The sequence below is a fragment of the Blautia sp. MSJ-19 genome, from assembly GCF_018918125.1.
In the GTDB taxonomy this organism is placed as follows: Bacteria; Bacillota; Clostridia; order Lachnospirales; family Lachnospiraceae; genus Blautia_A.
Window position 1 is genome coordinate 403,700 of record NZ_JAHLQA010000007.1, and the last position, 57,671, is coordinate 461,370.

Annotated in this window: 53 protein-coding genes (2 of these 53 running past the window's edge); 44 read left to right on the plus strand and 9 right to left on the minus strand. The window is 43.7% G+C overall.

From position 1 onward, the window contains the following. The 5 genes from KQI91_RS04860 to KQI91_RS04880 all read left to right on the plus strand — a co-directional run. On the plus strand, positions 1 to 1,030 hold the 3' portion of the coding sequence (locus tag KQI91_RS04860; protein ID WP_216391734.1) for a sugar ABC transporter ATP-binding protein. It extends 485 nt beyond the left edge of the window; the window shows 1,030 of its 1,515 coding nt (coding positions 486-1,515); its start codon lies off the left edge, out of view; the stop codon is at positions 1,028 to 1,030. 13 nt (positions 1,031 to 1,043) lie between these two features. After that, positions 1,044 to 2,024, plus strand: a complete 981-nt coding sequence (locus KQI91_RS04865) for an ABC transporter permease (protein ID WP_216391735.1) — start codon at positions 1,044 to 1,046, stop codon at positions 2,022 to 2,024. Positions 2,025 to 2,210: 186 nt separating this feature from the next. Next, entirely contained in the window at positions 2,211 to 3,326 is a 1,116-nt protein-coding gene (locus KQI91_RS04870; RefSeq protein ID WP_216391736.1) for a substrate-binding domain-containing protein, read from the plus strand. A gap of 417 nt (positions 3,327 to 3,743) precedes the next feature. Beyond that, positions 3,744 to 5,147 (plus strand): rhamnulokinase, encoded by a 1,404-nt coding sequence (gene rhaB / locus KQI91_RS04875; RefSeq protein WP_216391737.1) that lies wholly within the window; start codon positions 3,744 to 3,746, stop codon positions 5,145 to 5,147. Between the two features lie 75 nt (positions 5,148 to 5,222). Continuing rightward, entirely contained in the window at positions 5,223 to 6,641 is a 1,419-nt protein-coding gene (locus tag KQI91_RS04880) for an arabinose isomerase (protein WP_216391738.1), read from the plus strand. A gap of 108 nt (positions 6,642 to 6,749) precedes the next feature. Here the strand turns inward: KQI91_RS04880 and KQI91_RS04885 are convergent, their stop codons facing one another. Genes KQI91_RS04885 through KQI91_RS04900 form a run of 4 tightly spaced genes read right to left on the minus strand, consistent with a single transcriptional unit; the run spans position 6,750 to position 13,735 of the window. Further along, the gene (locus KQI91_RS04885; protein ID WP_216391739.1) at positions 6,750 to 8,564 is read right to left on the minus strand and encodes a sensor histidine kinase; all 1,815 of its coding nucleotides are present in this window, start codon (positions 8,562 to 8,564) and stop codon (positions 6,750 to 6,752) included. Continuing rightward, positions 8,561 to 10,117 (minus strand): response regulator transcription factor, encoded by a 1,557-nt coding sequence (locus KQI91_RS04890; protein ID WP_216391740.1) that lies wholly within the window; start codon positions 10,115 to 10,117, stop codon positions 8,561 to 8,563. Before KQI91_RS04890 ends, KQI91_RS04885 begins: the two co-directional genes overlap by 4 nt. Positions 10,118 to 10,153: 36 nt before the next feature. After that, entirely contained in the window at positions 10,154 to 11,308 is a 1,155-nt protein-coding gene (locus tag KQI91_RS04895; protein ID WP_216391741.1) for a CDP-glycerol glycerophosphotransferase family protein, read from the minus strand. A 6-nt stretch (positions 11,309 to 11,314) separates the two neighbouring features. Beyond that, positions 11,315 to 13,735, minus strand: a complete 2,421-nt coding sequence (locus KQI91_RS04900; RefSeq protein WP_216391742.1) for a CDP-glycerol glycerophosphotransferase family protein — start codon at positions 13,733 to 13,735, stop codon at positions 11,315 to 11,317. A gap of 260 nt (positions 13,736 to 13,995) precedes the next feature. Between KQI91_RS04900 and KQI91_RS04905 the strand changes: the two genes are divergently transcribed. From KQI91_RS04905 to KQI91_RS04925, 5 genes are all read left to right on the plus strand, one after another. Next, the gene (locus tag KQI91_RS04905; RefSeq protein WP_216391743.1) at positions 13,996 to 15,501 is read left to right on the plus strand and encodes a sugar ABC transporter ATP-binding protein; all 1,506 of its coding nucleotides are present in this window, start codon (positions 13,996 to 13,998) and stop codon (positions 15,499 to 15,501) included. Then, positions 15,501 to 16,496, plus strand: coding sequence for an ABC transporter permease (locus KQI91_RS04910; RefSeq protein ID WP_216391744.1), 996 nt, complete (start codon positions 15,501 to 15,503; stop codon positions 16,494 to 16,496). Before KQI91_RS04905 ends, KQI91_RS04910 begins: the two co-directional genes overlap by 1 nt. Positions 16,497 to 16,498: 2 nt before the next feature. After that, positions 16,499 to 17,506 carry an ABC transporter permease gene (locus KQI91_RS04915; RefSeq protein ID WP_216391745.1) on the plus strand — a complete coding sequence of 336 codons (1,008 nt, stop codon included), beginning with the start codon at positions 16,499 to 16,501 and terminating at the stop codon, positions 17,504 to 17,506. Positions 17,507 to 17,656: 150 nt separating this feature from the next. Beyond that, complete coding sequence (locus tag KQI91_RS04920) at positions 17,657 to 18,685, plus strand: substrate-binding domain-containing protein (protein WP_216391746.1); 1,029 nt, start codon at positions 17,657 to 17,659, stop codon at positions 18,683 to 18,685. 236 nt (positions 18,686 to 18,921) lie between these two features. Then, positions 18,922 to 19,905, plus strand: a complete 984-nt coding sequence (locus KQI91_RS04925; protein WP_216391747.1) for an AraC family transcriptional regulator — start codon at positions 18,922 to 18,924, stop codon at positions 19,903 to 19,905. A 240-nt stretch (positions 19,906 to 20,145) separates the two neighbouring features. On the opposite strand, the gene KQI91_RS04930 is transcribed toward KQI91_RS04925, so the two are convergent. From KQI91_RS04930 to KQI91_RS04940, 3 genes are read right to left on the minus strand one after another with little or no spacing between them, the layout of a single operon-like run. Further along, positions 20,146 to 20,361 (minus strand): hypothetical protein, encoded by a 216-nt coding sequence (locus KQI91_RS04930; RefSeq protein ID WP_216391748.1) that lies wholly within the window; start codon positions 20,359 to 20,361, stop codon positions 20,146 to 20,148. A 12-nt stretch (positions 20,362 to 20,373) separates the two neighbouring features. Next, on the minus strand, positions 20,374 to 21,348 hold the full coding sequence (bsh, locus tag KQI91_RS04935; protein ID WP_216391749.1) for a choloylglycine hydrolase: 975 nt from the start codon (positions 21,346 to 21,348) through the stop codon (positions 20,374 to 20,376). A gap of 12 nt (positions 21,349 to 21,360) precedes the next feature. Next, positions 21,361 to 21,894, minus strand: coding sequence for a DUF3877 family protein (locus KQI91_RS04940; protein ID WP_216391750.1), 534 nt, complete (start codon positions 21,892 to 21,894; stop codon positions 21,361 to 21,363). Positions 21,895 to 22,295: 401 nt separating this feature from the next. Between KQI91_RS04940 and KQI91_RS04945 the strand changes: the two genes are divergently transcribed. The 27 genes from KQI91_RS04945 to KQI91_RS05075 all read left to right on the plus strand — a co-directional run bounded on the left by KQI91_RS04945 (position 22,296) and on the right by KQI91_RS05075 (position 48,877). Next, positions 22,296 to 22,649: an arsenate reductase family protein gene (locus KQI91_RS04945; RefSeq protein ID WP_216391751.1), complete on the plus strand. Its 354-nt coding sequence runs from the start codon at positions 22,296 to 22,298 to the stop codon at positions 22,647 to 22,649. A 45-nt stretch (positions 22,650 to 22,694) separates the two neighbouring features. Next, on the plus strand, positions 22,695 to 23,885 hold the full coding sequence (locus KQI91_RS04950; RefSeq protein ID WP_253288360.1) for an ATP-binding protein: 1,191 nt from the start codon (positions 22,695 to 22,697) through the stop codon (positions 23,883 to 23,885). Between the two features lie 52 nt (positions 23,886 to 23,937). After that, positions 23,938 to 24,600 carry an HAD family hydrolase gene (locus KQI91_RS04955; protein WP_216391752.1) on the plus strand — a complete coding sequence of 221 codons (663 nt, stop codon included), beginning with the start codon at positions 23,938 to 23,940 and terminating at the stop codon, positions 24,598 to 24,600. Positions 24,601 to 24,836: 236 nt separating this feature from the next. Continuing rightward, positions 24,837 to 26,354 (plus strand): citrate/2-methylcitrate synthase, encoded by a 1,518-nt coding sequence (locus KQI91_RS04960; RefSeq protein WP_216391753.1) that lies wholly within the window; start codon positions 24,837 to 24,839, stop codon positions 26,352 to 26,354. Next, the gene (gene trpS, locus KQI91_RS04965; protein WP_216391754.1) at positions 26,351 to 27,421 is read left to right on the plus strand and encodes a tryptophan--tRNA ligase; all 1,071 of its coding nucleotides are present in this window, start codon (positions 26,351 to 26,353) and stop codon (positions 27,419 to 27,421) included. The genes KQI91_RS04960 and trpS overlap by 4 nt, the downstream gene beginning before the upstream one ends. A gap of 244 nt (positions 27,422 to 27,665) precedes the next feature. Continuing rightward, positions 27,666 to 27,968, plus strand: a complete 303-nt coding sequence (gene ureA / locus KQI91_RS04970) for an urease subunit gamma (protein ID WP_022214469.1) — start codon at positions 27,666 to 27,668, stop codon at positions 27,966 to 27,968. Between the two features lie 12 nt (positions 27,969 to 27,980). Next, entirely contained in the window at positions 27,981 to 28,349 is a 369-nt protein-coding gene (gene ureB, locus KQI91_RS04975; protein ID WP_022214468.1) for an urease subunit beta, read from the plus strand. A gap of 35 nt (positions 28,350 to 28,384) precedes the next feature. Further along, positions 28,385 to 30,106 (plus strand): urease subunit beta, encoded by a 1,722-nt coding sequence (ureB, locus tag KQI91_RS04980; RefSeq protein WP_216391755.1) that lies wholly within the window; start codon positions 28,385 to 28,387, stop codon positions 30,104 to 30,106. A gap of 22 nt (positions 30,107 to 30,128) precedes the next feature. Next, positions 30,129 to 30,635 carry an AmiS/UreI family transporter gene (locus KQI91_RS04985; protein ID WP_022214466.1) on the plus strand — a complete coding sequence of 169 codons (507 nt, stop codon included), beginning with the start codon at positions 30,129 to 30,131 and terminating at the stop codon, positions 30,633 to 30,635. A 29-nt stretch (positions 30,636 to 30,664) separates the two neighbouring features. Then, the gene (locus tag KQI91_RS04990) at positions 30,665 to 31,144 is read left to right on the plus strand and encodes an urease accessory protein UreE (RefSeq protein WP_118253175.1); all 480 of its coding nucleotides are present in this window, start codon (positions 30,665 to 30,667) and stop codon (positions 31,142 to 31,144) included. Between the two features lie 11 nt (positions 31,145 to 31,155). Next, the gene (locus tag KQI91_RS04995; RefSeq protein WP_216391756.1) at positions 31,156 to 31,851 is read left to right on the plus strand and encodes an urease accessory protein UreF; all 696 of its coding nucleotides are present in this window, start codon (positions 31,156 to 31,158) and stop codon (positions 31,849 to 31,851) included. 100 nt (positions 31,852 to 31,951) lie between these two features. Beyond that, complete coding sequence (ureG, locus tag KQI91_RS05000) at positions 31,952 to 32,560, plus strand: urease accessory protein UreG (RefSeq protein ID WP_022214463.1); 609 nt, start codon at positions 31,952 to 31,954, stop codon at positions 32,558 to 32,560. 3 nt (positions 32,561 to 32,563) lie between these two features. After that, positions 32,564 to 33,355, plus strand: coding sequence for an urease accessory protein UreD (locus tag KQI91_RS05005; RefSeq protein ID WP_216391757.1), 792 nt, complete (start codon positions 32,564 to 32,566; stop codon positions 33,353 to 33,355). 283 nt (positions 33,356 to 33,638) lie between these two features. Continuing rightward, the gene (locus tag KQI91_RS05010; protein WP_022214461.1) at positions 33,639 to 34,004 is read left to right on the plus strand and encodes a BMC domain-containing protein; all 366 of its coding nucleotides are present in this window, start codon (positions 33,639 to 33,641) and stop codon (positions 34,002 to 34,004) included. A 10-nt stretch (positions 34,005 to 34,014) separates the two neighbouring features. Then, complete coding sequence (locus KQI91_RS05015; RefSeq protein ID WP_022214460.1) at positions 34,015 to 34,446, plus strand: BMC domain-containing protein; 432 nt, start codon at positions 34,015 to 34,017, stop codon at positions 34,444 to 34,446. Positions 34,447 to 34,464: 18 nt separating this feature from the next. After that, the gene (locus KQI91_RS05020) at positions 34,465 to 34,995 is read left to right on the plus strand and encodes a EutP/PduV family microcompartment system protein (RefSeq protein ID WP_216391758.1); all 531 of its coding nucleotides are present in this window, start codon (positions 34,465 to 34,467) and stop codon (positions 34,993 to 34,995) included. Between the two features lie 206 nt (positions 34,996 to 35,201). Then, a complete protein-coding gene (locus KQI91_RS05025; RefSeq protein ID WP_216391759.1) occupies positions 35,202 to 36,110 on the plus strand; it encodes a LysR family transcriptional regulator in 909 nt (302 codons plus the stop codon). A 110-nt stretch (positions 36,111 to 36,220) separates the two neighbouring features. Beyond that, a complete protein-coding gene (locus KQI91_RS05030; RefSeq protein ID WP_253288361.1) occupies positions 36,221 to 37,495 on the plus strand; it encodes an SLC13 family permease in 1,275 nt (424 codons plus the stop codon). 137 nt (positions 37,496 to 37,632) lie between these two features. Beyond that, positions 37,633 to 39,909, plus strand: coding sequence for a formate C-acetyltransferase (gene pflB, locus KQI91_RS05035; RefSeq protein ID WP_216391761.1), 2,277 nt, complete (start codon positions 37,633 to 37,635; stop codon positions 39,907 to 39,909). 18 nt (positions 39,910 to 39,927) lie between these two features. After that, the gene (locus KQI91_RS05040) at positions 39,928 to 40,650 is read left to right on the plus strand and encodes an FUSC family protein (RefSeq protein WP_216391762.1); all 723 of its coding nucleotides are present in this window, start codon (positions 39,928 to 39,930) and stop codon (positions 40,648 to 40,650) included. A 163-nt stretch (positions 40,651 to 40,813) separates the two neighbouring features. Next, positions 40,814 to 41,803: a Gfo/Idh/MocA family protein gene (locus tag KQI91_RS05045; RefSeq protein WP_216391763.1), complete on the plus strand. Its 990-nt coding sequence runs from the start codon at positions 40,814 to 40,816 to the stop codon at positions 41,801 to 41,803. A gap of 267 nt (positions 41,804 to 42,070) precedes the next feature. Continuing rightward, positions 42,071 to 43,120 carry a Gfo/Idh/MocA family protein gene (locus KQI91_RS05050; RefSeq protein ID WP_216391764.1) on the plus strand — a complete coding sequence of 350 codons (1,050 nt, stop codon included), beginning with the start codon at positions 42,071 to 42,073 and terminating at the stop codon, positions 43,118 to 43,120. Then, positions 43,117 to 44,031, plus strand: a complete 915-nt coding sequence (locus KQI91_RS05055; RefSeq protein ID WP_216391765.1) for a sugar phosphate isomerase/epimerase family protein — start codon at positions 43,117 to 43,119, stop codon at positions 44,029 to 44,031. The genes KQI91_RS05050 and KQI91_RS05055 overlap by 4 nt, the downstream gene beginning before the upstream one ends. An 85-nt stretch (positions 44,032 to 44,116) precedes the next feature. Then, complete coding sequence (locus tag KQI91_RS05060) at positions 44,117 to 45,172, plus strand: substrate-binding domain-containing protein (RefSeq protein WP_216391766.1); 1,056 nt, start codon at positions 44,117 to 44,119, stop codon at positions 45,170 to 45,172. A 124-nt stretch (positions 45,173 to 45,296) separates the two neighbouring features. Next, positions 45,297 to 46,805, plus strand: coding sequence for a sugar ABC transporter ATP-binding protein (locus KQI91_RS05065; RefSeq protein WP_216391767.1), 1,509 nt, complete (start codon positions 45,297 to 45,299; stop codon positions 46,803 to 46,805). Next, the gene (locus KQI91_RS05070) at positions 46,798 to 47,823 is read left to right on the plus strand and encodes an ABC transporter permease (protein WP_216391768.1); all 1,026 of its coding nucleotides are present in this window, start codon (positions 46,798 to 46,800) and stop codon (positions 47,821 to 47,823) included. The genes KQI91_RS05065 and KQI91_RS05070 overlap by 8 nt, the downstream gene beginning before the upstream one ends. A 64-nt stretch (positions 47,824 to 47,887) precedes the next feature. Then, positions 47,888 to 48,877: a LacI family DNA-binding transcriptional regulator gene (locus KQI91_RS05075; RefSeq protein ID WP_216391769.1), complete on the plus strand. Its 990-nt coding sequence runs from the start codon at positions 47,888 to 47,890 to the stop codon at positions 48,875 to 48,877. Positions 48,878 to 49,054: 177 nt separating this feature from the next. Here KQI91_RS05075 and KQI91_RS05080 read toward each other — a convergent pair whose 3' ends face one another. Together KQI91_RS05080 and KQI91_RS05085 are read right to left on the minus strand one after the other, a co-directional pair. Next, positions 49,055 to 51,022 carry an oleate hydratase gene (locus KQI91_RS05080; protein ID WP_216391770.1) on the minus strand — a complete coding sequence of 656 codons (1,968 nt, stop codon included), beginning with the start codon at positions 51,020 to 51,022 and terminating at the stop codon, positions 49,055 to 49,057. Between the two features lie 120 nt (positions 51,023 to 51,142). After that, positions 51,143 to 51,706, minus strand: coding sequence for a TetR/AcrR family transcriptional regulator (locus tag KQI91_RS05085; RefSeq protein WP_216391771.1), 564 nt, complete (start codon positions 51,704 to 51,706; stop codon positions 51,143 to 51,145). A 167-nt stretch (positions 51,707 to 51,873) separates the two neighbouring features. Here KQI91_RS05085 and KQI91_RS05090 point away from each other — a divergent pair, with 167 nt between their 5' ends. From KQI91_RS05090 to KQI91_RS05120, 7 genes are all read left to right on the plus strand, one after another. Then, positions 51,874 to 52,902 carry a LacI family DNA-binding transcriptional regulator gene (locus KQI91_RS05090; RefSeq protein WP_216391772.1) on the plus strand — a complete coding sequence of 343 codons (1,029 nt, stop codon included), beginning with the start codon at positions 51,874 to 51,876 and terminating at the stop codon, positions 52,900 to 52,902. A gap of 283 nt (positions 52,903 to 53,185) precedes the next feature. Then, complete coding sequence (locus KQI91_RS05095) at positions 53,186 to 54,232, plus strand: ABC transporter substrate-binding protein (protein ID WP_216391773.1); 1,047 nt, start codon at positions 53,186 to 53,188, stop codon at positions 54,230 to 54,232. 94 nt (positions 54,233 to 54,326) lie between these two features. Continuing rightward, a complete protein-coding gene (locus KQI91_RS05100) occupies positions 54,327 to 55,115 on the plus strand; it encodes an ABC transporter permease (RefSeq protein ID WP_216391774.1) in 789 nt (262 codons plus the stop codon). Then, positions 55,112 to 55,903, plus strand: coding sequence for an ABC transporter permease (locus tag KQI91_RS05105; protein ID WP_216391775.1), 792 nt, complete (start codon positions 55,112 to 55,114; stop codon positions 55,901 to 55,903). The genes KQI91_RS05100 and KQI91_RS05105 overlap by 4 nt, the downstream gene beginning before the upstream one ends. Continuing rightward, a complete protein-coding gene (locus KQI91_RS05110) occupies positions 55,882 to 56,658 on the plus strand; it encodes an ABC transporter ATP-binding protein (RefSeq protein ID WP_216391799.1) in 777 nt (258 codons plus the stop codon). The genes KQI91_RS05105 and KQI91_RS05110 overlap by 22 nt, the downstream gene beginning before the upstream one ends. Before the next feature lie 14 nt (positions 56,659 to 56,672). Continuing rightward, a complete protein-coding gene (locus tag KQI91_RS05115) occupies positions 56,673 to 57,419 on the plus strand; it encodes an ABC transporter ATP-binding protein (RefSeq protein ID WP_216391776.1) in 747 nt (248 codons plus the stop codon). Between the two features lie 12 nt (positions 57,420 to 57,431). Next, a protein-coding gene (locus KQI91_RS05120; protein ID WP_216391777.1) for a sulfatase-like hydrolase/transferase crosses the window boundary here: on the plus strand, positions 57,432 to 57,671 show its 5' end (the start). The gene runs 1,233 nt beyond the window's last position; the window shows 240 of its 1,473 coding nt (coding positions 1-240); it begins with the start codon at positions 57,432 to 57,434; its stop codon lies off the right edge, out of view.

A 57,671-nucleotide genomic window follows, 5' to 3' on the forward strand; every position in this document is an offset into this window, starting at 1 on the left:
TATCATCTTTGATGAGCCGTCAGCAGCTCTGACAGAAAAAGAAATCGCTGACCTGTTCGTAATCATCAGAGATCTTCGTGAGAAAAATTACGGTATTGTATATATCTCACATCGTATGGATGAGATCAAGATGATTACAGACCGTGTAACTGTCATGCGAGATGGTGGCTATGTAGGAACACTGATTACAAAAGACAGTACAAAAGAAGATATCATCAACATGATGGTTGGACGTGTTATTTATGAAGATCCGAAGGATCACAGCATGGTTGCACCAGATGCACCGGTAGTTCTGAAAGTTGAACATCTGAACGCAGGTAAGATGGTTCAGGATGTAAGCTTTGAACTGAGAAAAGGTGAGATCCTTGGTTTCTCCGGACTGATGGGTGCAGGACGTACCGAAACTGCAAGAGCACTGTTTGGAGCTGACCCGAAACAGAGTGGTAAGATCTCCATTATGGACAAACAGAGCGGACAGCTCAAAGAAGTAACCATCAACAGCCCACAGGATGCTGTTAAATATGGTATCGGTTATCTGTCAGAGGACAGAAGAAGATATGGTGTTGTTGTTCAGAAATCTGTCAATGAAAACACAACACTGGCAACAATGGAAGAATTCACAAACGGAATCTTCATCAACAAAGCAAAAGAAAAACAGGTTTCTGAGAAATATATCAAAGAACTTGCTACCAAGACACCGAGTGGTGATCAGCTGGTTGTAAACCTTTCCGGTGGTAACCAGCAGAAAGTCGTAATCGCGAAATGGCTGACAAGAGACAGTGACATCCTGATCTTCGATGAGCCGACCAGAGGTATCGACGTTGGTGCCAAGAACGAAATTTACAAGTTAATGAGTAAACTGGCAGCAGAAGGTAAATCCATCATCATGATTTCTTCTGAAATGACAGAAATTCTCCGTATGAGTGACCGAATCATCATCATGTGTGAAGGTAAAGTGACAGGAAATATCGATATTTCCGAAGCAACACAGGAACGCATCATGGATAAGGCTACAAGAAATATCGATTAAGGGGAGGACAGTCATGACTAAGAAGAAAAAAAGTATTATAAGTGATCAGAGATTTATTGTATTACTGGTTATTATCGCACTGACTGCGGTATTCTCCATTATGAGTAAGGAGTTCAGACAGTATACAACACTTTTAAGTATGTTAGATTTTTCTTACTATGATCTTCTGATGGCAATTGGTGTTACATTCCCTCTTATCACTGGAGGTGTAGACCTGTCAATCGGAACCGGTATGGTGTGTTACGCACTGATCGCCGGAACAATGGTAAGAAGCCACGGATGGCCGGTAGCAGCAGCTATGGTACTTTGCCTGGTATTAGGTCTTGTGATCGGAGCACTGAATGGTGTTCTGATCGGAATCATGAACCTGCCGCCATTCCTTGCAACTCTTTGTACCTGTATGATTACCCGTGGTGCTGGTTCTCTCTGCAGTGCAACACCTTGGCCGGGACTTACACAGGACGGTGGATGGTTCCATTCAATCTTTAAGATTACCGTTGGTACAGGAAGAAGTGCTTCCCGTTACCCGATCGGTTTCCTGTGGATGGTTCTTCTGGTACTGCTGATGGAATTCGTTCTGAATCACACAAAATTCGGACGTTACACCATCGCAATCGGATCAAACAAAGAAGCAGCAGCTCTTTCTGGAATCAATGTTAAATTCTACCATGTAATGGTATATGTAGTATGTGGCCTGTTTGTAGGTCTTGCAGCAATCGCTTATGCAGCAGTTACACCTACTGTACAGCCTGGTACCGGTGCCGGACTTGAAATGGATGCGATCGGCGGTGTATTCGTCGGTGGTGTTGCAGCAACCGGTGGTTACGGTTCCGTAATCGGTACATTTGTTGGTATCTTCGTTATCATGCTTCTGAAGACTGGTCTTCCATATGTAGGACTTCAGGCTAACTGGCAGCAGATCATCACAGGTCTTGTTCTTATCGTAGCAGTCCTGATCGATATCATCAAAGAAAAGAAAAAAGCAGCAATGTAAAGAAAAATTGTTTTACAATTTTTCTTTATGAGCAAGTAGCGAAGCGGATTGCGAATTTCCCGTTTGGCTGAAAAAAATTAAATAACGTAGAATATTTATTAAAACTTCATAAGGATGTGGGGCGTCAGAAATTCCTACTGACGTATCATCATAAAAACTATATAATTTATAAGGAGGAAGTAAATTATGAATTTCAAGAAAGTAGTAGCATTAAGCATCTGTGCAGCAATGGTAGCAGGTATGTCAGCTTCAACAGTTATGGCAGCAGATCTTCCGGATCAGTTCAAAGATCTGAAAGCTAACGAAGCTTACGAATTCCCGATGATGGTTAAATCTTTCCAGTCTACATACTGGGATGCAGCTCAGGAAGGTATGAAACAGGCTGCTGAAGAACTTGGTGTTACTTATACAGCACAGGGACCGAACAGTGAGTCCGATATCGCTGACCAGGTTAACATGGTAAACACAGCAATCGCTTCTAACCCGGCTGGATTAGGACTTGCAGCTTGTGATACATCTTCTGTTCTTGACGCTCTTCAGGACTGCGTTGACAAAGGAATTCCGGTTGTAACATTCGATACAGGTATCGCTGATGCTCCGGAAGGATCTATCGCTTGCGAAGTCTGCACAGACAACGTACAGGCTGGTGCAGTAGCAGCAGAAAACATGTATCCGGCAATCAAAGATGTAGTAGCTAACGCAGAAGGACAGGTTGTTATCGGTGAAGTTAACCAGGATGCTACAGCTCAGAACATCCAGCAGCGTGGTGGCGGATTCATCGACAAGATGATCGAACTCCTTCAGGCAGATGGCAAAACAGTAGCAGTAGCTGGTAACGAATTCTATGTAAACGCAGCTCAGGGTGCAGACGCTACAGAAGCTGACGCAGACGTTGTTATCCAGGTAGCTGTTCCGGCACAGACAACTGTAGAGCTTTGCTCCAATGAAGCTCAGGCAATCCTTTCCAAAGAAAACTGCATCGCTATCTTCGGTTCCAACCAGACAGCAGCAGAAGGTGTTCTTGCAGCTAACGCAAACCTGAACGTTCTTGGATCTGATGCAGCTAACGGCGACGTTATCGGTGTTGGTTTCGATGCTGGTTCTATCATTAAAGCAGCTGTTCAGGATGGAACATTCCTTGGTGCAGTTACACAGTCTCCTCTGATGATGGGATACTATGCAATCTACGCTCTGACAGCAGCAGCAAACGGACAGGAACTTGAAGATGTTCCTACAGACGGATACTGGTATGATTCCACAAACATGGATGACGACAGCATCGCTCCAAACCTGTACGACTAAAACGAACGCAATTTCTAAAAAGAAATGCGTAGACTGCTTGCAGACTTAAGCATTTCTTGAGGAAATTATGTGAGCACAGCGAGCACTGAGGAATCGTAAGATTCCGAAGTGGCGTTCGATAATACTATACTTACGGGTTAGATCCCCCAGGGCAAATGCCTTGGGGGACTTTTTTTAACAAACGCTAAGCATCGAATCTGATAATTAATTTATTTTTGATGTTAATTTTGTTCTTAGGAGTTTTGAGAAAAACAAAACTTGCAAATCAGGACCTTTTTTTTGACAAACGAGGTTCTTATATATTGAAGAAATATGTGTTAATATGCTATTATGAAATATGAAAGAACACGTTTGACTACAGCACTTTGCACAATTACAGATGCTGTACACATCTTACATATTTAGGAGGATTTTACAATGGCAACATATTATGCAGCAGTAGATATGGGTGCATCCAGTGGACGTCTGATCCTTGGACACATGGAAAACGGAAAGATGGAGCTCGAAGAAATCCATCGTTTCGAAAATGGAATGGTTAAGAAAGACGGCGAACTCTGCTGGGAATTTGACCGTATTTTTAAAGAAATCGTGACCGCTCTCAAGAAATGCAAAGAGATTGGCAAAGTTCCGGTAAGCATGGGCGTGGATACCTGGGGCGTTGACTTCGTACTTCTTGACAAAGATGACAAGGTACTGGGAAACACCGTTGGATATCGTGACCACCGTACAGATGGAATGGATGAAGAAGTTTACAAATACATTCCGCTTGATGAACTGTATGCAAGAACCGGTATTCAGAAAGCAATCTTCAATACAGTATATCAGCTGATGGCAGTTAAGACCAAACATCCGGAATATCTGGAACAGGCAGAAACACTGCTTCACGTACCGGATTATTTCCACTTCCTGCTGACAGGACAGAAGACCTGTGAATACACAGAAGCTACAACAGGTCAGCTGGTTAACGCAGAGACAAAAGACTGGGATTATGAGATTATCGACAAACTGGGATATCCAAGAAAAATTTTCCAGAAACTGATCATGCCTGGTACTGTTGTCGGACATTTGACAGAAGAACTTCAGAAAGAAGTTGGATTTGACTTAGAGGTTGTTGCACCGGCAACACATGACACAGGATCAGCAGTTCTGGCTGTACCGGCAAACGATGATGACTTTATCTATATCAGTTCCGGAACATGGTCCCTGATGGGAATCGAAAGACAGACTCCGGACTGCTCACCAAAGAGCTGTGAACTGAACTTCACAAACGAAGGCGGATATGCAGGACGTTTCCGTTACCTCAAGAACATCATGGGTCTGTGGATGATTCAGTCTGTACGTCATGAAGTAAACGACAAATACAGCTTTGCTGAGATCTGTGCTATGGCAGAAGAAGCAAAAGACTTCCCGTCCAGAGTAGATGCAAATGACGAATGTTTCCTTTCACCTGAAAATATGACAGAAGAAGTAAAAGATTACTGCCGCAGAACAGGACAGAAAGTTCCGGAAACTATGGGCGAGATCGCAACAGTTATCTACACCAGCCTTGCTGAATGCTATGCAAAGACAGCAAAAGAACTGGAAGAGAGCACAGGAAGAACTTACAGCCGTATCCACGTAGTAGGCGGTGGTTCCAATGCAGGATATCTGAATGAACTGACAGCAAAAGCAACAGGCAAAGAAGTTCATGCGGGTCCTGGAGAAGCAACTGCAATCGGTAACATTACCGCACAGATGCTCAAAGCCGGAGATTTCAAATCCATTGAAGAGGCTCGTACAACTATCCATGAGTCCTTTGGAATCAAAATCTACAAGGCATAATTAAGATAAGAAACCATTTTGGTTGCACGTTAAGGTGCGTTTACATATCTACAAAACAAAATTGGAGGTTTTATTATGTTAGTAAACACAAAGGCAAAAGTCGGCGTATTTTCTATTGCTTTAGGAGCATATCTTCCTCAGTTCCCGTCACTGGTACCTGAATTTGAAGCTCAGTATGAAGCATTCAAGAAGACAATTCCGGATACAGTAGAGATCATCGACGGAGGAATGGTAACAACAAAAGAACAGTCTATGGAAGCCGGAGATAAATTCCGTGCAGCAGATGTAGACCTTGTATTCCTTCAGATGCTGACATATGCTACATCTTACAATATGCTTCCTGCAATTCGTGACCTGGATGTGCCGGTTGTTCTGGTTAACGTTCAGAAACTGAAAGCACTGGATTACGATCATACAGATATCGCTGCATGGCTTGGTGAAGGATATGCCTGCGGTGCTGTTGGAGAAGCAGTTGCTGACCTTGAGAGAGCTGGTAAGAGACACGCTGTTATCACAGGTGTTGTTGAAGGCGGAGACCCGGCCGTTCAGGCTGAAATCGAAGACTGGTGCAAAGCTGCTCAGGTAAGAAGAAGATTCCGTGATACTAACATTGCTCAGATCGGAAGACCTTATCCGGGTATGATGGATCTTTACATCGACGAGACAAACCTGTACAACAGAATGTTCCTGTATACCAAACAGTTTGACTGGGAAAAAATGTGGGCAATCGCTGATGATATCACAGATGAAGAAGCAATCCGTGCAAAGGCACAGGATATCCTTGATACATTTGATATCGAAGGCGGCGGCACGATCGAAAAAGTATGGGATATGGCCAAATACGTTGTTGCATTCGAAAAATGGGTTAAAGACGAACATCTTGGAATGGTTGCTTCCCATTATGACGGATTTGCACAGGGCAAAGCCGGTGTCCTTGACAGTATGCTGATCCCGGCATTCTCCATGCTGATCAAACAGGGTACTGCATGCGCAGTTGAGGGTGACATGAAAGTTGCTATGGCAATGAGCATCCTGAAAACAATTTCCGGTACAGGCCAGCTGTCCGAAATGTACTCCATCGACTTCAATGATGACATCTGCATCATCGGACATTCCGGAAGTGGAGATGCTGATATTTCCGATAAGAAACCTACCATGAAGATCGTACCGGTATTCCACGGCAAAACAGGCGGCGGATACCTGACACAGTTCTATCCATACACAGGTCCGGTTACCTATCTTGCAATCACACAGGATGCTGACGGACACTTCAAATTTGTTGTTGCAGAAGGTGTAAACGAAGAAGGACCGATCCTTTCCTTCGGTGATACAAACATGAGAACACGTTTCACATGTGGAGCAAGAGAGTTTGTAAACCGCTGGAGCGAAGCCGGCCCGACACATCATATGGCAGCAGCTACAGGAAGACATATCGATACCATTCTGAAGGTTGCAAAAATCTTCAATGTGCCGGTTGATATCGTTACAAGATAATTTAACCATCTATCCATACACATATTCATATTCAAAAAAGGAGATCGCGAAAGCGGTCTCCTTTTTGCTGTACTGCAATGATAAACAAATACAGTGTTTTATTATTTATTATTTCCTTGCCGGAATCCTTATCTCAACTTCTGTTCCTTCCTCTGGTTTACTCGAATACTTAAGCCCATAATCCGGACCATACAGAATCTGCAGTCTTCGATGCGTATTATATACAGCGATATTGGTGCCTCCGGAAGGACTGATGCCTTCGCCGGAGAGAATCGTAGAAAGTTTTTCGGAGGAAATTCCAACACCATCATCAGAAATCAGGAGAACGATATCGGAATCCTCCATCCAGCCGGTAAGAACGATGGTTCCGGTTTTATCTGATTTTTCCAGAATACCGTGGAGAACAGAGTTTTCAATGATTGGCTGCAGAGTCAGTTTCGGAATCTGATAGTCCAGCAGTTCATCCGGAATATCCAGGATAAATGTAATGCTGTCGTGATAGCGCATATTCTGAATCTGCAGATAAATATCGACATGTTCTGCCTCACGGGAAATCGTACTGATGCTCTGCTTGCGGCTTAGCGTCAGTTTGTAGAAGCGGGAAAGACTCTGGACAGCCTGAGAAACTTCTTCAGTCCTTCCCTGTTGGGCCAGCCAGTTGATCATGTCCATCGTATTGTAGAGAAAATGTGGATTGATCTGTGCCTGCAGAGAATGAAATTCAGCAATTCGAAGCTCTTCGGCTGCTTTTGCCTGCTCGGTCATAAGTTGATCCATTTTTCTGGTCATATAATTGTATGTATCGATCAGATCACCGATCTCATCATGATATTCCGGGCTTTCCATAGGACTCAGAGTACCTTTTCGTACCTTGCTCATCTGATGGATGACAGAGGAAATACGGTTGGTAATGGAATGCGACATAAAGTGAGCCAGAACAAGAGCGAATACCAGAAATCCAAGATACATCAGAATATACTGGATCATGATGGTATTACTCTGGGTGATCAGCGGACCGGATGGAAGTACAGTGACCATGAACCATCCCGGCTGTTTGATATTATAAAATCCGGCATAAACTCTGGTATCCAGGATGTCTCTTTCAATAAAATTATTGGAAGACATGAAAGAATCTTCAATGGCATTGTAATCCAGAAGATAAATTCCGGAAAGGGAATCGTTTGAGGAAGCAACAATCGCATTTCGCTCATTGATGATATAGGAAACACTTCCGTCGATCGTCAGGTTGGCTTTCAGCATGCCGGTCAGATGTTCTGAAGAACTGTAAACAGCGATATATGCCTGCCGTGCATTTCCCTGATAATAGAACGTTGTGGAAGTGATATATGCCAGATCTCCGTAGTTCTCTTTTTCACGTTCACCCAGATAAAAGGCAGGACAGAACAGAGAAGACTGTTGCGTGCCCTGAAAAATACCGTACCAGTAAGTTCCACGTGCCTTACTCATGGGAGAAAAATAATCTTTCGTCAGAGAATCATTAAAAAGACGCACAGACTGAGGAGGGAAATCCATAAAGATCTGAATTCCGGTGATCATGTCGGAAGCAATCATATTTTCGGCACAGGCATGAAAATCCTGTGCACTGTCCGTGTCAAGAAACATCTGAAACGGAGAATTGACCGGCTGATGAAAGAGGGTCTGGAAAAACTCCTGATCGGTGATTTCATCATGCGCATCAATGATCTGCTGGACAAGGTCTTCAATATAGGGAGCAGTCTGAGCAGAAGTATCCTGTTCCTGACGGATCGTGTAGGATACGACCATGTCATAGAGCTTTCCGTAAAAGAAGCAGGCCATCATAATAACAGGTACAGTTGCTGCAAGCAAAAGTACCAGTGTAAATTTGGATTCCAGTTTCATATCACCGTAGGAATGGCGAATGCGTGAAAATAAATGACTCATTGTAAATTTTGCTCCCTGTATTCGGATGGGGAAAGGCCACTGTACTTCTTGAAACTTTTTCCGAAATAATTTCCGTCACTGTAACCCACACGGGAAGAAATATCGGAGATCTTGAAGCGTGCATCTTTCAGAAGCTGTTTGGCTTTTTCCATACGGTATTCGGTAAGGTACTGATTCAGTGTCTGGCCGGTCTCACTTTTGAAAAAGGTACATACATAGGAGGTGGAGAGAAATACATGAGTGCTGATATCTTTTACAGAAAGCGTTTCGTTCATGTAATTCTTGCTGATATAATCCTTGATCAGAAAAATCGTGGGATTCTCCTGAGAAGTACTTTCTGCTTTTTCAAAATATTCTGCAGTCTTGTCCAGCAGTGTCTGGTGAAGTTCAGGAAAAGTGAAGCAGTCATCGATTGTCTCTGCAATACTTTCCACGTTTCCGGATCCTGCAATCTTTTGCTGATGTCGTGCATCCTCCAGACAGAGAAAAAGTTTGTAATAGAGATCTTTGACCGGATTCTGAAGGAATCGATGGTTTTTATAAAAAGTATCATAAAGTCGTTGAAGAACGGTCTGAGCGGCGGCATTATCCAGATGGGAGAGCGCGTCAGCAAAATCAGCAGCCGGAGTGTCGGCAAAAATATTATTCTGCACATCCGGTGTTTCGTTCAGTTCTACAGTGGTCAGCAGTGTATTTTCCGGGAAGAAATAGCTGCTCTGCAGCAGAATAACAGCAGAAGTATATGTCTGATAAGCTTTTGAAATTCCGCAGGCTGTATCTCCGCATGCCATGGAATAGCGGCCGAATTCAGCAAAATGTTCGCAGAGAAAATTGCTGACAGACTGCAGCTGCCGTGCAGTTGGCTCATTCTGTGAAAAAAGAAAATAGACCAGATACTGCATTTTCTTTTCCAGATAGATGCATTTCATATGGAAAGGCTCCAGGAAATCCTGAAACTGCTGATAAAAGTCGGTCATAGGAGGTGCTGCGCTTTCCAGAAAAAGACTGGTCTTTGCGATAAAAGCAGTGAAATAAGTGCCACCGTTCAGCGTGAGATTCAGATCCCGGGCAAGCTGCTCGATCGTAGAAGCATTCATACCGTATGGCATAGTGAGCTGGAGGGCCAGACGAGATGCTGTCTCCATGGAATGCAGGGTTTCACCACGGCGGGAGTGGACTTTCTGGATATAGAGTTCTCTTGCCTCACGGATCGCAGCTTCAATCTCTGCCAGAGAAAAAGGCTTTTCAATGTAGTTGACAGCTTTTAGTTTGATCGCAGCTTTCAGATACTCTTTGTCAGAATAGCCGCTCATAAAAATAGGGACAGTGTCAGGAAGAAACTTTTCCAGACGTTCCAGCATGGTGATTCCGTCCATACGTGGCATACGGACATCACACAGAACAATCTCCGGTTTGCACAGGCGTGCGGTCTCCAGACCGTGCACACCGTCATCTGCCTGAAGAACCTCGGTAATTCCAAGGGAATTCCAGTCGAGGGAGGAGATTACGCCGGTACGTGTAAGCTCTTCATCGTCTACAATCAGTAATTTCATGTTGTTCTCCTTTGTGTCAATACAGGAACGTAACTATCACAGGTGCTTGATTTGCTGGAGGATTCGATCACAGATATCTCCAGAACAGGGTTTCCGTATCTCATTAAAGAGATGGTTGACTCGTTCACGTTCTTTCTGCCAGGACTCACCGTTGTCCAGAAGGACCGGAAGAAACTGTTTGAAGCTTTTCGGTTTGGGACCAGGGGTAACTGTATCATAGTCAAAATTCATTCCCCGCCCGTCAAGATATTGCTGTCGGTCATAAGGTAGAAAAATCATTGGCTTGTCAGTAAGCAGATAGTCAATATAGATACTGGAGTAATCCGTGATCAGACAGTCAAAGATATTCAGAATGCCGGTAACATCCTCGGCTTCCTGATTGCCAAGAAAACGAATCCTTTTTCCAAGATAAGGAGCAGCAGAGCCCTGTTCTGCTACGTGGGTACGTATCAGAAGGAGCAGATGATTTTCTTCAAGGAAGTTCTCCAGTTGTTTCTGATCAAAATCTTCAAATGGAAAAAGTTGTACCTGTCCGTAATCACGGAAAGTAGGCGCATAAAGAATCGCTCTGGAATATTCCGGAAGGTCCGGATAAAAACCGTTCAGGATTTTGTCGCGGTCATTTGTCTGAAACATGCCATCGTTTCTTGGCTGTCCCCACACTTTGATCTTATCCTCGGAAATAGCAAAGCTTCTGGCCATGAGAGAAATCAGTTCATGAGAAGTTGTAAGTACGCAGGTATAATTCTCTGAAAAGATTTTTCGGAAATAGATGCGTGCAGCTTTTTTCAGATTCGGATCCAGAAGTGCAATCTTTTTAAGAGGAACACCGTGCCAGAGATTGATGATCAGTCGGCTGCGATTGAGATGTGTGCCATAGGCAGGCAGTCCGGCAGAAGTAAACCAGACACCGGACTGCAACGCAGTGCGGATGCCGGAAGGAGTCTCTGTTTCGATAAAATACCGACTTCCGTACTGTCTGGAAAGGCTGTCTCTCAGTTCTGGATCATTGATCACAAAAAGAGGTGTGACTTCCGGAACATGTTCTTTTACATATTCAAAAAGATAGCGGGAATTGTAATTGTAATGGCAATTGTCGGTAGAAGAAAAAAGCCATATATATGGATCCGGATGGATTCCGCCAAACAGTTTCAGCCAGCCTGTATATAAAAGATTTTTTGCTTTTCCCATGTGTGTTTAAGTCCTTTCATGATGTGAGATGCGTACGGTGTCACTGAAAAGCTGTTCAGTCAGAGAAGAAGAAACGGCATTGATCTGGTCAAAATCAACCTGAAGCGGCAGGACTTTTCCTTCTGCAAAAAGGTTCATGCCCTGCAGAATGCCTTCTTCAGAGCTTTCAACGAGGGTTCCGTGGTATTCTGTCATAAATCCATGACATCCGTTGACGTCACATGTTACGACTGGAATTCCCAGAGTAGCAGCTTCCATCAGAACGATCGGGCGGCCTTCATAAAAAGAAGACAGCAGGAACAGATCACAGCACCGTAAGACCGGCATTGGATTCTGCATGGAGTAGATCAGAACAATGTGATCAGCAGCTGCAAGGGAACGGGCATAGGAGACCTCTTCGTCGTAAAGGGTTCCGACGCCGCCGATGAGAATCAGCCAGGTATCCGGATGGCTGGTCCAGTAGGTATTAAAAGCATTCAGAAGCCGGGTATGTCCCTTTTCCGGAGAATAGCGTCCGATACTGATGAATTTATGCCCCTGGCCGTTGAGAATCTGCGAAAGCTTTTCTGGAGAAACCGTGGATCTGGTCGTTTCCTGGAAAGAAAAAGATTCCAGACTGCGCTTCAGGACGGTCTGATGATCATGGCAGTTATTGATGACCATGACCCTGGCCGGATCTGCACCAATGCCGTGAATCGTGGAATCCAGAATGTCATTGCTGACAGTGACGATATGGTCATAAGTCTGGTAAGCCTCATGAAGCAGCGGAAGATTCTGATTTCCTTTGGTACGGATTTCATCCGCCATATCGTTGTGAACCCAGATGACCCTGCCACAGGGAGATTCTTCAAAAAGGGAAGTGATATATGCTTCGTAACCATTATAATGAACTACAGCAGAAAACTCAGTACTGCCAAAATGTTTCTGCCATTCACGCCGGTAGGCAGTGTGCACACGCCGGTCTGCCAGAGAAGAATTTTTGCCGCGCATTTTGTACATCAATGCAAGACCGGTCAGAATATCCATGTTCATTTCGCTTGCAAGAGGATAAATCCCGACATGTTCCGGAATGCGGTTCATTCTTTCCGGATGTTCTTTGACAGAGATCAGACGGAAAGACAGGAAATAATTGTATTTGTCAAGATCCAGTTCATGAAGCATGGCATAGAGGGCACTGGTGATGCCATTCTGATCCAGATCACCGCCATAGAGCAGGATATTTTGCTTGCCGTTTCCGCAGTAAGTTCTGGTGCGGCAGCAGTTCTCACCAAGAAAGACCTGACGACAGATCTTTTCAGCACCATGTCCGTCTTCATAGGTAGCATAGGTTTCCATAAAAGCATCGGTAGGAGTGCCGCCATTTTGGTGAACGAACGGAATGACATCTTCAGCTTTTTCTGTATAGTGGAACGGATAAGATTCCAGATTTTCATACATGCCGCGGGTACTCTCGTATTCCAGACGGTCATAAGCATAAAAGATGATTTTTTTGCCACTGTTGGCATAGTCATAAAAAACGCTGGAATAATCGGTGATCAGTGTATCGCAAAGGCTAAGACCCTCATACGTATCCCAATCTGAGGGGAAGGCACGGATATGACGATAATGATCGAAGTTTTCAGAACCATGCAGAAACGGATGGAGCTTGACAAGAAGTATTTCATTGTCGTTTAACTGCTGGTCCCAGAGAGAAAGACTGTCTGATAAAGTCTGCATATATTCCTGCTGTTCCACCTGATTGAAGATTCCGCGATAAGTAGGAAAATAAGTGATCAGGAATTTGTCCCTGAGTCCGGCACGTTCTTTCAGAGCAGAATCTGGTTTGTGCCGGAAGATATCATTGCGCGGATAGCCTTCATGCAGAACAGTTCCGCGATACAGTTTATCCAGCATGTAGGCTCCGGACATTTTTTCCTCCATAAAACGGTTTGGAAATACCAGATAGTCAGAATCCAGAAGATTGCGAAGCACATTTCCCATCGTGACCATCTCCGGACGATTGTCACGTCCCATTTTTTTGAGCGGAGTACCATGCCAGGTGTTCAGATAGATCTGTCCGTCTTTTTTTATGAAACGTCCAGGAAAGGAAGAATCATTTACGAGATAACCGGCACGGCTGAGTGCTCTGTAGTAAGCAACCGAACCTGTGCGCACAAAATGAACTCCCTGGATGGAGTTCTTGTGGAGTTTCTCTTTGATTTCGTTTTCGACGCTCTTGTGGACAGACAGGACAAGCGTGAATTTGTGATAAGGCTCTTTACAGAGCTCTTTTAATAAGGAAAGAATATTACTTTCCAGTGCCTTGCCACTTCTGGATTCCAGAAGGATCATATGTGGATCAAGACTGTTTCTTTCATAAAAAGAGTTGTAAAAAGGATACCAGCTCCCGCTTTTTAATTTATTTTTCACTTTGCCAAGAAAGCTCATTTCCGGATTTCCTTCCATATAAATATACTTTAATCGAATATATTTACTATATCAAATGCAAAATCCCATGTCAATGTCGTGTAAAAGGAAGAAACACTGTGAACAGTGAACAATGCAGGGGAGGAATTTTTTGCGATAGCTGTAAAATATTACCCATTAACAGGAAAATATTTTACCCTGATTCCAAATATTTTCCTGTTTTGGGAAAAAGATTTTACTGTTATAATGATTTCAGACTTAAGAAAAGGGAGGAAAGAGCCGTGTCTGAATATGTTCTTGAACTTAAAGGCATAACAAAGATTTTCCCGGGCGTTAAGGCACTGAACAATGTGCAGTTCCAGTTAAAACCTGGCGAAGTTCACGCACTTATGGGTGAAAACGGTGCTGGTAAATCAACATTTATTAAGGTTATTACCGGTGTACATAAGGCAGAAGAAGGCGAGATGTTCTTAAATGGACAGAAGGTGGATTTCAAAGGACCGAAAGATGCACAGGCAGCAGGTATTGCAGCCGTATATCAGCATCCGACATCTTATCCGCATCTGACCGTTGCAGAAAATATTTTCATGGGTCACGAGATCATCAAAAACAGAATGATCCAGTGGAAAGCCATGAACACAGAAGCGAACAAACTTCTGAAACAGCTGGATGCAGACTTTGATGCAACAGCAGAAATGGGTACTTTGAGTGTTGCTCAGCAGCAGATGGTTGAGATTGCAAAGGCAATGTCCACCAACGCAAGAATCATCATTCTTGATGAGCCTACTGCAGCACTGACAAGATCTGAATCCGAAAAACTTTACACACTGGTTGATAAATTAAAAGCTGACGGAGTTTCCATCATCTTCATTTCTCATCGTTTTGAAGATATGTACCGTCTGGCAAGCAGAGTTACTGTATTCCGTGATTCTCAGTACATCGGAACTTATGATGTAGACGGAATTACAAATGCAGATCTGATCAAGGCAATGGTTGGTCGTGAGATCAAAGACCTGTTCCCGAAACCGGAAGTAAAACTGGGAGATGAGATGCTCAAGATTGAGAATCTTTCCAGAACAGGTTATTTCAAAGACGTATCCTTCAGTGTTCGTGCAGGTGAGATCCTCGGACTTACCGGTCTGGTAGGTGCAGGACGTACCGAAACTGTAGAAGCTGTCTGTGGTATTACACAGCCGGATTCCGGTAAGGTTTACCTGGAAGGCAAAGAAGTTCACATCAAACAGCCGTCCGATGCAATGGAAAAAGGTATCATCCTTCTTCCGGAAGACCGTCAGAAAGAAGGTCTGATCATGAGCTGGGGACTTGGAAGAAACGTAACACTTCCTACCATCAGCAAATATGCAAAGAGCGGTATCAATGATGAGAAGACAGAGCGTGATCTTGCAAAGAAACTTCTTGAAGAGGTTGATACAAAAGCAGTTGATATCTTCCAGCCGGCAAGCTCTCTTTCCGGTGGTAACCAGCAGAAAGTTGTTGTTGCCAAGGCTCTTAGCCAGGAAATGAAAGTTGTTATCATGGATGAGCCTACCAAAGGTGTAGACGTAGGTGCAAAAGCTGAGATCTATGCGATCATGGGTGACCTTGCAAAGAAAGGATATGCAATTATCCTGATTTCTTCCGAAATGCCGGAGATCCTTGGTATGGCAGACCGTATCGTCGTTATGTGTAACGGACGTAAGACCGGTGAGCTGAACCGTGGCGAAGCTACACAGGAGAGAATCCTTGAACTCGCAATGGAAAAAGGACATACAGGGGGTGCTGAATAATGGAAAAGAAGTCAGTCATGAAAAAGATCACAGGCTCCCGTGAAGCACTGCTCGCAGTTGTCCTGATCGTTCTTTTTGTAGTCATTACAGCAATCAACCCATCATTCCTGACACCTAAGTCACTGATGGATATGCTGAAAAATAACGCAGTAACAATGGTAATGTCACTTGGTATGCTTTGTGTAATGCTTGTTGGCGGTATTGATATTTCTATCATGTCAACACTTGCACTTTCCGGTATGAGCATTGGTATGCTTCTGAAATACGGACATATCTCCAGCACACCGCTTGCATTCCTGATCGCAATTGTGATCGGTATCGCATGTGGAGCAGTTGTAGGTCTGATCATTTCAAGAGCAGATGTTCCTCCGATCATCGCAACCATGGGCTTCATGTACATCTACCGTGCACTTGGTTATCAGGTATCCCACGGTGGTGAATGGGCAAGTGCAGCAGCACTTGGTAACTTCAAGAATTTTGCAACAACAAAATTCCTTGGACTGAATGCAGTCATCTGGGTAATCATTGTATGCTATATCTTCTTCTTCTGGTTCATGAAATGGACGAGAACAGGACGTATGATCTATGCAGTCGGAAGTAACCCGAGTGCAGCAGAAGTATCCGGTATCAACGTAAAGAATATCAAACTTCTTGTTTATACCATCATGGGTCTTCTTGCAGGTCTTGGCGGAGCTCTTCAGGTTTCTGTATATGCATCCGCAATGCCTGATATGCAGTACGGCGGTGAGATGGACGTTATCGCAGCCTGCGTTATCGGTGGTGTAAGCATGAGCGGTGGACGTGGTACAGTAATTGGTGCTTTACTTGGATCCCTGATCCTTGCAACAATCGCAAAAGCACTTCCGCTGATCCCATTCTTCAACCAGTTATGGCTGAACACAATCAAGGGTATTATCATCCTTGTCGTAGTAGTAATGAACGTAATCCTGCAGCGTATCGCTGATAAGAATGCACTGAAAGGAAGGGAGATGTAATCATGGCTGGAAAATCTGGAAGAAGTATTAATAATGTACCGGAAAGCCCAGTGAAGAAAATGATCTTCTCCTGGGAGGGAATATTGGTTTTACTGTTCATCGCAGTCAATATTTTCTGTGCAATGTTTTCTGAATATTATAACCTGAGCAGTCTGCTCCGTCAGATGCCGGTTTACCTGGCAGAAGTATTCATGATGCTGCCGATGGCATACATCCTGGTACTTGGCGAGATCGATATCTCCGTAGGTGCGATCGTTTGCCTCTCTGCAACAATGAGCTGTATCGTGTGCAATACAAATGCACCATTTATCGTAGTTGTTATCACAGCACTTGGTGTTGGTACGATCTGCGGTGCGATCAATGGTTTCATCCTGACAAAATTCCAGGAACTGCCTCCAATGATCGTAACACTGGCAACACAGATCATCTTCCGTGGTATCTCCGAGATCGTTCTTGGAAGCGGCGGTAGTATTTCCGCAAGCAACACAGATGGTTTCCGTGCAATCGGCGGAAAAGTTGGAAGTGTTCCATACATCCTGTTCCTCGTAGTGATCCTTTCAGTGATCTTTGCCGTAATCTTAGGCAAGAGTACATTTGGACGCCGTGTATATGCAATCGGTACAAACCGTCTGACAGCATATTACTCAGGTGTACATGTACAGAAGATCCGTTTCATCATCTACACCATCATGGGTACAGTTTCCGGACTGTGTGCACTGTTCCTGGTATCTTCTTCATACGGTGCAAATACAACAACCGGTAACGGATTTGAAATGGATGCCATCGCAATGGCAGTATTCGGAGGTATCTCCTCTACAGGTGGTAAAGGTAATATTGCAGGTGGATTTATTTCCGCATTCATTATCGTTTGCCTTCGTGTAGGTCTTGGTCAGAGAAACGTCAATGCACAGGTTATCCTGCTGATCATCGGTGTTCTCCTGATCGCAGCAGTAGCTCTTCCGAACATCATCGGAAATGTAAAAAAAGCAGTAAGCATGAAGAAAAACTAAATATAATACTAGGGTTAAAAATTCCGGATCCGTATATGAGCTTGCTCATATGTGGATAAAGGTAGTATACTAATTAAGTAAGTGGCTGCTCTCTTGTAGCAGGGGAGCAGTTGCAAATAAAAAACTATATTTCCAAGGGAGGAAAACAAAATGAACAAAAAAGTTATTAGCGCACTTCTTTGTGGAGCAATGGTACTCGGCTGTGCAGCACCTGTAATGGCAGCTGACAAAGCAGGAGACGGACAGAAAATCGCACTGGTTGGTAAATCCGCAGGTAACGCATTCTTCGAAATCGCTGCAAAAGCATTCAAAGAAACAGCAGAAGCTGAAGGTGCAACTGTAGATGTTGTTTATCCAGAAGCTGCAACAGCTGATGCTCAGATCAAAGTTCTTGACAACCTGATCTCCCAGCAGCCAGATGCAATCTGCATCTCCGCAAACGACGTTAACGCTCTTCAGGCTAAACTGGAAGAAGCTATGGACGCTGGAATCAAAGTATCTTCCTTCGACTCCGCTCCAAATAAAGACAGCCGTCAGGTATTCGTAAACCAGGCTGGTACACAGGCAGTTGGACAGGCTCTTATGGATGCAGTTCTTGACATCTCCGGTGGAGAAGGACAGTTCGCTATCCTTTCTGCAACATCTCAGTCTGCAAACCAGAACGCTTGGATCGACGCTATGAAATCCATCATGGAAGGCGATGAGAAATACAGCAAACTGGAACTTGTAGAAGTAGCTTATGGTGATGACGAACCTCAGAAATCTACAGACCAGACAGCAGCTCTTCTTCAGAACTACCCAGATCTGAAAGTTATCTGCGCACCTACAACAGTTGGTATCGCTGCAGCTGCTAAATACCTTCAGGACAACGAATCTGCTTGCAAACTGACAGGTCTTGGACTTCCATCTGAAATGGTTGAGTACACAGGCGATGACGATGCACATTCCTGCCCATACTTCTATCTGTGGGATATGGAAGGCCTTGGAAAACTTTCCGCATATGCAACAATGGCACTTGTAAAAGGTGACATCACTGGTGCAGTTGACGAAACATTCACAGCTGGCGATATGGGTGAATACACAATCACAACAGCTGATGACGAAGGAACAGAAATCGTTCTTGGTGAGCCACTTCAGTTCACACCAGAAAACGTTGAAGAGTACGCAGCACTGTACTAATCAGTACGCTTAAAAAGCTAAAGTTTTTCTGAATATGATAAATCCTTAAAAGACAGGGCGGAGCCGTAAGGCTTCGCTCTGTTTTTGTGATTATGGGGATGTCGGCATCGGATTGGATAAATCTCTTGTTTCTCGATGTTGGGGATCTATTGCTTTATAATGTCCGGGCATGGTAGAATAAAGAAAGTAAATTACTGTGCTTAGAATATCGGCAGCAAAGAAAGCGGGAGTAGCAGATGCGGCAGGCTTTATTGGATCATTTAAGAGTTATTACAAAAGAAGAACAGCGTATTCTGGACGGCGTGGCAGAGGTGGATAAGGATTTGTACACCTCCGGTAAGGATTTCACCGTGGACAGTGCCAAGATGCTCAGCGAAGGAAAACTGATCGCAGTGCGCACACATACGCGATTCGTCCATTTTCCATCTCATCGGCACAATTTTATCGAGGTGCTTTATGTCTGTCAGGGGCAGCTTACAAACATCATTGGTGGTAAAGAAGTCGTGATTCGTGAGGGAGAACTGCTTTTTCTGAACCAGTTTACCAGACATGAAATCCTTCCGGCAGGAGAGGGTGATATCGCAATCAACTTTATGATTCTTCCGGAGTTTTTTGATGTGGCATATACGATGGCGGGGAATAATAATGTGCTTGCAGATTTTCTGGTCAATGTGCTCAGACAGGATGAGGAGCGTGGAGAATATTTGCATTTTAAGGTTGCAGAAGTGTTGCAGATTCAGAATCTTCTGGAAAACATGATTTACTCTCTCGTAACCGGCAAAGGCGATCAGAACCGGATCAACCAGACAACGATGGGGCTTATTTTCCTCTATCTGCTGGAATCTGTACAGTATGCGGAGATGCGTCTCCCAAACCAGTATGAAAATATGATCGCAATGACGACACTCGATTATATCGAACAGCAGTACAGGACTGCTACACTGACCGAACTTTGTGAGAAACTGCATCTTCCAATGCACATGCTGAGCAAGATGATCAAGAAAAATACAGGATTTAATTTCAAGGAATTGCTCCAGCGTAAACGACTGAACAAAGCGGTGGAGCTGATGTGTGAGACAGACCTTCCGATCAGCGACATCATTGCAGCGGTTGGCTACGAGAACGGAAGTTATTTCCACCGTGTGTTCAAAGAACGGTATCACACCACACCGAGGGCTTTTCGCGTGGCAAATGGCAAAGAAGAGCGCGTGAGATTGTGAGACAGTTGGGTGGTAGCGAAAAATTGATTGTGCTTTATAAAGAATAAAAAAGGGACATGTAGATGTAATGAAATACATTTGCACGTCCCTTAGATTTTATTTTATCATTTGTATCAGACAAGAACTGTCCACAGATTATGTAGAACATGAATGCAGAGAAGCTGCTGTTCTGAATAATTGGAAAAGTTCTCTTTTGTGTCCTGCTCTTTTGTACATATCTTAAAATCTGTGGTCAGTATATCACATGGCAAGGTTTTTGACAAGCTCGATATCTGACGCTTTTACTTTGAGGTTTGTCTCGATGACTTTTCCTTCAGCGGTCGTGATCTTAATTTCGATTAAAGTGTCTTCTTTGACAGCGGTGCTGGCTGCCTGAAGAAATTTCGGGAATTTCGGGTGATTCCGGGTAAAGGTTGCCCAGGAACTTTTAAGCTGCATTAAATTACCAAGATTCATGTAAAGTACCTCCTAGTTCTGGTAATGAATCTGTTCGCCCTGGATCACAGGATAACAGATCAAAGTATTGCCATCCAGATTTTCTCTGTGCATATCGACTGCACTGATCTGATGATTTTCGTAAGTTGTATAATAGTAGATTCCCTTTGTCGCGTTGCAGCAGGATGTATAGAGCGTGATCTCGTATTTTCCCTCAGCAACTTCGCAGCAACCCCTCTGCTGATCGACAGAACCAAGGATATGGAAAAACTGGCTGACGCTTTCTGTTTCGGAGTCGCCGGAAAAAGAATTCATCTTTGTGAAAGCGACGCGTGCGAAACGGGAAGCAGAAGACAGATCTCCCGGAAGTCCAAGCGCACCCATTCCGCGGCTGTAGGCAGTAAGTGCCAGATTATCCGCAAAAGTATTCACCGGCTGTTTCGGAGAAAGGTGCATATAGTTGTTCAGCTGGAACATCTGTTGTGGAAAAGGTGGGTTATTTGTGAGCACACCAACCGGATTATCATAGAGGTGCAGGCCATCTGTCATGGACTCCACTGTGATGGATCCGGTTTCATCAGAGATGATCCAGTGAAGCTGTGCCAGAGGAAACTGCTCACTGAACGGTGTATTGGCGAGATTCATGTGAGCAAGAAGTTCGCGTGCTTCTGCAACAGAAGCACACTGGCTTAAGATCCACGGGATAAATTCAAACTGAGCGACATTGTCCGCATCCGGTTTTACATCGGCATAAGCAGCGTTTCCGACAAAATTCAGACCTGCCATGCCGACACCTTTTTCATTAATGGCATCGTAGTATAAAGGATAATCTCCGGCTACATGTGCCATGCCGATGATTGCATAATGCGTTTCTTTTGTACCGGCGTGACGGAAATGGAATGGATAATTCCGCGGGGTGATCGTGACCTGATCGCCGTAGGAAAATTCGTAATCGAGTGTTCTGCCAAAATAAAAGTCTTTGGTCTTATAAGTTGCGGCTGTACACATAAACGTTCCTCCTTAGAAATCGAAGTCTGCGTAATCTTCCGGAAGAAAACGGTGATAAATAATATGGCAGCCTTCGTCTTTGAAACAATAGTAGTAAGTATCTTCCGGTTTGTCAGCGAAACGGATCAGGCGGTCAAATTCACCGTTGTTCATTTCCTCTGTGATAACATCCTGTGAATAAGTATGGAACAGATCCAGAATTTCATTCATGGTGCAGCCGTGTTTTGCAACTAATTCTACAAGCTGCCGGATGAATTCATTCGGAGCTGTGTTGTCGTGCACATAGACCGTACCTTCTTCCGGGATGTGAAAACAGAAACGTTCGCCTTTGTGAGAGACTTCGATCTGTCCAAGTTTTTCTGTGATGGAAGCAGGCAGTGTGTTCAGTCGTTCCTGCATTTCATCAGCACTGTCCCTGGCAGAAAAGAAATGATTCAGGGAAGAGAGCGGATAGTACAGACGGATATCTTCTTTAAAGAAGCCAAGTTTTGCCTGTTCTTCCTTGATGATGTCGATCAGGTTTCGTTCAAGTTTATCGTAACCCATGCCGGGAAACCTCCTTTATATAAGATGGATTAGTTTACAATATGTATTCGACCAGAAGCGCAATGGTCGTAAGCAGTAAGTTAAATTACTGCAACATATTGTAGCAGATTCATACATAAAATACCAGAGCCGTTCGGAAAAATCCTTCGCCCGTTTGGAAATTTATGTTATTGTTTGCACCATTCATGGGGATATATTTTTCGACAAAATATTACAAAAAAAGCTCGTTGACAGTACCAGAGTGGTAGGGTATCATAGAACAAAAGAGACTTGATGCATCTACAGACAGATCTTTATACAAAATCTTGGCACATCGCCGATATTTTTCATTGAGGATAAAATTTATATGGCAGTGCTGAGAAATAAAAATCTTGCCTGCCATTAAGAAGGGAGAAATCGCTATGTTAGTTTTGGTATATCGTAAATGCAGCACCTGTCAGAGAGCACTTAAATGGCTTGACGAACACAAAATCTTTTTTGAGGAGCGTGCGATCGTAGAAGAAAATCCTACATATGAAGAACTCAAAGAATGGTATGGAAGGAGCGGAATGCCACTTAAAAAATTCTTCAATACCAGCGGAATGCTTTACAAGCAGATGAATCTTAAGGATAAGCTTCCGGAGATGACAGAAGACGAACAGTTAAAACTTCTTGCGACGAATGGTATGCTTGTCAAACGCCCGCTTGTGGTCGGCGAAGATTTTATTCTGACAGGATTCCGTGAGAAAGAGTGGGAAGAAAAGATTCGGGGGTAGGTATGATTCCTTTAAAATTGGAAACATTGCTTGCAGGCAAAACTGTTGAACAGAATCGAGTGGAATATAAAGAGAGATGGAATCCCAATGATATTATCCATACAATCTGTGCCTTTTGATGATCGTGTTAATCGTAAAGCTACAATAGAAGACCTCCGTCGTGGATATCTGGAAGACTTTTTGAGAGACAGTAAGAGCTCACTTGTTGATGAAATTAATAAAAGTTCCATGGAAGATCTCCTGGTTTCACTGGAAGTGGCTGATGAAACAGATACGGAATTAAATATACGAAATATTGGCGTGCTTATGTTTACGGAAAGACCGGACAAATTTATCCCGGGAGCACAGATTGATCTGGTGAAATTTAATACAGAGGAAGCTGAAGGATCGGATGATTTTTTTGAAAAGACATTTTACGGACCAATCTGGAAGCAGGTTCGAGACGTTCTTGATTATATCAATACGAATATCATAGAGGAAAAAGTTGTCAAAATCCAGGGGCAGGCGGAGTCAGAACGTTATGTAAATTATCCGTATAATGCACTGGAAGAAGCTATCGTGAATGCTGTGTTCCATAAATCTTATCGGGAACCAGAACCGGTGGAAGTTCGAATTTATGTGGATTGTATTATGATCATTAATTATCCGGGCGTAGATAAATATATCAGTCAGGAAAAATTTAAGTCTGGAAAAGCAAAGGCACGTAAATATCGCAACAGAAGAATTGGAGAGCTTTTTAAAGAAATTGATCTGTCCGAAAAACAGGGAACCGGAATTACAAAGATTCTCAGAGAATTAAAAAAGAACGGATCTCCAGAACCGCTTTTTGATATGGATGAGGATCGAAACTATCTCGAGACTACTATTTTTATAAGAGACGGATTTAATCAGGGTATAATGTCCGAAAAAATGTCCGAAAAGATGTCCGAAAAAAACAGCAGGGACAGTTGGAAAAATAATTTAGATCATAGGGTGATAATAGACCAGAAATCTTTTTGGATAGAGGGAAAGTATTCAACAATGTCAGAACTGGAATTAGAAAGGTTGCACCGGCTACTGGTGTATATGGAACATACAAAAGGATTTAATGCGATAACCAGTGCCAAAGCAGCAAAGATTCTGGATATCCAGCCTAAAACAGCAGCGAGACTTCTCTCAAAAGCAGAAAAAAATAACATTTTCGAAAGTGAAGGTAAGACAAAGAACAAAATCTACAGATTAAAACGTATTTCCTGATAGAAATATACGGATAAGGATGCCACATTAAGCATCAGGAGGAAAGGTACAAATGAAAGCAATTATTTTTGACAAGGATGGTGTTCTGATCAATACAGAACCTCTCCATTACAAATGCTGGAGAGAAATATTGAAAGAAGATGGGATCGATCTGGAATACGATATTTATAAGGAATGTATTGGTGCGACGAGAGCGGTTCTCCTGGATATTCTGAAGGAACATTATGACAAAACATACGAAGATATTGATGAAGTTATGAATCGTATGAAAGATAAAAAACTTGAATTTATCAAGGCAGAAGGCTTTCCAATGCTTGATGGGATTAAAGATTCAATTGAAACTCTGCACAGAGCCGGATATCATCTTGCAGTGGCATCGTCGTCACCGAGAGAGTCCATAGAGATGGAACTGGATGCCATCGGTATACGTAAATATTTTGAAGACATAACAAGCGGCCTTGAAGTAGAGCATTCCAAACCTGCTCCGGATATCTTCCTGTGTGCTATGAAGAAACTTCATCTGACACCGGCAGAATGTCTTGTCGTAGAAGATTCTACGAATGGAGGTAAGGCGGCAGAGGCAGCAGGTATGAAGTGTGTATGGTATCACAATCCGGATTCAGGAGATCAGCTGATTCCGCAGGCAGAACTCGAGATCAGTGCGTGGACTCCGGAAAATGTAAACAAGATTCTGGGGATTCTGGAAAAATATTAAGAATGACAAGAGGAATATCGGCGGGTACAGACACCAGTCGATATTTTTTATACTGTAAAATTTTCACTTGTGAAAGTTTTATCCATTTATCTATTGTATTTTAGGGTATATTCGTGTAAAATAGATTACAATTTAGTCTAGTAAAGCATGAATGCGTGGATCAAATTGCCGGGTAGAAATTGTTCGGCATCTGATAACACGACAGAAATAGAGCAGAGATGGAGGAAGAGAGAAAAATGGCAGATCATGAAATGTTAAATCTTGACGAGATGGGCACTCTGAAAGAAAGTATGGAGCTTCTTGGGGAAGAGTTGATGAATGGCCATCGGATCAACCCAAATCTATATGTAGAATACGATGTAAAGAGAGGATTGCGTGACTCCGCAGGTAAAGGTGTTCTGACAGGACTTACTGAGATTTCCGATGTTACAGGTTACGACCTGATCAACGGACGCAAGATCCCTGCACACGGCAGACTGTACTATCAGGGATATAATGTAAACGATATCGTAGACGGTCTCAAAGGACGTAAATTCGGTTTCGAGGAAACCATTTACCTCCTTCTGTTCGGCAGACTTCCATCCGACAAGGATATGGAAATCTTCAAAAACATCATGGCAAACTTCGAGACTCTGTCCGGCCGTTTTGTCCGTGACGTTGTTATGAAAGCCTCTAATGGCGATATCATGAACGCAATGCAGAGATGTATCCTCACTCTGTACACTTACGATTCCAAACCAGAGGATACCTCTGCAGAAAATGTTCTCCGTCAGAGCATCGAAATGATCGCGAAACTGCCTCTGATCGCAGTATATTCCTATCATTCCTACAGACATTTCCGTAAAGATGAGACCCTGTTCATCCGCAATCCGCAAAAGGGACTTTCTCTTGCAGAAAACATCCTTCTGATGCTCCGTCCGGATGGAAAGTATACAGAACTGGAAGCCAAAGTTCTCGATATCGCACTGATTCTTCACGCAGAGCACGGCGGTGGTAACAACTCCACATTCACCACACACGTAGTTACCTCATCAGGAACAGACACGTATTCTTCCGTTGCAGCATCCATCGGTTCCCTCAAAGGACCTCGTCATGGTGGTGCAAACCTCAAAGTTCAGAACATGTTCGAGGACATCAAGGCAAACGTCAAAGACTGGACCGATGAGAAAGAAGTAGAAGCTTACCTCCGCAAGATCCTGAATAAAGAAGCATTTGATCACAGCGGCCTGATCTATGGTATGGGACACGCCGTCTATACTCTTTCCGACCCGCGTGAAGTCATCCTCAAGAGATTTGCAAAAGACCTTGCAATGGAGAAGGGCATGATGAAAGAATTTGCCCTCTACGAACTTGTAGAACGCCTTGCCGGAAGACTGGTCATGGAACAGAGAAGACTTTTCAAAAATGTCTGTGCAAACGTAGACTTTTACAGTGGTTTCGTATATACTATGCTTGGAATCCCGAAAGAGCTGTTCACGCCGATTTTCGCAATCGCACGTATCCCGGGATGGAGCGCGCATCGTCTTGAGGAGATCCTCAATGCAAGCAAGATCATCCGTCCGGCATACAAATATGTAGGACATCATGCAAGCTTTGTTCCGTTTGACGAGAGAGAGCCGGAGGAGGGCTGCGAGGAAGTACTGAGAGACTTAGAAAAGGAAGAAGCAGGACAGCTGGAAGAAAAGGCAGAAACTATAGAAAAAGAGGCACCACAGGATTCGAAGAAGTGCCCTGAGGAGAAGAAGAATAAATGAAACAGGTTATTTTAACAGGTGACCGTCCTACCGGAAGACTTCATGTAGGACATTATGTAGGATCACTGAAGGAGCGTGTCAAACTCCAGAATTCCGGTGATTACGATGAAGTTTATATTATGATCGCAGATGCACAGGCACTGACAGACAATGCCGAGCATCCGGAGAAAGTACGTCAGAATATCATCCAGGTTGCACTGGATTATCTCGCATGCGGTATCGACCCGGAGAAATCCACGATCTTCATCCAGTCTATGGTACCGGAACTGACAGAACTGACATTTTATTATATGAATCTTGTTACTGTTGCACGTGTGCAGCGTAACCCTACCGTTAAATCTGAGATCCAGATGCGTAACTTCGAGGCGAGCATCCCGGTTGGATTCTTCTGCTATCCGATCAGTCAGGCAGCAGATATCACTGCTTTCCGTGCAACACATGTACCGGTTGGAGAGGACCAGATGCCGATGATCGAGCAGTGCAAGGAGATCGTGCATAAATTCAACACCGTATACGGTGAGACCCTGACCGATCCTAAGATCGTTCTGCCGTCCAACAAGGCATGCTTACGTCTGCCAGGTATCGACGGCAAGGCCAAAATGAGCAAGTCCCTTGGCAACTGCATCTACCTCTCTGACGAAGAAGCAGACGTCAAGAAAAAGATCATGTCCATGTTTACAGATCCGAACCATCTCCGTGTACAGGATCCGGGTCGTGTAGAGGGCAACCCGGTATTCATCTACCTGGAAGCATTCTGTAAGGATGAGTACTTCCCGGAGTTCCTGCCGGAATACCAGAACCTCGAAGAACTCGAAGATCACTACCGCAGAGGCGGTCTCGGCGATGTCAAGGTTAAGAAATTCCTGAACAACGTTATGCAGGCAGAACTTTCACCGATCCGTGCAAGAAGAAAAGAATGGGAACAGCGTATCCCGGATGTCATGGATATCCTGAGAGAAGGCAGCAAGGTGGCTGAAGCCAAAGCAGCCGAGACACTGAATGACGTCAAGGCATCCATGAGAATCAACTACTTTGACAGCGACCAGTCTGATATGTATCAGAAATAAGCAGCCTGTAACGGTTATATGTAATAATCACAACTGCAAGCGGTATGACCAATAATGCAAAATAGTATTGACAATTGTCAAAAATCAATGCTATAATACCGCATATTCCGAGAGGAACTAAGCAGACAAAGAAGTCTAGAGAGATTTCTTTGCCTGCTTTTTTTGTATTACGGGAATTGCGCAGCAATGGAGCAATTCGTATGTAATATTTTATTTTCTAAATACCCATAAAGGAGGAAATGTAATGCGTTTAAATCCAAAGGAACAGGAAAAGCTTATGCTCCATATGGCAGGGAATCTGGCAAAAGAGCGGAAGGAACGAGGCGTGAAACTGAATTATGTGGAAGCAGTTGCCTATATCAGTTCAGAACTTCTTGAACTTGCAAGAGATGGCAAAGAAGTAGTTGAACTGATGCAGCTCGGTACCAAAATGCTGACAAAAGACGACGTTATGGACGGTGTCGCAGACATGGTACATGAAGTACAGGTAGAGGCAACTTTTCCAGATGGAACCAAACTTGTAACAGTACACAATCCGATTCAGTAAAGGAGGACAACTATGAAAATTGGCGAAATCATTCCATTGGACAGAGAGATTACATTAAACGAGGGCAAACCTACCGTCACAGTCAAAGTGGCAAACACCGGCGATCGTCCGATCCAGGTTGGCTCACATTTCCATTTTTTTGAGGTAAACCGTTACCTTAAATTCGACAGAGAAAAAGCATATGGTTTTCATCTGGACATCCCTTCCGGAACTTCTGTCCGCTTTGAACCAGGTGAAGAAAAAGAAGTCCAGCTTACCGCGATCGGCGGAACAAAGAGAGTCTTCGGTCTGAACGACCTGACCTGCGCACAGATCTCAGAAGTCAACAAAGAAGCAGCTCTTAATAACGCCCGCACCAAAGGCTTCATGCCAAAAGAGTAAGTAGATTCTGACAGAAAAAAGGAGGAAACAGATTCATGAGTGTAAAAATTTCCGGTGAAAAATATGCGATGATGTATGGCCCGACAACTGGAGATAAAGTACGTCTGGCAGATACAGATCTGATCATTGAGGTAGAAAAAGACTACACCACCTATGGTGATGAAATTAAATTCGGCGGCGGCAAGACGATCCGTGACGGTATGGGACAGTCTGTCAAGACAACAAGCGCAGACGGAGACCTGGATCTTGTTATCACAAACGCCCTGATCGTAGACAGCACAGGAATCATCAAAGCCGATATCGGAATCAAGGACGGCAAGATCAAAGGAATCGGTAAAGCAGGAAACCCAAGCGTGATGGACGGTGTGACACCGGGCATGACCGTAGGTGCTTCCACCGAGGCTCTTGCAGGCGAAGGAATGATCGTGACAGCAGGCGGTATTGATACGCATATCCACTTCATCTGCCCGCAGCAGATCGACTGTGCACTGTACTCCGGCGTAACAACCATGATCGGCGGTGGAACTGGCCCGGCAGACGGAACAAACGCAACGACCTGTACACCAGGACCATGGAACATGGAAATGATGCTCAAGGCAGCAGAAGAATATCCGATGAACTTAGGTTTCCTCGGAAAAGGAAACTGCTCCGATGAGAAACCTCTGATCGAGCAGGTCAAAGCAGGTGCGATGGGTCTCAAGATCCATGAGGACTGGGGCGCAACTCCGGCAGTCATCGACCATTGCCTGAATGTGGCAGATGAATATGATGTACAGGTTGCCATCCATACAGATACCCTGAACGAAGGCGGATGCGTAGAAGATACCATCAATGCCATCGGAGGAAGAACCATCCATACATACCATACAGAAGGTGCCGGCGGCGGACATGCACCGGACATCATCAAAGCAGCAGCAACCCCGAACATCCTTCCTTCTTCCACAAACCCGACCATGCCATTCACGGTAAATACTCTGGATGAGCATCTGGATATGCTGATGGTATGCCACCATCTGGACAAAAAGATCCCGGAAGATGTCGCTTTTGCAGATTCCCGTATCCGTCCGGAAACGATCGCAGCAGAGGATGTTCTTCATGACATGGGTGTGTTCAGCATGATGAGCTCCGATTCCCAGGCAATGGGACGTATCGGTGAGGTTATCACCCGTACCTGGCAGACAGCAAGCAAGATGAAAGGCGAGAGAGGACCGCTTCCGGAAGACGAAGGTCACGGAAACGACAACTTCCGCGTAAAACGATATGTTTCCAAATATACCATCAACCCGGCGATCACACACGGTATTTCCAAGTATGTAGGATCTGTGGAGCCAGGAAAATTTGCCGATCTTGTTCTCTGGAACCCGGCATTCTTCGGAGCAAAACCGGATATGGTCATCAAAGGCGGTATGATCATCGCATCCAAGATGGGTGATGCCAATGCCTCCATCCCGACCACACAGCCGGTATTCTACCAGCCGATGTTTGCAGCACATGGAAAAGCAAAATATGCTTCCTGCCTGACCTTCGTATCCAAGGCAGCCATGGAAGAAAATATCAAAGAGAAATACGGTCTGGAAAAAACGGTCGTGCCTGTAGAAAACTGCCGGAACATCGGAAAGAAAGACATGGTATTCAACGACAAGACACCGGAAATCACGGTAGATCCGGAAACATACGAAGTAAAAGCCGACGGAGTCAGCATCACATCCAAACCGGCGAAGAAACTTCCGCTGACACAGCTGTACAATCTGTTTTGATAACTTTCTGAGGAGGGCATAAATGTTAGGTGTTTGTTTATTATTTGTAGGAATTGTCCTGATCAATAACGGTATCTGCAACTTTTATAAAGTAGATGGAAAATCCCTCGCAGTGATGAATATTTTTACAGGCGGGCTGTCTCTGTTCATCAACTTTGTAAATCTTGTGCAGGGAAATTATTACGCGGCAGGAACGGGACTTCTGTTCTGCTTCACTTACTTATTTGTGGCAGTCAACAATATCTTTAAACTGAGTGGCATTCCGTTCGCATGGTTTTCCACATTTGTGGCAATCAACGCAGTGGTATTTGGAACACTGGAAGGATTTACAGGAAGCACAGCACTTGGCATCCAGCCGGACATCCGCTGGGCTGCGATCTGGTATCTCTGGGCGATCCTCTGGGGAACATCCTTCGTTGAGGACATCATGGGTAAAAAACTCGGCAAGTTTGTGCCGGCCCTGCAGGTATTTGAGGGCATCGTGACCGCCTGGATTCCTGGCGTACTGATGCTGATCGGAAAGTGGTAAAAAGGTAATTCCGCGAGGAGGAACATACAATGATTTGTGAAAAAATTCTGGGAAAACTGACAGATGGAGAGTTCTCCGGAAAAAAGGTGGATTACGTGGACATTCACTGGGATGAAGCATTCAAAAAACTTCACAGAAAAACAAGTCAGGGAGGCACAGAACTCGGCATCCGTCTGGATGACTCTGTGCTGACCAGAGGGCTGAATCAGGATGATGTTCTCGCAGTGGAGGGTGATACCGTGTATGCGGTAAACATCCCTCCCTGCGAGGTGATCGTGGTCACTGTCGACGAACATCATCCACATATGGTGGCAAAGGTGTGCTACGAGATCGGAAACCGTCATGCACCATTGTTTTGGGGTGCGAAAGAGGGAACTTTCATCACACCATATAACGAACCGATGCGGGTAATGCTGGATAAACTTCACGGCGTTTCCACAGAGGTAAAAGAATCCAAACTGGATTTTGACAGAAGGATTTCTGCTTCCGTACATTCCCATACCCATTAGGAGGCAGGTCTATGACAGAAGGAACAGCGAAATTTTTTCTGCTTCAGGTAAATGATGCACTGTTTCCGATCGGTGGATATTCCCACTCCTACGGGCTGGAAACTTATATCCAGAAGGGAATTGTCCATGATGAGGACAGTGCAGAAGAATTTATCCACAAGCGGCTCGAATATAATTTTTTGTATAATGAATTTCTGGCAGTGAGACTTGGATGGGAATATGCGGTCAGCGGAGATCTGGCGGCAATTTCCCGTCTGGAAGAGATCATGGAAGCCGGAAAGATCCCGCGCGAAACAAGAGAAGCAAGCCGGAAACTGGGTTCCCGTTTTATCAAAACTCTGTCGGCGCTTGAGATTCCGCGCGAGAACCGTGTTTTTGAGGAATACAGAGAGGCACGGAAGGGAAAAAGCGTGCATCACGCAGTGGCTTACGGTGTTTTCTGCGGGGCAGCGGGAATCACCAGAGAAGAGGCACTGGAACATTTTCTGTATGCGCAGACCTCTGCGATGGTCACAAACTGTGTAAAAACAATCCCGTTAAGCCAGTCATCCGGGCAGAAACTCCTGAGTGGATGTTACCCGCTTCTCCAGAAACTGACCGAGGAAGTGACAGAGCTCGGAGAAGAATGGCTCGGACTTTCCGGCCCGGGATTTGACCTTCGGTGTATGCAGCATGAAGGACTGTATTCACGTATATATATGTCCTGATACCAGGGAGAAAAGTTCAAAAAGCCGTTCGTGCCTGCACGATAAGGATTTTGAATGATTATGAGAAAATAATGAGAAAATAATGAGAGGATGAGGAACAATGTCATACGTAAAAATTGGTGTGGCAGGACCGGTTGGTTCCGGCAAGACTGCCCTGATCGAATGTCTTACAAGACAGATGGCTTCTGAATACAGCATTGGTGTCATCACCAATGATATCTATACAAAGGAAGATGCAGAATTCCTGAGCAAAAACTCTGTTCTTCCACGCGAGCGGATCACAGGCGTAGAGACCGGCGGCTGCCCGCACACCGCAATCCGTGAAGACGCCTCCATGAACCTGGAAGCAGTAGAAGAGATGATGGAAAAATTCCCTGACATTCAGCTCCTGTTCATCGAGAGCGGCGGCGACAACCTTTCCGCAACCTTCAGCCCGGAACTCGTAGATGCGACAATCTTCGTCATTGATGTGGCAGAGGGCGACAAGATCCCGCGAAAAGGCGGCCCTGGAATCACCAAGTCAGACCTTCTCGTTATCAACAAGATCGACCTGGCTCCATATGTTGGTGCGGACCTTTCTGTTATGGAAAGAGACTCAAAGAAGATGCGCGGCGAGAGGCCGTTCCTTTTTACAAATATCCGCGGACTGGACGGCACGGATGCCGTGATAGACTGGATCAAGAAAAATGTACTTCTGGAAGGATGTTAAAGCGTGACGACAGAAAATAAATTTGGAAAGACATCGGAGGTAAGACTGGAAACAGAACTGAGAGATGGAAAAGCCGTGCTGAGTGATGTGTTTTTTACAGCGCCTTTCAAGGTGATGCTTCCATTTTATCTTCGGGAAGATTTTATGCAGGTGATGGTGCTTTCTGCATCGGCTGGTATCATGGAAGGGGATGTGCAGAAATTTGACATCCACGTAAATCCGGGAACCAGCCTGGAATATCTGTCGCAGGCATATGAGAAGATCCACAAAATGAAAGAGGGCATGGCGAGGCGGGAGACCAGGATTATCGTGGAGCCAGATGCATACCTCAAATATGCACCGCTTCCAACCATCCCGTTCAAAGATTCTGCCTTTGAGAATCATCTGGAGATCGAGCTGAAAGAAAAAACTTCCCGGCTTCTGTTCCAGGAGATCCTGTCCTGTGGAAGAGCCGCCTGCGGCGAGGCATTTGCCTATCGCTTTTATCATAACCATGTGGCAGTCAGAGAAGAGGGGAATCTCATTTATCTTGACAACACCCGGTATGACCCGAAGCTCTTTGAAATGAGCGGAACCGGGATGTACGAAGGATTTACCCATCTTCTGAATCTGGTGTTTTTTAACATTGAGAAATCAGAATCCTGGATGAGTGAAGTGAGAGAACTCCTCGATGAAACGCCGGAGATCGAAGGTGGTGTGACAAGGATCGCAAGCGGCGACGCGGCTGTGCGTATCCTCGGAAGAGGCTCAGAACCCCTTCTTAAGATATCAGAAAAGATCCAGAGCATGGATTAAAGGATGGAAAGACGCTTAAAAACTTATATTTATGATTCAGAAAAACAGCTGTTTTTGGGAAAATCCGGAGCAGTTGTTTTTTTGTGCATTTTAAATCCGATAGAAAAAACAGAATGTTGTTTTGTGTGGATTTCTTTTTATAAAACAGTTGTTTTTTGCTGACTTGACGGAAAATCGCCTTGACATTATGTATACAAAATAGTACAATTAATACTATTAGATAGATAGTATTTTGCACTAATATACATAGTGAACAGTCATATTGAAAGTGAGGCAGCTATTAATGGCAGATGAACATAGAGATCAGATCAGAATCGTGCAGGAGACTGTAGCAGGTAAGGAGATTACTTTTGCGCATGTAATGGGCGGCCCGGCTCCGATCATATATCAGAAACTCGGACTGAACCCGCAGGTGGATTACCGTTCATCCGCGATCGGGATCATGAACATGACTCCGTCAGAATCCGCAGTCATCGCATCCGACATCGCAGTCAAGAGCGGCAATGTCTATCTTGGATTTGCAGACCGTTTTACAGGAACCATGATCATTACAGGAGAGATTTCAGACGTTATGTCCGCAATGACAGAGGTTGTCGATTATTTCCGTGATACTCTGGGATACGTAGTCTGCAAGATCACCAAGAGATAGGACGTAGGACATGGAAGAACGAATAACGAGAGAAGAACTTCTCGAGAAGCTGTTTAATGATGATTATGAGCATCTGAAGGGGAAGAAACTCCGTATGACACGTGTACGGGTTCCGGGTAAATCTATTGATTTTGCACATGTTTTTACACCTTCAGATCCGTCGGTGTATCAGAATCTTGCACTTCATATTGGCGTACATGAGGGCGAGGATCATACAGGAGAGTCCATCGGCATCATCCGTATCACGCCGTGGGAGGCAATCGTAGTTGCGACAGATGTTGCAGTCAAAGCAGCTGATGTTGAGGTTGGTTTTATGGACAGATTCAGTGGTGCATTGATCATACTCGGCGGTTTATCACAGGTGCTGACCGCGATCGAGGAAGTCGTCAGATTTTTCCGCGATGAGCTGAACTTTAACGTATGCGAGATTCACAAAAGCTGAAACAGGACAGGATAAATAATGAAGAAAGTTTTTTTGATGGGGCGAAGTGAAGCAGGTAAGACCTCTCTGACCCAGGCATTGAAGGGTGAGGAACTCCACTATCACAAGACCCAGTATACAAATTCAAATGAAGATACGATTGATTCTCCGGGAGAATACGCAGAATCCAAGCATTTCAGCGTCGGTCTGGCATGTTTTTCCTTCGAGGCAGACGTGATCGCAATCGTGCAGGCGGCAAACGAGCCGTTTAACCTGTTCAGCGACGGAAGCAGGAACTTTCTCCTTCGCCCGCTGATCGGCATTATCACAAAAGTAGACTCCCCCTATGCGAACCTTCCAATGGTCCGTCAGTGGATGGAGAATATGGGCTGCGAGCGGATCTTCGAGGTCAACAACGTAACAAGAGAGGGAATCTCAGAACTGATGGATTACCTCAAGGACGACCTTCCGAAACTCACCCTCGAGCAGGCAAAGTTCAAGCAGAGCCTTGGCCTGAACGAATGGCAGCCGTTGCCGGAGGGCGTGGAGTATCCGGAGAATATCAGATAAAAAATTAATAAATATGAGGAATATTATTAGAGAAGATCAGAGATGGTCTTCTTTTTTTTTCATATCAAGTAGATATCAATGACACATTTGGTAATTGTTCTTTTTTTAGTTCAGTGTCGTTACCTGCTCATAACGGATTGACAATTGACGGCGTAACAGGTAAAAAGAAAAAAGAATTAAGGGAAAGTCTGTCAGGAGGAGATCTCATGGATAAAAATATACAATATATTCTGGAAGTTGCCCGTCAGGGCGGTATTACGAAAGCTGCCAATAAGCTTTACATCACTCCTTCAGCACTGAGCAGATTTGTGCAGGCAAGAGAAAGTGAGCTGAATGTTCTTTTGTTTCATCGTGTCGGGAAACGTTTTGTTCCGACAGAAGCCGGAAAATATTATATTCAGAAATGTCAGGAAATAGAACAGCTCCAACTGGAACTGAAGCAGCAGATGCAGCATTTTGCCAATATCAGTAATAAAGTAATTCAGATAGGTGTACAGCCTTCATTTTCTACAGTAGTCCTGGATAAAGTCCTTCCTGCGTTCAGAAAGACTTATCCGGATATGAAAATAGTTCTTCAGGAATATTCGGCAGCAAATCTTATGGAAATGCTCCGCAGGCAGGAAGTGGATGTGATTCTTGCTACGACGGATAAGAGAGATTCTGACTATGAATATCAGCTTGTAAAATCCTGCGAAACGGTTATCGCGGTGGAAAAAACTCATCCACTCATAACACAGGCTATATTACGTGAAGGATTTCGATATCCATGGATCGACCTGTCGAAATGTGCAGGAGAAGAAAACGTAATGCAGCTCCCAGGTACGACGTTTCGTCAGGAAGCAGATGAACTTTATGCCCGTAATGAGTTGATACCAAATATCGGTTACCAGATCAGTGGAACCCGTACGGGACTTGCCTGTGTTGCATGTAATCAGGCGGTTATGATCACACTGGATCATATGATCTTCAACAGTCTTTTTTCAGACAGGATTCTTCCACTTTCTGTTGGCGAGGAGCCTTTGCATACAGAACTGAATCTGGTTTTTATGAAAGATACGGTTTTCCGAAAAGAAATTCAGAAATTGTATAAGATTATCTGTAAACAGGTCAGATAATCTTGAATGAAACGAAAGATATATTGAAAAAAGCGAACTGTACTTTGCGTGAACCCTGAGATATGATTGTATTCATTGTTAAAATATTATCATATGCAAAGGAGAAAAGTATGACACCCTTACAAATTACCTTAGTGATCCTGCTGGTAACGATCATTGCTTTTGCATCAGGCAAAATTCCGATTGCAGTTATTTCATCTGGAATTATGATCGCCCTTATTCTGACAGGAGTCAGAACCCCCGAAGAAGCATTTAGTGGATTTGTTAATACAAATGTTGTTATGTTTGTTGCAATGTTTGTGATCGGTGCGGGACTTACCAAAACAAAGCTGATCGATCATGCACAGAATCTTGTTATCCGTTATAAAGAGAATCCCCGTATGCTGATCTTATTATCCTGTCTGGCTGCATCTCTTATGGCGTGTATCACAAATGCAACAGCAACTGCTGCTATTATGATTCCACTTCTTGTTGGAATTGCCAATGATATCGGAACCAGCCGCAGTAAACTTCTTTTTCCGGCTATGGCATGTGCAAATGTTGCTACTTCTATGACTTTTCTGGGACAGGGTGCCAGCAACATGACATGGAACGATATCATGATGGAAGGCGGTGCGCCGCATGCTCTGCATGTATGGGATTTTACCATTGCGCGAATTCCACTGCTTATTGTTGCAATTGCTTACATGGTTTTTATTGGTCATAAACTGATGCCGGACATTGACAACAACAAATTTGACGATAGTGCACACGGGACAGAAGCGTCTGAAAAGCTGAGTCCTTTTAAAGAAAAACTTGCTCTGATCATTGTGCTTGGCACGATCGTTCTGATGCTTTTTGAAAATGTGATCGGTATAAAAATGTACCTTATTGCGTGTGTTGGTGCAGTTCTTTTAGTACTTACCGGTGTTCTTTCCGAAAAGGAAGCACTGAATTCGATTCACCAGCCGACGATCTTTCTGTTTGCAGGTGTATTGTCTCTTTCAGATGCAATCAAAGTAACCGGAGCCGGTGACCTTGTGGCTGATCTGATGATCCGGATCCTTGGTGATACAGCAAATCCATATATTATGATGGCTGTATTCTTTATGATCCCGTTCCTGCTTACACAGGTAATGTCAAATCTTGCAACGCTGACGATTTTTATTCCGTTGGTTACATCGGCCTGCCTTAAAATTGGTGTGGATCCGCGTGCAGCAGTTGTCGGTGTCCTTACTGCAAGCTGTATCTCAATTATGACTCCGATGGCAGCACCGTGTCAGATCATGATCATTGAACCAGGCGGATATACGTTTAAGGACTATTTGAAATGCGGAACGCCGCTGGCACTGATCCTTGCATTAATGACAATCTTTCTGATGCCACTGATGTTTCCGTTTTATTAAAACACAGATTGTTCGTTTAAAAGTCCATAAGTTTTTCCTATAGTACCATACATATCATTAATTTGTTATTAGCACAGATCTTTGGATATAATAAGCACAACAAAGGAAACGCAAAGCAAAGAAGGAGGATGCAGGCAATGCCAATGACAAAACCTGGAAAGTTTGACAGCAAAGGAGCATGGGATGGCTTCCGCGGAGAAATCTGGCAGGAAGAGATCAATGTTCGTGATTTCATTCAGAAAAACTACACACCATATGATGGAGATGAAAGTTTTCTGGCAGGTCCGACTGAGAGAACTGAGAAATTATGGAACCATGTACAGAAGCTGCAGAAAGAAGAAAGAGAAAAGGGCGGTGTTCTGGAGTGTGAAACAGAAGTTGTTTCCGGTCTGACCGCTTACGGACCTGGATATATCAGCGAAGACCTCAAAGATATGGAGCAGATCGTAGGCTTACAGACAGACAAACCGCTGAAACGTGCATTCATGCCTTATGGCGGTATCCGTATGGCAGTTCAGGCTGCTGAGACTTACGGATATGAGATCAATCCGGAACTCAAAAAAATCTTCACAACTTATGTGACAACGCACAACGATGCTGTTTTTGGTGCCTACACTCCGGAAATGCGTCTTGCAAGAAAGACACACGTTGTAACAGGTCTTCCGGATACTTACGGACGTGGACGTATCGTAGGTGACTACCGTCGTGTGGCTCTTTACGGAATCGACCGTCTGATCGAGGCAAAAAAAGTAGCTCATTATCGCGCAGGATGTGGAAACATGTACGACGATGTTATCCGTATGCGTGAGGAGATCAGCCAGCAGCTCAAAGCTCTCAACGAGATGAAGAAGATGGCTGAGATCTATGGATATGATATTTCCAGACCGGCAAGAAATGCCCACGAAGCAGTTCAGTGGCTGTACTTCGGATATCTGGCAGCAGTCAAGACACAGAACGGTGCTGCAATGAGCGTCGGACGTATTTCTACATTCCTGGATATCTACATTCAGCGTGATATCGAAAAAGGAATCCTCACAGAAGACGAGGCACAGGAACTGATCGACCACATGACCATGAAATTCAGAATGGTAAAATTCGCACGTATTCCGGAATACAATCAGTTATTCTCCGGTGACCCGACATGGGTAACTCTGGAAGTCGGCGGAACAAGCCTTGACGGACGTCACATGGTTACAAAGACAGACTATCGTTTCCTTCATACTCTGGAAAACATGGGACCGAGCCCGGAACCGAATCTCACTGTTCTTTACAGCCCGAGCCTTCCGAGAGCTTTCAAAGAATATGCAGCTAAGATTTCTGTTGATACAAGCTCCATCCAGTACGAGAACGACGAAGTCATGAAACCGGAATGGGGAGATGACTACTCTATCTGCTGCTGCGTTTCCGCAACAAAGACAGGTAAAGAGATCCAGCTCTTCGGTGCCCGTGCAAACCTTGCAAAAACACTGCTGTACGCATTCAACGGTGGCTTCGATGAGAAACACAGAATCCAGTGCGGACCGGCAATGGCAAGGATCACTTCTGAATATGCGGATTATGACGAAGTTATCGAGAAATTTGACTGGTGGATGGACTGGCTCGCAGACATCTATGTAAACGTGCTCAACCTGATCCACTACATGCATGACAAATACTACTATGAAGCAGCAGAGATGGCCCTGATCGACAACGACTGTGAGCGTTCTTTTGCAACTGGTATCGCAGGATTTTCACATGTTGTAGATTCCCTCAGTGCGATCAAATACGCCAAAGTCAAGATCATCCGTGACGAAGAAGGCATTACAAAAGATTTCGAGATCGAAGGAGACTTCCCACGCTACGGAAATGACGATCCTCGTGCAGATGAGATCGCAACCTGGCTTCTGCGTACTTTCTTTGACAAGATCCGCCGTCGCCACACCTATCGTGACTCCAAACCGAGTACTTCTATCCTGACCATTACTTCCAACGTAGTATATGGAGAGGCTACAGGAGCTACACCGGACGGACGTAAAGCATATACTTCCTTTGCACCAGGTGCTTCACCGTCTTACGGCGCAGAGCAGAACGGACTTCTTGCTTCCCTGAACTCTGTTGCAAAGATTCCGTATCACTGGGCACTGGATGGTATTTCCAATACACAGACTATCAATCCGGATGCACTTGGACATGAAGAAAAAGAGCGCAAAGAAAATCTGGTAAACATCCTTGACGGATACTTCTCACAGGATGCGCATCACCTGAATGTCAATGTATTTGGCACTGAGAAACTGATCGATGCAATGGAACATCCGGAAAAAGAAGAATATCAGAACTTTACCATCCGTGTTTCCGGATACGCTGTTAAGTTCATTTCCCTGACAAAGAAACAGCAGCTTGACGTTATCGCACGTACCTGCCATAAGAGACTGTAATAAGGGACTGATATTGTTATGGCATTTGGATTTGGACCGCAGGAAATGCTGGACAGAGCACAGGTGCCGGACAAATGGCAGCTTACGCCACTCAAGAATTTCAAATCTCCCCGGATCCGGGCGAGGATGTGGCGTACTGCTCTGGCAGTATTGATCACTGCCGTAGTTTATGAATACCTCCTAAGCAAAAGAAATCCGTGTTTTGCACTGATCGGTGCAGTTTATGCGGTTGGAAGCCAGTTTGAAGAAGGCTTCCACAACGGAATCAACCGGGTGATCGGCACTCTGGTTGGCGGTCTTCTGGTGATTCCTTTTTATGAATTGTATACCAGTCAGCCCTTTGGGATCCCTGATTGGATATGGCTTGTTTCCGGTCTGTGTCTTGTGATCTGGTGTAATTTTGCACTGGGTGCAGACTCAGCGATTCAGCCTGGAAGCGTGATTTACTTTGTCGTGATCTACACGGTTGGTACGGAGCGGGTACTCCCATACACAATCGCCCGCATCCTTGATACAGGAGGAGGTGTGCTGATCGCACTTCTTTTGTATGTGCTGTTTCCCTCAAAGCACGACAGAGAAAAAGGTGTTTCTTTACTGACCTTCTGGGCTGAAACAAAAGATGCCTTTAAATCTTACATAAACAAAAACCGCACATCCCGAAAAAAAGAGCGTGAAAATTTCGGAGCGGAAGATGAAAAGTTTTACGAATTTCTTTCAAAAATAAAAGATAGACAAAAATAATGGTTGAGGGCACCCGCAGAGATGGCGGGTGTTCTTTTTGTGCGCAGAAAAGCCTGGAAAAATATTTCAGAATAAGACTGGCACTTAGATTTAAAAATTGTTAAAATCATAAATAACAACAGATTCGAAAATGACGATACATAAAATGAAACAGGAGAAAAGAATGAAAAGTACAGGATTTGCAACAATCGGAACGAGTAAGATCACAAAGAAATTCTTAAGCGCAGCAAAAGAATGCCAGGATTTTAGACTTGTGGCAGTGTATTCCCGTGATATTAAAAAAGCAGAACAGTTTGCCAGCGAGCAGGGGGCAGAGAAGTATTATGACAGTCTGGATGCACTTGCATCAGATAAGGATGTGGAGGCGGTCTATGTCGCCAGTCCGAACCACATGCATTATGAACATGCAATGAAGCTTCTGAAAGCTGGTAAACACATACTCTGCGAGAAAGCAATTGCATCCAATCATGCAGAGGCAGAAGAAATGTTCCGCATGGCACAGGAACAGGGCGTGCTCCTTTTGGAGGCTATGCGAACGGTATTCCATCCGGGAATGAGAGTGATCAGAGAAAATCTGCCCAAACTCGGGGCAATCCGCAAGGCTGCCTTCAGTTACTGTCAGTATTCGAGCCGTTATGACAGTTTCAAAGAAGGGCAGGAACATAATATTTTCAGGAGAGAATGTTCCGCCGGAGCGCTGATGGATATTGGTGTGTACAGCGTGCATGCAATGCTTTATCTCCTGGGAATGCCGGAGAAAATTACCGGATTTTCTGTCATGCTCCGCGGTGACATTGACGGAGCCGGAAATATCCTCGCGAAGTATCCGGATAAAATCGCAGAAGTATCTTATTCCAAGATCACAGATTCTTCATTACCAGGTGAGGTACAGGGAGAAAACGGAACCCTGTTATTTGGTGGAGAGAGCAACAGCCCGGAAAACGTCAGGATCGTTTACCGGGATGGAAGCGAAGAAATCCTCTGGCAGCAGGAAACAGAAAACAGCATGAAATACGAGCTGGAACATTTCCTGAAAATGATCCACGACGAGGAAGATGTGCAGCCACATACGGAACGATCCTTAAATGCCATGAAACTTATGGATGAAATGAGGAGACAGTGCGGAATCATATTTCCCGCGGATGAGAGATAATCAGATAGAAAAGCACGAGAAAAGATTCTATGATTGAAAAATTATAGGATCTTTTTTTGTACAATTATTGCAGATGAAAGAAATGAAAAGTTTTCAGAAATGAAACGAAAAATATAGCAATATATATCAAAAATGAATAATAAAAAGATGCAATACATAGAATAAATATACGAATAGCACAAAAATATTGACCGTGAAAGTGAAAAATGATATGTTTTAGATGAAAAATGAAACAAAAAATGAAAAAATCATAGAGGAGGGAGAAAATTGGTAAGAGTTGGAATCATAGGCTGTGGAAAAATCGCACAGGTTCGCCATATTCCAGAATATCTGGACAATCCGGATGTAAAACTGACAGGCCTTTATGATCTGAATCTGCAGCGTGCGAAAGAACTGGCAGATAAATATCACTGCAAGTCATATGAAAGTGTGGAAGAACTGCTTGCGGATTCGGAAATCGATGCAGTCAGTGTATGCGTAGCTAATCATGTGCATGCTGAGATCACGATTGCGGCATTGAAAGCCGGAAAACATGTGTTATGTGAAAAGCCGATGGCGACAAATCTGAAAGATTGCCAGATGATGGTAGAAACAGCTGAAAAGATGGGCAAAAAGCTGATGATCGGACAGAATCAGAGATTTGCCAAAGCACATGCGGAAGCGAAGAAACTGATTGAAAGAGGCGATATTGGAAAAGTCCTTACTTTCAAAACGACCTTTGGTCATGGTGGTCCGGAGACATGGAGCGTAGATGCAGGTCCGCATAACTGGTTTTTTGATAAGAAACGGGCAGCTATGGGAGCTATGGCAGACCTTGGAGTGCATAAGACAGATTTAATCCAGTATCTCCTTGATGATACAGTAGAAGAAACTACGGCAAAAGTAACGACGCTGGATAAAAGAGACAGTGACGGAAATCTGATCGGTGTAGACGACAATGCAATCTGCATTTACAAAATGAAAAGTGGTATCATCGGAACGATGACAGCCAGCTGGACTTATTATGGAGAGGAAGATAATTCCACAATTATTTATGGAACAGAAGGAATGCTCAAGATCTATCATGATCCGGAGTACTGCATCGAACTGATCCGTAAAGATGGCGGGAAAGTATTCTATGATATTGATCAGATTCAGACAAATGATAATCAGACAAAATCAGGAATTATTGATGCTTTTGTGGAATCTGTAGAAAACAATACAGAACCGGCTGTTCCGGGAAAAAGCGTACTCAGTGCAATGAAGGCTATTTTCGGAAGTCTGAAATCAAGCGAACTGGGCAGAACAGTTCGGATAGATGAGGAGGAATTGCTGTGAAGATAGGGTTAGTCAGTGCGATTCTTGAAAATTATGATTTCAAAAAGATGATCGATACTATCTCGGAGATGGGATATGAATGTGTAGAAGTAGCCTGCTGGCCGAATGCAAAAGCAGAAAGACGCTATGCAGGTGTCTGCCACATTGATGTATCTACACTGGATGATGCGAAAGCAGCCGAGATCCTTTCCTATTGCAAGAGCAAAAACGTTGAGATTTCTTCTCTTGCATTTTATCCGAATACCATGGATGGAAATCTGGAAAAAAGAGCTGCGAACATAGAACATCTGTACAAAGTGATCGATGCAAGTCAGAAACTCGGAATTAATCTGGTAACAACATTTATCGGTCGTGACCAGACAAAGACTGTAGAAGAAAATCTGGAACTGGTAAAAGAGATCTGGATTCCGATCGTGCGTTATGCAGAAGAAAAGAAAGTACGCATTGCGATTGAAAACTGTCCGATGCTTTTTGACGGTGACCAGTGGCCGGGTGGACAGAACCTGATGACCACACCGGTAATCTGGAGAAAAGTATTTGAGATTCTTGACAGTGATTATATCGGAATCAATTATGATCCGTCTCATTTTGTATGGCAAATGATTGATTACATCCAGCCGCTTTATGAGTTTAAAGATAAGATCTTCCATGTACATTATAAAGATATCAAACTTTTCAGAGAAAAACTGAAAGAATGCGGTACGATGGCATATCCGCTTCAGTATATGATGCCAAAACTTCCGGGACTCGGAGATGTAAATTGGGGAAAATACGTATCTGCACTGACCGATATCGGTTATAAAGGATATACCTGTATCGAAGTAGAAGACAAAGCGTTCGAGGATTCAGAAGAGAGAATTCTGGACAGCCTAAGACTTTCTCTCAGATACATGAGACAGTTTGTGATCTGAGAAAACAGAAAATATCAGAGAAAGAAATAACGCGGCAGAGAGACCGCTTATTAAAACTTAAATTCCAAAAAGGAGGAAATGAATTATGAAGAAAACAGTAGTTTGCATGCTGATCGCAGCTATGACAATGGGAAGTATGGTAACTCCTGTATTTGCAGACGGAGGAGATGCTACACATATTTATGTACTGACAGCACCGGAAGACCATGGCTGGACTGGTTCCGTAGCAACATTTGCAAAAGAAAAGATTGAAGAAGTAAATGGTGCCGGAACTTACAGCGCAGAACTGATCACATCTGCAGATGCAGCAGAACAGATCGTTAATATTGAAGATATTATTGCAGCAGGCGAAGACAATATCGCAGTTGTTATTCAGCCGATCGATGACACTGTTCAGTCTGCAATCCAGCAGCTGGTTGATGCTGAGATCCCATACGTAGCATTTGACCGTATCATTGATGGTGTGGCTGACAGCGCAGTATCCAATGTAAAAGGCGATAACGAAGGTATCGGTGCAGCAAGTGCAGCTTATTTTGTAGATGAAGGTCTGAAACCGGGCGATGCAGTTTATGTTTATGAAGGAGATACTTCTTCTGTAACAACTCTCCGTGACGGTGGATTTACCAAGTACCTGACCGGTGAACTGGAATACGATGGAAAGACAATTGCAGACGATGCAAAATGGTCAGAAGATGATCTGGATTCTATCACCTATTCAGGAGCTATGAACTGGAGCCGTTCCGATACAAAGACATCTTTTGAATCTCTTCTTGGTGATGCATCCAATGCGGACATCAAATGGTTCTATGCAGAAGATGATGAGCTGGCAATGGGAATCCTGGAAGCACTTCAGGGTGGTGGAATTGACGATGCAACAAAAGAAAAATTCCTCGGAAATGCACCTTATCTGACAGGATGCGGCGGACTGGATGAGCTTTATGCAGTACTTCGCGGCGAATCCTTCACAGATATCGCAGATCAGTTCGGTGGTATCGTATCCGTAACATACAGCCCGGCAATGATCCAGACAGCGATCCAGGATATGGTAGATTATCTGGATGGCAACGATGTAGAGCAGGATCACGTGATTGCTTGTGAGATCGTTAATAAGGACAACGTAAAAGATTATCCTTCTTTCTAAGATTGAACAGGAAACCTATAAAAGCATACTAAATACGGTAAAGGGAACTTTTTATAAAGTTCCCTTTAGCCGATAGAGGAGTAAGGAGCATCAGCCGGAAAAATCAGACAGGGAGGCGAGAATTATGAGTTTGCTGCAGATGAGAGACATCTGTAAGTCCTTCAGCGGAGTTCCTGTACTGAAAAACGTACAGCTTACAGTAGAAAAAGGAGAAGTACATGCGCTTCTCGGTGAAAATGGTGCCGGTAAGTCAACACTTATGAATGTGCTGACTGGTGTATTTCCGCGAGATAAAGGCGAAATCGAATTTGATGGGAACGAACTGAAAAATATCACGATCAGACAATCTGAGAGTCTTGGAATTGCCTTTGTACATCAGGAACTGAATCTGTTTAATGATCTGAAGGTTTATGAAAATATTTTCCTTCAAAAAGAATATACAACAAAACTGGGTCGACTGGATAAGAAAAAAATGATTCAGGAGGCGGAGAGACTGTTTCAGGAGCTGGGTGTGGACATAGATCCGACATTGCAGGTCTCAAAATTAAAAACAAGTCAGAAACAGCTGCTTGAGATATCAAAAGCATTATTTTTTAAAGCGAAGCTTCTGATTCTGGATGAGCCGACAACATCATTAAATAATGATGAAGTAGCGCATCTTTTTGAAATCGTCAATAATTTAAAGAAAAAGGGAACTTCCTTTATCTTTATTTCACATAAAATGCCGGAGATCTTCCGGCTGTCCGACCGATATACGGTATTTCGAAACGGAGAATTTATCGGAACCGGAAATATAAAAGATACGACACCGGAAGAAGTTACCCGGATGATGGTTGGTGAGAAATATTCCGATCAGGATGTGTATGAAGAGAGAAAACTGGGCGATACCATTCTGGAACTGAAAAATTTCAGTGGGGAAGGATTTCATGATATCAACCTGACTGTCAGAAAGGGCAGCATTGTAGGCCTGACCGGACTTCAGGGAGCCGGGAGCAGTGAACTGATGCAGTGTATGTTTGGTGTTACCAGGGCATATGGTGGAGAGATGCGTGTTGAGGGAGATATCATGCACGATCATACGATCCACAAAGCCATGAAGGACCGGATCGCAATGCTGGCATCCAACAGAAAAGAAAATTCGGTAATTCCGGATATGAATATTCTGGAAAATGTATATCTGTCAGAACACACACTTTCTGCATGGAAACCGATCATATCCAGAAAGCGTGAAAAGCAAAGGTATCAGAAATACAAAGATATGCTGAATATCAAAGCAAATTCCAGTGAAGATCTGATCACATCCTTAAGTGGCGGCAATCAGCAGAAAGTTTTCCTGGCACGCTGGCTGAACACAGATGCGGAAATACTTCTTCTGGATAATCCGACACAGGGAATTGATGTAGGGGCAAAAGCAGAAATCTATAAGCTGATCCTGGAGCTTGCAAAGCAGGGGAAAACGATCCTGATCAATACGCTGGAGATACCGGAGATCCAGAAAGTGGCAGATTACTGTGCGGTATTTTATAATGGAGAGATCATAAAGATTTTGAAACATCAGGAAATTGACGAGATGACAGTTATGATGTATTCAACGAATGCAGCACAGGCAGAGGAGGGAAAACAACATGAATAAAAAGAAGACAACGGTTCCTGGACGCATTGCAGGATTTTTGGGAGAAAACAGTTACATAGTTGTGTTTGTTGCTATTTTTATTGTATATGCACTGACAACAAACGGACTGACATGGAGTGGCATGATGAATGTTTTCCGTCATTCTGCTGTGATCGGTATTATCGGACTTGGAATGGGGCTGATCTGTATTACCGGAGAGATCGATCTTTCAGTAGGTTCTATGCTGGCACTGGACGGCGGTTTTTCGGTTATCATCTTTAACATGACAAACAGTATTTTGCTTACATTTTTATTTGCAGTTCTGTTTGGCGCATTCTGCGGACTTCTCAATGGGGTGATGGTAGGATGGATCCAGATGCCTGCATTTATCGTTACACTTGCAACCATGCTGATCTATCGTTCTTTTGCACAGTATTTCTGTCAGCATGTGGATAAAGCACTGATCGGAGGCGGCAGTTCGGTATATAAGATGGCAAACAGCCAGTCTTCTTATCAGACGCTTTATAATTTCGGAAATGGCAAGGTTTCTACGATTCCGATCGTTGGTCTGATCCTGATCATTATGACACTTGTTTTTGTTTATATTACGACAAGCACCAAATACGGAAAAAAAGTCTATGCAGTAGGAAGTAACATGAAAGGTGCACAGATGGCGGGAATCAATACGGCAATGGTGAAAATATCTGTATTTGTGATCGCGGGTGCACTTGTTGGAATCGGTGCTTTTCTCTGGATCGCGATGAATGCTTCCGCAGACCCGGCAACCACAGGAAACAGTTATGAAATGTACGCAATTGCAGCGGCGGTTCTCGGCGGAATCAGTATGTCCGGTGGCAGGGGAAAATGCCTGGGAATTCTGTTCGGTGCAATGTCCTATACGATTATCGATAAGATTATTGTGTCCCTTAAGATGGACTCTCTTATCAACAATGCGATCAAAGGAATCATTTTGCTTCTGGTGATCATGGTGCAGATCGTGGGACCGCAGATCAAACAGAAATTTAAGAAAGCGGAATAATATCTCTGTTAAACAGGCAGAAAATACTTTATAATTTAAGAAAACCCTGAAAAAGAGAGTATGTATGAAGAAGATAACAGTTTCTGCAATTGCCGAGAAAGCGCAGGTCTCTCCGGCAACTGTATCAAGAGTATTGAATCACAGAGAACTGGTCAAAGAGCCGACGATACGGCGGGTTGAGGAAGCCATGAGGACACTGGGATGTCAGATGGAGAATACGGTAACTGTCTCAAAAGAGACACAGCCGCTGATCGTTTTGAATATTCCCGGAATCGAGAATGTTTTTTATCAGGAAATTATTCGTGGAGCCAGAGTCTCTGCAAAAGCACATGGATGCCATCTGCTCATTCATGAATCACATCTGAATAAAGGCAATATGCTGGATTTCTGTAATCTTTTGCGAAGAGTGGATGCAGCAGGTGTAATACTTCTGAACCGGATTTCAGAAGATTCTCTGAATCAGATCCGGGCGATCGCACCATTGGTGCAGTGTTGTGAATATAATGAACATGCAGATTATCCGTATGTCAGTATTGATGACGTGCGTGCTGCGGAAAATGCCACAGAATATCTGATCGCAAATGGTGGGAATAAGGTAGCACTGATCAATGGACCGGGGAACTTCAAGTATGCCAGGAGACGTCAGGAGGGATTTATGAATGCACTGCAGAAAGCAGAGATCATGGTACCGAAGCAGTGGATCGTTCAGCTTCCGGAGGTAAACTATGAGATGGCATATGCGGCGGTCTGCAGACTGCTGAATTCTGACAGCAGACCGAATGCATTTTTTACCATATCCGATGTCTTTGCAGCGGCAGTGATCCGGGCGGCGAAGCGTTTTCACCTTCATGTACCGCGGGATATTCTGGTGGTCGGTTTTGATAACATTGAGTTATCCTCTATGACATCACCTTCGATCACAACCGTCAATCAGCCGAAATTCCAGATGGGTTATACAGCCTGTGAAATGCTTCTGGAGCTGATTGAAGATCCACAGGAAGAGATGAAGTCGCTTCTGCTTGATACAGAACTGGTGATCAGAGAATCAACATAAAAACAGAGAAATTATGAACAGAATATGCGACATTACAGAAGAAAAACACCGGAGCAGGTTATGAAATCTGTTCCGGTGTTTTCTTGAATATGTGTGCAATATTAAGGTATCACAAATGATTCTCGTATGCAGTAGCACATATTATAGAAATATTGCACATTTTATAGGATTTTAAGATCACATGCCATCTTTCAGTACATCATAGTCTCTCAATACTTTCTCGATCACAGTTCCCTTGATGAAATGAAGTACTGGTTTCAGGATAAGGTTTGCTCCAGGAATGTCGATTTCTAGTGGAGATTTACCATCCATCAGTTTGACACTGCTGCTTAAGAGTTCACGGATATCATAAACACTTCCCCATACTTCCGGCACGCCACGGTCAACGCCGAGGAGTCCGTAAACAGCTTCCATAGCAGTTCTGACAGAGTATTCTGTGGTGAATACAGTATCACGCGGAGTATCTGCGAACTGGCCGAGGAATGCGAAGTTTACACAGCCATCCGGGATAACGTCCGGGCGGTCGCCCTTGGTTCTCGGCATGAAGAATGCGGTGATATAAGGCATCATGGTCGGTACACATACAGCACTGTTTTCTGCGAGGTCCTCGATCTGATCTTCCGGAACACCAAGATGGTACAGCCATTCTTCGGTGATTTCTTTACCGGTACAGTCTTTCATTGGTTTCTTGATATAGTCGCCAGGTACGTCTGTGAACAGACCGTAAACCCATACGCAGACTTTGTCTTTGTCCTGATCCTTGAACTGTCCCTGACGGTTGATAGTCCAGCTTAAAAGCCACTTGGAATCCTGGCAGCTTACGATACCGCCTGTAACAACTTTGCCGGTACGTGGATCACGTTTGCAGATGTCCGTGATATAAGGAATGATCTTGTCATCCAGAGTTGTGACCGTTGCAGACTCCCAGTTGGTCTTGCTGATATCGGAGCAGAATTTTTCCGGATGTCCGAAGGACGGATCCTGCGCTGCGATATTTTTCCAGAGGGACCAGCAGCCGCTTGTACGAACTTCCGCATCACCATTCGGTGCATGGTTCTGATCACCGTAGATCGTACCTTCTGTACAGCTTCCGTTGGTGACGAATACGAGATCATTTTCGGTAAGGACAATGCCTTTTTCCACGCCGTTTACCTTGCATTCGATTGCAGATGCGATCTTCTTGTCGTCCTTGAATTCAAAGATCACGTTGGTAACTTCTGTGTTGAACTGGAAGTCAACGCCTGCTTCCTCCAGATATTTCTGCATAGGAAGGATCAGGGATTCGTACTGGTTGTATTTGGTGAATTTCAGGGCACTGAAATCCGGAAGTCCTGCGATATGATGGATGAAACGCTGGAAGTAGAGTTTCATTTCCAGGGCACTGTGCCAGTTTTCGAATGCGAACATGGTTCTCCAGTACAGCCAGAAGGTGGAGTTGAATACTTCATCGTCGAAAACATCTTCGATGGTCTTATCGTAGAGGTCTTCGTCCTTTGTCATGAAGAGTTTCATGATCTCCATGCAGCCCTTCTGGCTGAGGTTGAACTTGCCGTCTGTATGAGCATCTTCGCCACGGTTTACGGTTGCACGGCAGAGAGAGTAGTTCGGGTCATGTTTGTTCAGCCAGTAGTATTCGTCCAGAACAGAAACGCCAGGTGTCTCAATGGAAGGAATGCTGCGGAACAGATCCCAGAGGCATTCGAAGTGGTTTTCCATCTCACGGCCGCCTCTCATGATGTAGCCGCGTGTCGGATCAAAGATACCGTCGCAGGCACCACCGGCAATGTCCATAGCTTCGAGGATATGGATATGGGAACCAGGCATCTGTGCGTCACGGACAAGGAAGCAGGCAGCAGCGAGAGATGCCAGACCACTTCCGACGATGTAAGCGTGTTTGTCATCTACGCCTTCCGGTTTCTCCGGGCGGGCAAATGCTTCGTAGTTACCATTTGTATAGTAGATGCCTTTGCTGTTTTTTTCATATTTGCCACGTTCTGTATTTCGGTAGTCAGAGCGGGAAGCTTCGGCTTTTTTTGCCTTTGTAGCTTTGATCTCTTTATTTTCCTGAGAGTTTTTTGCGAGCATTGCGGCTGCTCCGGCTCCTGCTGCAAGTGCGACACCAAGTTTTAATCCTTTTTTAGACATATAAAAAACCACCTTTCATTTATTTGTGATGATGTGTTTCTTTGTTCTTTGTGTCTTTTATAGTATTGCCATTTGCAGATGAATTCAATTGACAAAAAATCTGGAATGAGTAAAAACTTATCATTTGTCGTGTTTTGTAAAGTTCTGGATAGAATTTGTGATGTTTCCATGTAGTGTGATGCACATATTTTCACAGATAGAAGTATAATCGGATTTCATTCCATGGCAGATCCAGTCGAGCATGATGCCGACAAAACTGTATTTATAAAAATCAGCAATGAAACTTTTTTGTTCTTTTGCAAGCGAAGTGCCTTCTGCCTGTTCTTCAACAACACCCATGATCAGGTCGTGGGTGAGCTGAAAAAGAAAGTTTTCAATCTGTTCACGGTGAACGGAACTGTAGGCATTCATAATAAAGGGTTTGTTTTCGTAGACGGCCTCAAAAATCTGAAGGAGTCCCTCCTGCCAGGTATCATACGTCTTTTTACCCTGGAGGGCCTTACGTGATTCTTCGAGGCATGTCCATTCGACGAGATCATAGATATCTTTAAAATGATAATAAAATGCCATGCGGCTGATTCCGCAGTCAGTGGTAAGGTCGTTGATCGTGATCTTGGTAAGCGGTTTCTTTAAAAGCAGTTTTTTCAGAGATTCGGCAAGGGCACGTTTGGTGATATTGGACATGACAGTTCCTCCACAGTAGCGTTTTTTTGTTGATATTTGTATTATACAAAAGGCGTCTGAATCGGGCAAGAGTTGTTAAGGGGAATATTGATAACAGCGTATAAATCGGTTATAATCATAAATAAAATGACAATTTTAAGTATAATATTGTTGTTCAGGAGAAGGGTATGAATAAAAAAAGTATGACGTCGAGGGATTTTGCGAAACTGATCGGGGTATCACAGTCAACTGTTTCAAGAGCATTAAATAACAGTGATCTGGTGACTCCGGAGAAAAAGGAATACATTCTGCGCAAGGCCAGGGAGTACAATTTTCAGCTTAACAGTCAGGCTCAGAGCTTGAGGACGAGCAAAACGGGAACAATAGGAATTATGTTTCCCAAGCATTTTGTCGGTATGACAGAAAACAGTATGCTTGCTTATATTTATGATGAGATCCAGAGAGAATTAAGCCATTTCGATTATGATATAATGGTTATCTATTATGACCGTGATGCAGATGATTTTTCTAGCTTTGAGAGAATTGTCCGTAAGAAAAAAGTAGACGGATTTCTTGTATTGAGAATGGAACTTTCTGACAATGAAATTGAGCTCATAGAGGAATTTCATGTTCCGTGCGTGTTCATGATGAATGCGGGCAGTAAGATACGTGAAAATCTGAATTACTATTTTTCAGACAGTTACTATGGCGGCTATCTTGCCGGAAAGTATTATGGGGGATTTCCGGAGTACAGAAAGATACATATAACAGTAAGCGACGAAAAATCGGATGCCAGGAGACGTATGGAAGGATACCGGGCAGGACTGGCAGAATGTGGATACACTCTTGATGAAAATGATATTTTTGACTGCAAGATCGGAATTGGCAGTGCATATGAATGTGCCGTCAGAAATATAGAGGAGTTTACAAAAGAAAAAACAGCTATTTTTACTTACAGCGATATTGTAGGACTTGGTGTTGTGCAGGCACTGAGAAACCATAATATAAAAATTCCGGAGCTGGTTCAGGTGCTGGGGATGGATGATGTACCGTTGTCCTCTGTACTGATACCGAAGATGAGCACGATACATGTTGAAGTTGATACAATGGTGAGCAAGGCATGTGGACTTCTGCTGAAGCTGATCAGTGGAGAGAGCATAAGTGCACATGAATGGATCAGACCGCATCTTGAGATCCGGGATACAACGGTCAGATAAGAAATATAAGAAAACAGTGTCATTTTTTGATACTGTTTTTTTTGTTTGACTAAAATATACAAAACGGACAAAAAACAATATGTTATAAACAAAATAAAGGGTGAAATATGTATATCTTACAAAAATAATAAAAAAATATTATTGAATATAACCAAAAAAGGAGAAGGTAACAGGAAACTTATTGACAAAAATTATTATTCATGATATAAATAAAACATCAAATGAATACGTATTCAAAAACAAGGCAGGCAGCTAACACAAATGAATAACAGGAGGTTTTTATATGAAGAGAAGATTGGCATTAGCAGTAGCAGCATGTATGCTTGCAGGAACAATTGCTGTTCCGGTAAGTGCAGATGAACTGAAAGGTTCCGGAGAAAAACTGATCGTTGGAACAATGGCAAACTCACTGGGACTTCCGGTACACTGGGCTCAGGAAAAAGGATATTTTGAAGATGCAGGACTGGACGTAGATATTGAAATCTTTGCAACAGGTGCACCGATCAATGAAGCAATGGCAGCAGGAGAACTTGATGTGGCTGTCAGCGGAATGGCTTCCATTTATGCACTGGGAACAGGAATGTATACATATATTGGTGATGGTGTTATCACAACAGGCGGTGAAGCAATTTATGTAAGAGAAGACAGCGACATAGCAAAAGCAGGTGCGGATGAAGATGGAATCATTGGAAGTGCAGAGACATTAAAGGGAACTTCCATTCTTGGACCTCTGGCAACAACAGCTCATTATCAGGCAATCAAATATATGGAACATTTTGGATTGACAGCGGATGATTTCAGCATGGTTTCCATGGATTATCCACAGGCATATCAGGCATTTGTTACAGGAGAAGGAGACCTGATTGCCAACAAGATGCCATATACAAATCAGCTTGAAGAAGCAGGTTACGTAAAAGTATGTGACATGAATATGGTTTCTGACAGCCCGATCATTGATACCATTTTCACACAGAACGATGTGGCAGAAGAGAGAAAAGATGATCTGACACTGTTCCTGGAATGCTACTATAAGGCATGTGAAGATATCATGGCAAATGAAGATGAACGAAAAGAAGTTGCAATGCAGTGGTATGCAGACGAAGGAATCACATACAGCGATACGGATATGAATACTGAAGTAGAAGTAAAAGACTACTTCACGCGAGACACTGTAGATACAGATGAAAATCAGTTAGGTGCATTTATGTTGAATATCGGCGAGTTCTATGTAGATCAGGAAATGCTCACAGAAGACGATATCAAAAATGTAGAAAACAGCATTGATAAATCTTTTATTGAGACAGTAAAAAGCAGAAATACAGAATCCTGATAGAAAATAGCCGAATTATTTGTGGGACGATTTTGATTCAACAGAATTGAAAATCAGTCCCACAAGTAATATGAGAGGAAATATGGAGGAAATTATGAAGCAAAAGAATAATAATACGAAATATTTTTGTATTTCCGTTGCCTCGGTTTGTACGGTGATCATAATCTGGTATCTGTGCATCAATGTATTTCATATGAAATCAGAAACCGTATTTCCGGGACCGGTAAAGGTTTTTAATACGTTTTTGGACAAGCTGCATACGAAAGCACCGGATGGGGCAACTTTGCAGGCACATCTGTGGTCCAGTATCAAGGTGGCACTGTTGGGATATGCATTGGGCGCGATCGTAGGAGTTCCGCTTGGAATAGCGATGGCATGGAACAAATGGGTAGACAGATTTGTAAGACCATTGTTTGACTTGATCCGTCCGATTCCGGGACTTGCATGGATTCCAATGTTTATTTTGCTGTTTGGTATTGGAATTACTTCAAAAGCACTGGTTATCTTTCTGGGGGCACTGATCGCTTGTATTGTAAACAGCTACACAGGAATACGTCAGACAAAAGAGACACATTTGTGGGTTGGAGATGTTTTTGGAGCATCAGACAGTCAGAAACTCTTTAAAATTGCAATTCCGACAGCACTTCCAATGATCTTTACCGGACTTCGTGTAGCTCTTGGAACATCCTGGACAGCACTGGTTGCGGCTGAACTTCTTGCATCTACAAAAGGACTTGGATATATGATCCAGCAGGCAAGAGCGATTTCCAGACCGGATATCATTATTGTAGGAATGTTGGCGATAGGCGCAGTAGGAGCAGTATTTGATGCATTGCTGCATCTGGTGGAAATTCATGTTGCGAAAGGAATGAATGCAAAATGACAAACGGAAAAAAACTATCTGAAAAATCAATAGGTGCTGTCTGTGCTGTGATTTCCATAGGTGCATTTGTCATTTTATGGTACTGGGGAACACAGGCTACACAGCTTGGGTTACTCATTCCGGGACCTGTTGATGTATTAAAAGCTGTAGGCGCAGGCATTGTAGGAAAAGTCGGACGTCATAGTATTCTGGCACATGCGGGATACAGTCTGATGCGAGTAATGATCGGATTTATCATTGGTTCGGTAGTTGGTGTGGTACTTGGACTTTTGATGGGCTGGTATCGGGTTGCGGAAGCGATTTTTAATCCGCTGTTCAGAATTATCCGCCCGATTCCTCCGATCGCGTGGATTCCGATTTCCATTATCTGGTTCGGACTTGGAGAAGATGCGAAGATCTTCCTGATTTTCCTGGCATCATTTTCCAATACAACATTAAACTCTATGGCAGGAGCCAGAAGTGTTGATCCGGAAATTGTCAATGCAGCGAGAATGCTTGGCGCAAGTGAACGTAAAATCTTTACTACGATCGTGCTTCCTGCTTCTGTACCAAATATTTTTGCAGGATTACAGGTTGCGATTTCAAGCAGCTGGGCAACCGTACTGGCAGCAGAGATGGTAAGATCTTCAGAAGGTCTTGGTTGGATGATTGTAGCCGGAATGAATAACAATGACATGATACAGATCCTTTCCGGAATCGTGATGATCGGTGTTGTTGGTTATATTCTGGCGATTATAATGCGAAGAGCGGAGGATGTATTATGCCGATGGAACAAGAGCGGAAAATAAATCACAATATTATTGTAGAATGTAAAGATGTGAGCAAAACCTTTATTACTCCGGAGGGAGAACATCCGGTAGTTAAAAATTTTGAACTGGAAGCAAGAGAAAACGAATTTCTGGTTCTTTTCGGACCTGGACAGTGCGGTAAGACAACGATCATTAATATGATTGCCGGATTTGAAAAAGCAACGGTCGGAAGCATGAAATTTATGGGAAAAGAAATTACAAAACCGGATCCTTCCAGAGGAGTTGTATTTCAGTCGACAGCACTTTTTCCATGGATGACTACAATGGGAAACGTGGAATATGGCTTAAAAATGGCGGGAGTTCCCAAAGCAGAAAGACAGAAGCGCGCACAGAAATACATTGATCTTGTTGGCCTGAATGGATTTGAGAAGTCTTTCCCGGTGCAGCTGTCAGGAGGTATGAGACAGCGAGTTGGTATTGCACGGGCTTACTGCAATGAACCAAAATTAATGCTTATGGACGAACCGTTCGGAGCACTGGATGCGCAGACAAGATATTTGATGCAGGAGGAGTTGCAGAGAATCTGGGAAGCAGAAAAACGAACCGTCATTTTTGTAACAAATAATATTGAAGAGGCTCTTTATCTGGCAGACAGAATTCTGGTGCTTACGAATTGCCCGGCAACCGTAAAAAAAGAATATATTATTGATCTGCCAAGACCGAGAAATCTGGTTTCCCCGGAATTCCTGGCTCTCCGTAAAGAGATAACCAGTGTTCTGGACAGTACATTATAGGGAGATGGTATACAATGAGTGAAAAAAAGGCGAAAGTAAAAGTAAATCATCTGACAAAGAAATTTGGAGACCTACTTGTATTAAATGATATGTCTTTTGATGTAGAGGACGGAGATCTTTTGTGTGTAGTTGGTCCTACAGGCTGTGGAAAAACAACGTTCCTGAACAGTCTTACAAAGATTTATGACATTACAGAGGGAGAAATTCTTTTAAATGGAGAACAGGTAGATCCGAAAAAACAGAATATTGCGTATATCTTTCAGGGAGATTCCACCATGCCATGGCTTACGGTAGAAGAAAATGTCCGTTTTGGCCTTGATATCAAGAAAATTCCTGAAGCAAGAAAAAAAGAACAGGTAGACAAATATCTGGAAATCGTAGGTCTTACAAAATACAGAAAATATTATCCGAAACAGCTTTCGGCAAGTATGCTTCAGCGAGTGAGTATTGCAAGAGCATTTGCAACGGAGCCAGAGCTCCTTTTGATGGACGAACCATATGGACAGCTGGATATCGAACTTCGTTTTAAGCTGGAAGATGAACTGGTAAAACTCTGGCAGATGACAGGGACAACGGTTCTGTTTATTACCCATAATATTGAAGAAGCAGTTTATCTTGGAAATAAGATTATGATTCTTACCAACAAACCGACTACGGTAAAGAAAACACTGATCAATGATCTTCCAAGACCGAGAGACATTGCGGCACCGGAGTTTGTTAAACTGAGAAATGAAGTTACAGAATTGATTAAATGGTGGTAGAGAGGTGAACCTATGAGGGCAATTACTGTTATGTATGATTCGCTGAACAGAAAATACCTTCCAAATTATGGAGATAATCTGTCGATCATGCCGAATTTTCGCCGACTGGCGGAAAGAACCGTTACGTTTGATAATTTTTATGTAGGAAGTCTGCCCTGTATTCCTGCACGAAGAGAACTTCATACAGGCAGATACAATTTCCTGCACAGATGCTGGGGACCACTGGAACCTTTTGATGATTCTATTGCATCT

What these genes read in the sequence shown, in the direction of transcription:
- KQI91_RS05100 (WP_216391774.1), top strand. Translation starts at nt 54,327, where the DNA reads ATGAAGCAAAAGAATAATAATACGAAATATTTTTGTATTTCCGTTGCC.
- KQI91_RS04960 (WP_216391753.1), top strand. Translation starts at nt 24,837, where the DNA reads ATGGCAGATCATGAAATGTTAAATCTTGACGAGATGGGCACTCTGAAA.
- KQI91_RS05080 (WP_216391770.1), bottom strand. Translation starts at nt 51,022, where the DNA reads ATGTCTAAAAAAGGATTAAAACTTGGTGTCGCACTTGCAGCAGGAGCC.
- rhaB (WP_216391737.1), top strand. Translation starts at nt 3,744, where the DNA reads ATGGCAACATATTATGCAGCAGTAGATATGGGTGCATCCAGTGGACGT.
- KQI91_RS04910 (WP_216391744.1), top strand. Translation starts at nt 15,501, where the DNA reads ATGGAAAAGAAGTCAGTCATGAAAAAGATCACAGGCTCCCGTGAAGCA.
- KQI91_RS05095 (WP_216391773.1), top strand. Translation starts at nt 53,186, where the DNA reads ATGAAGAGAAGATTGGCATTAGCAGTAGCAGCATGTATGCTTGCAGGA.
- KQI91_RS04985 (WP_022214466.1), top strand. Translation starts at nt 30,129, where the DNA reads ATGTTAGGTGTTTGTTTATTATTTGTAGGAATTGTCCTGATCAATAAC.
- KQI91_RS05020 (WP_216391758.1), top strand. Translation starts at nt 34,465, where the DNA reads ATGAAGAAAGTTTTTTTGATGGGGCGAAGTGAAGCAGGTAAGACCTCT.
- KQI91_RS04890 (WP_216391740.1), bottom strand. Translation starts at nt 10,117, where the DNA reads ATGAAATTACTGATTGTAGACGATGAAGAGCTTACACGTACCGGCGTA.
- KQI91_RS04870 (WP_216391736.1), top strand. Translation starts at nt 2,211, where the DNA reads ATGAATTTCAAGAAAGTAGTAGCATTAAGCATCTGTGCAGCAATGGTA.
- KQI91_RS05010 (WP_022214461.1), top strand. Translation starts at nt 33,639, where the DNA reads ATGGCAGATGAACATAGAGATCAGATCAGAATCGTGCAGGAGACTGTA.
- KQI91_RS04895 (WP_216391741.1), bottom strand. Translation starts at nt 11,308, where the DNA reads ATGGGAAAAGCAAAAAATCTTTTATATACAGGCTGGCTGAAACTGTTT.
- KQI91_RS04940 (WP_216391750.1), bottom strand. Translation starts at nt 21,894, where the DNA reads ATGGGTTACGATAAACTTGAACGAAACCTGATCGACATCATCAAGGAA.
- KQI91_RS04900 (WP_216391742.1), bottom strand. Translation starts at nt 13,735, where the DNA reads ATGAGCTTTCTTGGCAAAGTGAAAAATAAATTAAAAAGCGGGAGCTGG.
- KQI91_RS04945 (WP_216391751.1), top strand. Translation starts at nt 22,296, where the DNA reads ATGTTAGTTTTGGTATATCGTAAATGCAGCACCTGTCAGAGAGCACTT.
- KQI91_RS04995 (WP_216391756.1), top strand. Translation starts at nt 31,156, where the DNA reads ATGACAGAAGGAACAGCGAAATTTTTTCTGCTTCAGGTAAATGATGCA.
- KQI91_RS04920 (WP_216391746.1), top strand. Translation starts at nt 17,657, where the DNA reads ATGAACAAAAAAGTTATTAGCGCACTTCTTTGTGGAGCAATGGTACTC.
- KQI91_RS05045 (WP_216391763.1), top strand. Translation starts at nt 40,814, where the DNA reads ATGAAAAGTACAGGATTTGCAACAATCGGAACGAGTAAGATCACAAAG.
- KQI91_RS04990 (WP_118253175.1), top strand. Translation starts at nt 30,665, where the DNA reads ATGATTTGTGAAAAAATTCTGGGAAAACTGACAGATGGAGAGTTCTCC.
- KQI91_RS05015 (WP_022214460.1), top strand. Translation starts at nt 34,015, where the DNA reads ATGGAAGAACGAATAACGAGAGAAGAACTTCTCGAGAAGCTGTTTAAT.
- KQI91_RS05070 (WP_216391768.1), top strand. Translation starts at nt 46,798, where the DNA reads ATGAATAAAAAGAAGACAACGGTTCCTGGACGCATTGCAGGATTTTTG.
- KQI91_RS05025 (WP_216391759.1), top strand. Translation starts at nt 35,202, where the DNA reads ATGGATAAAAATATACAATATATTCTGGAAGTTGCCCGTCAGGGCGGT.
- KQI91_RS04880 (WP_216391738.1), top strand. Translation starts at nt 5,223, where the DNA reads ATGTTAGTAAACACAAAGGCAAAAGTCGGCGTATTTTCTATTGCTTTA.
- KQI91_RS04915 (WP_216391745.1), top strand. Translation starts at nt 16,499, where the DNA reads ATGGCTGGAAAATCTGGAAGAAGTATTAATAATGTACCGGAAAGCCCA.
- ureB (WP_022214468.1), top strand. Translation starts at nt 27,981, where the DNA reads ATGAAAATTGGCGAAATCATTCCATTGGACAGAGAGATTACATTAAAC.
- KQI91_RS05110 (WP_216391799.1), top strand. Translation starts at nt 55,882, where the DNA reads ATGGAACAAGAGCGGAAAATAAATCACAATATTATTGTAGAATGTAAA.
- KQI91_RS05115 (WP_216391776.1), top strand. Translation starts at nt 56,673, where the DNA reads ATGAGTGAAAAAAAGGCGAAAGTAAAAGTAAATCATCTGACAAAGAAA.
- ureG (WP_022214463.1), top strand. Translation starts at nt 31,952, where the DNA reads ATGTCATACGTAAAAATTGGTGTGGCAGGACCGGTTGGTTCCGGCAAG.
- KQI91_RS05085 (WP_216391771.1), bottom strand. Translation starts at nt 51,706, where the DNA reads ATGTCCAATATCACCAAACGTGCCCTTGCCGAATCTCTGAAAAAACTG.
- KQI91_RS05105 (WP_216391775.1), top strand. Translation starts at nt 55,112, where the DNA reads ATGACAAACGGAAAAAAACTATCTGAAAAATCAATAGGTGCTGTCTGT.
- KQI91_RS05040 (WP_216391762.1), top strand. Translation starts at nt 39,928, where the DNA reads ATGGCATTTGGATTTGGACCGCAGGAAATGCTGGACAGAGCACAGGTG.
- KQI91_RS04955 (WP_216391752.1), top strand. Translation starts at nt 23,938, where the DNA reads ATGAAAGCAATTATTTTTGACAAGGATGGTGTTCTGATCAATACAGAA.
- ureB (WP_216391755.1), top strand. Translation starts at nt 28,385, where the DNA reads ATGAGTGTAAAAATTTCCGGTGAAAAATATGCGATGATGTATGGCCCG.
- KQI91_RS04865 (WP_216391735.1), top strand. Translation starts at nt 1,044, where the DNA reads ATGACTAAGAAGAAAAAAAGTATTATAAGTGATCAGAGATTTATTGTA.
- KQI91_RS05060 (WP_216391766.1), top strand. Translation starts at nt 44,117, where the DNA reads ATGAAGAAAACAGTAGTTTGCATGCTGATCGCAGCTATGACAATGGGA.
- KQI91_RS04885 (WP_216391739.1), bottom strand. Translation starts at nt 8,564, where the DNA reads ATGAGTCATTTATTTTCACGCATTCGCCATTCCTACGGTGATATGAAA.
- bsh (WP_216391749.1), bottom strand. Translation starts at nt 21,348, where the DNA reads ATGTGTACAGCCGCAACTTATAAGACCAAAGACTTTTATTTTGGCAGA.
- KQI91_RS05075 (WP_216391769.1), top strand. Translation starts at nt 47,888, where the DNA reads ATGAAGAAGATAACAGTTTCTGCAATTGCCGAGAAAGCGCAGGTCTCT.
- KQI91_RS05065 (WP_216391767.1), top strand. Translation starts at nt 45,297, where the DNA reads ATGAGTTTGCTGCAGATGAGAGACATCTGTAAGTCCTTCAGCGGAGTT.
- KQI91_RS05030 (WP_253288361.1), top strand. Translation starts at nt 36,221, where the DNA reads ATGACACCCTTACAAATTACCTTAGTGATCCTGCTGGTAACGATCATT.
- ureA (WP_022214469.1), top strand. Translation starts at nt 27,666, where the DNA reads ATGCGTTTAAATCCAAAGGAACAGGAAAAGCTTATGCTCCATATGGCA.
- trpS (WP_216391754.1), top strand. Translation starts at nt 26,351, where the DNA reads ATGAAACAGGTTATTTTAACAGGTGACCGTCCTACCGGAAGACTTCAT.
- KQI91_RS04925 (WP_216391747.1), top strand. Translation starts at nt 18,922, where the DNA reads ATGCGGCAGGCTTTATTGGATCATTTAAGAGTTATTACAAAAGAAGAA.
- KQI91_RS05090 (WP_216391772.1), top strand. Translation starts at nt 51,874, where the DNA reads ATGAATAAAAAAAGTATGACGTCGAGGGATTTTGCGAAACTGATCGGG.
- pflB (WP_216391761.1), top strand. Translation starts at nt 37,633, where the DNA reads ATGCCAATGACAAAACCTGGAAAGTTTGACAGCAAAGGAGCATGGGAT.
- KQI91_RS04930 (WP_216391748.1), bottom strand. Translation starts at nt 20,361, where the DNA reads ATGAATCTTGGTAATTTAATGCAGCTTAAAAGTTCCTGGGCAACCTTT.